The organism is Haloferax mediterranei ATCC 33500 (genome assembly GCF_000306765.2).
Classification (GTDB): Archaea; Halobacteriota; Halobacteria; order Halobacteriales; family Haloferacaceae; genus Haloferax; species Haloferax mediterranei.
Genome location: NC_017941.2, coordinates 1 through 57671 on the forward strand (window position 1 = coordinate 1; position 57671 = coordinate 57671).

Sequence of the window (57671 nt, forward strand, 5' to 3'; positions counted from 1 at the left end):
ATGGACGAGGACGACAATCCACGAGATGGCAATCGACGGGAAGATGGGGGTAACCCTCAACGCGACATCGACACCGGGTCCGGTGGCGTGGCTCCCGAGGATGACGTATCCGCCGAGGATATCGATATTCAAGCGAGTATCGGCCCAGATGCCGACACTCCCGACGAGGACCTCGACCAGCACAAAGACCCTGATGTCGGACTCGACAAGGTCGTCTTAAACGACGACGACGGTTCGAAAGGGTTGTTCGACGACCTTCTCGCTGGTGAACCCATCTTCGAGAACAAGGAGGTTCTTCGGCCGTCGTACACGCCGCACGAACTTCCCCACCGAACTGACCAGATTAACCAGATGGCGACGATTCTCGTCTCCGCGCTCCGCGGCGAGACGCCATCGAATATTCTCATCTACGGGAAGACCGGGACCGGGAAGACGGCAAGTGCGAAGTTTGTCAGTCAGGAACTGGAGTCTACCTCGCAGAAGTACGACGTTCCGTGCGAAGTCGAGTATATCAACTGCGAAGTGACGGACACACAGTATCGCGTGCTCGCGCAACTCGCGAACAAATTCATCGAGAAGAACATCGAACGAATCGAGGCAGAACAGGACCGCCTCGACGAGATGCGCACGCGGGCGACAGAAGACCCGAACGCGCTCGCCGATACGCCCTATGACTCCATCGCCGAGATAAACGAGCGCGAGGAGGAACTCGCCGTCGACGCCGACGAGATGGAGACCGTTCCGATGACGGGATGGCCGACAGACCGTGTCTATACGACGTTCTTCGACGCCGTCGATTACAAAGAGCGCGTGGTCGTCATCATGCTCGACGAAATCGACAAACTCGTCGAAAAATCGGGCGACGACACGCTCTATAATCTCTCGCGGATGAACTCGGAACTCGACAACTCGCGGATTTCTATCATGGGTATCTCGAACGACCTGAAGTTCACCGACTTTCTCGACCCGCGAGTCAAGTCGAGTCTCGGCGAGGAGGAAATCGTCTTCCCACCGTACGACGCCAACCAACTCCGCGATATCCTTCAGCACCGCGCCGACGTGGCGTTCAAAGGGGGCGCATTGACGGACGACGTAATCCCGCTTTGTGCCGCCTTCGCGGCGCAGGAGCACGGTGACGCGCGCCGCGCGCTCGACTTGCTCCGAACAGCCGGAGAACTCGCCGAGCGTGGGCAGGCCGATACCGTCGAAGAAGCGCACGTCCGGCAAGCACAGGATAAAATCGAACTCGACCGCGTCGTCGAGGTCGTTCGGACGCTCCCCACGCAGTCGAAAATCGTCCTCTTTGCTATCATCCTCCTCGAAAAGAACGGCGTCCGAAACATCAACACCGGTGAGGTGTTCAACATCTACAAGCGCCTTTGCGAGGAGATTGACGCCGACGTGCTCACACAGCGCCGCGTCACCGACCTCATCTCCGAACTCGACATGCTCGGCATCGTCAACGCCGTCGTCGTCTCCAAAGGTCGCTACGGCCGGACCAAGGAAATCAGCCTCTCTGTTCCTATCGACGAGACGGAGGCGGTCCTCCTAACGGACTCCCGTCTCGGCGACATTGAGAGCGCACAACCCTTCGTGCAGGCGCGGTTCGACAACTAAGGGTCGAGTATACCTCTTTACTGACATTCGAGTCACACTACTCTACGAGGCTTCGAGTCACATTCTAACGCTTCGAGCCCGAGATACGGATTACCGGACGTGGAGTGTCGGAGTGGACTGTCAGACGAGAACTGCTGAGAACGGAATTGCCTTCCCGAGCTATGCGGCCAGCGATGGCTGCGAAAACTGTCTGTGCACGTTAGCCGGTCGTTTTGGCTCGATGGCCGACGCGTTCGGCTCGAAAGCCGCTGATTTCGTGTCGATAGTCGAGACCTGCGCTGCTGGTTGACTAACCATCGAAGACCCCGATTCAACCGGAGCCGACACCGACTCGACTGGCACGGGGTCGACAGAATTCGGTGCCATGAGCGTGTTTGCGAGCGTCAGGCGAACCCATCCGAGGAACGGAATACGGACGCGAGCGATGCCCTGAACCCACTTGGGCCGGACTGGGTCGCTGATACCGCTCACCTGGTCGTAGCGCGGGTTATTGTCTCCTTTCGTGATGAACCCGGAGTAGCGAGCGGGGCAGTTGGCCAGTTCGTTGCAACTGTCCGCCGAGATGTAGTCGGGGTTTGCCTTGTCGTACCAATTTTCACCCTTTTCGACGTGGAACATTGCACGGTGGATGATGGGTGGGCCAGTTGCGTTCGGGTCGTGATACACGACGACGCTTCCGTTCCCACCGAAGGACCGATAGCCGACTTCTGAGCCCTTCTCCGCAGTGACGACGGCAGTCCCCTCGACAGCCGAGTCGGGGACGTAACGGTCCGGTCCCGAAATGAACACGAGGTCGCCTTTGTGCATGTGCGGCTCCATGCTCCCACTCTCGACGGCGACCATCGGTGGCCACACACCGCTAATCGCGAATAGGAGCAAGCCAACGGCTAGTACGGCGAGAGCGCTCGTCAACACCTCTCGAATGAACAGTAACGGTCCCTCGTCGGCCGTCCAGAGCTGTTTCAGAAATCCTTCATCGGTGTCTGGACCGAGCGGCGAGTCGTTGGAGGGCGGGCGGCCGTCGTCGGCACTCATCACTTCCAGTTTGCCCGCGCCGGATTTCAACGTTCTGGGTTTCGGCACCCTTTTTGCCACGCTCCGCTGACTCGGCGGTGTGCCATTGGAGACGCCGGCGCGCATCGTCCGGACACTCGTCGGTCGCGGCTACAACGCCGAACGCGAGGCCGTGACCCTCATCGCCGGTTCGGACGACCCGGGCACTACGCTCGCCCGTGTCGTCGAAGCCACCCCGGATGACGCGCTTCGAATCACTGCAGACCACGTCCGCGAGGTGCTCGCGTCTGCACCCGCTTCGGACCCACCGGGAACTGAATCCCCGAGCGCCGCCGACGTAGGCGACCCCCCCGTTTCCGCTGCAACATCGGATGACAACGCCACCCAAGTTGGAAATACGACTCCATCCGAAGTACAGGAGTCGTCCAGCGGACGGAACGTCGACCCGGCGCTTCGGTCGCTCGATATTGCGAACGACATGACCGGTCAGTCGACGGGAACTGGGGAGTACGACGACTTTGTGAAGGTGTTCCGCGACCGCTACGAGAAGCTCTCGAAGATGCTCCGTGGACGCGTCAACCACCGCCCGGCGAAGGCCATCTCGAAGATGTCCGGCGGGGAAGACGCGGAACTCATCGGTCTCGTAGACGACGTTCGGTCGACAAAGAGCGGCCACTGGATTATCGACCTCGAGGACACGACAGGGACGTTCCCGTGTCTCGTGATGAAAGACAAGGAAATCGCGTCCTACGTCGACGACCTCCTCTTAGACGAGTGTATCGCCGTCCAGGGAACGCTTTCCGGTGACGCCGGGATTCTGTTCGTCGATTCGATGCACTTCCCGGACGTGCCGCGGAGCTACCGCCCGAACACCGCGGACCGACACGTCCAGGCAGCGCTTATTTCGGACGTACACGTCGGCAGTCAGGAGTTCATGGCCGATGCGTGGAACCGATTTGCTGACTGGCTCCACACCGAAGAAGCGGCGAACATCGAGTATCTCCTCATCGCGGGCGACATGGTCGAAGGCGTCGGCGTCTACCCGAATCAGGACGAAGAACTCGACGTTATCGACATCTACGACCAGTACGAGGTGTTCTCGGAGCATCTCAAATCGGTTCCCGGCGACCTCGATATCGTGATGATTCCGGGTAACCACGACGCGGTTCGCCTCGCAGAACCCCAACCCGGCTTCGACGACGAACTCCGCGACATTATGTCCGCCCACGACGCCCGCATCACGAGCAACCCCTCGATGGTCACGCTCGAAGGCGTCAAGGTGCTCATGTACCACGGCGTCTCGCTCGACGAAGTCATCGCCGAACTCCCCTCGGAGAAGGCGAGTTACGACGAACCGCACAAGGCGATGTACCAACTCCTGAAAAAGCGGCACGTCGCACCGCAGTTCGGGGGTCACACGCGCCTCGCACCCGAAGAACTCGATTACCTTGTCATGGAGGACGTTCCGGACATCTTCCACACCGGCCACGTTCACAAACTCGGCTGGGGGAAATACCACAACGTTCTCGCGGTCAACTCCGGTTGCTGGCAAGCCCAGACCGACTTCCAGAAATCCGTCAATATCGACCCTGACGCTGGGTACGCTCCTATCGTCGACCTCAACACGCTGAATATGACGGTTCGGAAGTTCTCCTGACCCTCGTCTCTTCTGACCCACACCGTTTTTGACGCGGAAGCACACGGTTGTGCGCCCCGCCCAACCACACCGCCGTCTGCTTATAAGCCCGACAGTCGGATCGGTGGTAATGTCTGACGACATACTATTTGACGCGACGACGCTGAACGACCTGGAACTCGACAACCGCGCTGGCCTCGCACCCATGACTCGTGTCAGCGCGACCGCCGACGGGCGGGCGACCGAGCAGATGGCGCGCTACTACGCGAAATTCGCCGAGGGTGGCTTCTCGTTTCTCGTCACTGAGGGCGTCTACACCGACGACACCTACAGTCAGGGATATCTGAATCAACCCGGTCTCGTCACCGAGGACCACGTAGAGGCGTGGACACAGGTCACGGATGCCGTCCACGACTTCGACACGCCAATAGTTGCCCAGTTGATGCACGCCGGAGCACAGGTACAGGAGAACCCGAACGTCGAGAGCGACGAGACAATCGCCCCCTCGGCGGTCCAACCGGACGGTGAGAAGTCCGAAGCCTACGGCGGGAGCGGTGAATATGCCGTTCCACGGGAAGCGACTCTCGACGACCTCGATGCAGTCCGCGAGGGGTTCGTCGAGTCTGCGACGAACGCGGTCGAAGCCGGGTTCGACGGCGTCGAGATTCACAGCGCGAACGGCTACCTTCTCAACGAGTTCCTCGCGGCGGACGCGAACCAGCGCGATGACGAGTACGGCGGCGCGCCCGAGGCCCGCGTTCGATTCCCCGCGGAAGTCGTCTCGGCAGTTGTCGAGGCCGTCCCCGACGAGTTCGTCGTCGGCGTACGCGTTTCGCAGACCAAAGTGACCGACGACAGCTACGAGTGGGTCGAAGGAGTGGACGCTGCCGCGGTCTTCTTCGAGGAACTCTCGGCCGCCGGTGCAGACTACGTCCACACGGTCGACTCGGATGCTGCCGGTCCGACATTCGGTGAAGACGGGCCGTCACTCGCCGAAACCGCAGTCGAGTACGTTACCGACGAGACGGTCGTCGTTGCAAACGGTGGTCTCGGCGACCCCGACGCGGCGCGCGCGGCGGTTGACTCCGGTGCCGACCTCGTTACGCTGGGGACGAGCGCCCTCGCTAACCCCGACTGGCCGGCGCGTGTGGCGGCGGATGCCGACCTCGACCAGTTCGACCCCGCGGCGTTCCTCGCGCCGACAGCGAGCATTTCTGACCACGAAACTCCGACCGACATCCCGACTGCAGACGACTGAACCCCTTCGCTTCCACTCGAACTTTTCACTCCCCATCCCCTCACTCCTCGCCCCCTCACTCCCCATCCCCTCACTCTTCACCCAAGCGTCACGTCCAAATAGAGCATCACGATGACGCCAATCATCGTCCCGAACGTCGCCACGCGCTCGTTTCCGTTTGCGTGCGTTTCGGGGACGATTTCGTCGGAGATGACGAACAACATCGCACCCGCAGCGAATCCCATCGCGTAGGGGAGGAGCGCTGTGGCGTACTGGATGGCCCACGCGCCGAAGACGGCGAGCGGAATCTCGACGAGACCCGCACGAATACCCGTGAACGTCGCATAGGTCGTGTTTCGAAGGCCAGCGTTGACCGCGGCGATAGAAACTGCGAGCCCTTCCGGGATGTTCTGGATGCCGATAGCGAGCATCAGCGGGATGGCGGTTCCGAGGTCTCCGGAGCCGAAGCCGACCCCGACTGCGAGTCCTTCCGGCATGTTGTGGATGGTTATGGCGATGATAAAGAGAACGACAGACGCCATCTTCGTCTCTGCTTCTATCTTTGCCTCTGCCTCTGTCTCCGCCTCGGGAGCGTCAGCGCGGGCTTGCCCGGTTACGAGGATATGGACGTGCGGAAGCCACATGTCGGCCCGGTCGAGGACGGCGACGCCGATGATGAACCCGACGAGAACCGGAACCGGACTGCCGCCCGCGGCCTCGATACCGGGGAGGATGAGGCTCGTAAAACTCGCGGCGAGCATTACGCCAGCAGCGAATCCGAGAAGCGTATCGAGCGACCGCTTCGAGGGGTTGCGCCAAATCAAGATGAGAAGCGCACCGAGCATGTTCAGCCCGGCGATAACGAGGCCGCCGACGAGACCGTGGATAACGGGATTTGTCCCGGCGATGGAGACGAACAGTTCTTCGACTGTCGTCACCGCCGTCTCGCCTCCACCTGTCGCCCGTCACGCCCGGTTGCCATGTCTCTCTAAACGAGAGGTGTCTACGTATGCCCTCCGTCAACTCTCAGTCGCTGAGAGGCCGTCGGTAGTCGCTGAGAGGCCGTCGAAACCGACTAGTTCGTTTCGTCGAGATAGTACCTAACTGTCCGAGTCCCGTCGAAATCCGGCCCGTGACCGACTCGCTCGAACCCGACGTGTTCGACTGCAGTGTGAAGCGGTTCTTCCGATTCGAGGACGAGCACTTCGACCGGGAGTTGTTCAGTGTTGGCGAACCGAAGGGGTTCTTCGAGAAGTCGCTGAACTGCGTCTTCGGTTCCGCCGAGTCGAGTGACGTGGAGGACGCCATCTCGAACGTCGAATCCGACGAAACCGAGAACTGGGTCGTCGGCTGCCGGTGTGTCTGCATTCGGGTCTGCACCGGTTTCCGCGGTTGCAATGCGGACCGTCCGGTCTTGTATCAACCGACGCATTGCCCGTTCCGGCGCATCGGCGACGGCGGCGAGGGCCTCGGCGTCCGAGTCGACGGCGTCTCTGACTTTCATAGCTAAACGTTTCGCCCCTTCGTTCATAAACCTCCGCACAAAGAAGGGTTAGGGACCGTCTCGGCGGCGGATTCGCCGATGTCGGCAACGGTTGAAAAGGAGGACATAGTTATACGTCCCCCCGCGTTAGCCCCTCGCATGTTTGAGCACCGAGAGTCGCAGCGACACGACGCAGCGGAGGGACGATGCGCGTAGTCGCGAAGTTCGGCGGCACCTCTCTTGGGAGCGGTGACCGAATTAATCGCGCCGCGGACTCTATCGCCGCGGCCGTCGAAGAGGGACACGAGATAGCCGTCGTCGCCTCTGCAATGGGGTCGACGACCGACGACCTGCTCGACGAAATCAAATTCGAAGCCGACGACAGAGACCGCGCCGAAATCGTCTCGATGGGCGAGCGAACCAGCGTTCGGATGCTCAAGGCGGCGCTCGCCGCTCGCGGCGTGGATGCACTGTTCCTCGAACCCGGGGCTGATGACTGGCCGGTCATCGCGAACGACCTCGGCGAAGTCGATGTCGAAGAAACCCAGCGGCGCGCCGCGAAACTCGCCGAGGAGTTAGACGGCGTCGTCCCGGTCATCACGGGCTTCCTCGCACAGAACCTCGAGGGCGAGATTACGACCCTCGGCCGCGGCGGCTCCGACACGACCGCCGTGATGCTCGGCAGGTACATGGACGCCGACGAGGTCGTCATCGTGACCGACGTCGAGGGTGTCATGACTGGCGACCCGCGCGTCGTCGAAGGTGCGCGGAACGTCGGCCGAATCACCGTCGACGAACTCCGAAACCTCTCGTTCCGCGGTGCCGAGGTCGTCGCGCCGTCGGCGCTTTCCTACAAGGACGAAGAACTCGACGTTCGCGTCGTTCACTACCAACACGGTGACTTACTCACCGGCGGGACGCTCATCGAAGGTGAGTTCCACAACCTCATCGACATGCAGGAGGACCCGCTTGCGTGTCTTACCGTCGCGGGACGAGCGATTCGCAACCGACCGGGTATCCTCGCGGACCTCTCTGTCGCCCTGCGCGACGAGGACATAAACGTCGACTCGGTCGCCTCCGGGATGGACTCAATCACGTTCTACGTCCTCGAAGAGGAGTCGAATCAGGCGGAGGCAGTGCTTCACGACCGCGTCGTCGCCGACGAAGCCCTCTCGTCTGTCACCGTCGAAGACAACATCGCCGTCATTCGCGTCACCGGCGGTGAACTTCCGAACCGGCCGGGTGTCATCCTCGAAATCGTCCAGCCGCTTTCCGAGGCGGGCATCAATATCCACGATGTCATCACCTCCGCAACGTCTGTCGCCATCTTCGTGGCGTGGGACGACCGCGAGGAGACACTCGAAATCATCCAAAACGAGTTCTGAGCCGGTTCGACTGCTTCTGAGACACGCTATCGTCAACGTGTCTCTCCGAGGGAGTCCATCGTGGATCACCGTCTACCATGGACCATCGCCCACTACAGACCATCGTCCACCACGGACCACCGCTATCTCTTGAACCGGGCCGGATTGGACCGGTTCGGACTCGGACAGGCTAGCCAACTCACTGGCCTGTTCAGCCGAGACAATAGCCTACCCAGCCGAGACACCGGTCAGAATTGACGGTCCATGGTGGCAATCAACACAGACACCAACACCGATGTACAGAATAGCCCGAAAACGACGAGAAACAACCGTATCTCCCCTGTTTTCCGCCTGCATTATTCTTCACATTCACGGCCGTATAGGGTGGTATGCGCTCATACAAGGCAAAGATGGTCGAACCCATCGAACTTCCCTCTCGCGAGGAGCGGGAGGCCGCCATCGAACAGGCGGGGTACAACGTCTTCAATCTCGACGCTCGCGATGTCTACATCGATTTGCTGACCGACTCCGGCACGGGAACGATGTCCGCAGACCAGTGGGCAGCGATGATTCGCGGCGACGAGGCGTACGCCGGCAGCGAGTCGTTCGACAACCTCGCCGAATCCGTCCGCGATGTGATGGGATTCGAACACGTCGTTCCGACCCATCAGGGACGCGGTGCGGAGAACGTCCTCTACGGTGTGCTTCTCGAAGACGGCGATGTGGTCCCGAACAACTCGCACTTCGATACGACGCGGGCGCACATCGTCAACCAGGGTGCCGAACCCGTCGACTGCCCGTCGCCCGCCTCTCGCGACCCGAACTCGACCGACTTGTTCAAGGGGAACTTCGACCTCGACGCGGGTCACGCCCTCGTCGAGGAAGTCGGTGCAGATTCGATTCCGGTCGTCGTCCTCACTATCACGAACAACTCCGTCGCCGGCCAACCCGTCTCGATGGAGAACATTCGCGCCACTGCCGAGTTCGCAAGCGACATCGACGCGATGTTCGTCATGGACGCCTGCCGGTTCGCGGAGAACGCTCACTTCATCCAGACCAACGAGGCGGGTTACGAGGACATGTCTATCGCCGAAATCGCCCGCGAGCAGTTCGAACACGCCGACGCCATCACGATGTCGGGGAAGAAAGACGCCCTCGTCAACATCGGCGGGTTCGCCGCGATGAACGACGAGACGATATTCGAACACGCAAAGCAGCGGGCGATTCTCTACGAGGGCTTCCCCACCTACGGCGGCCTCTCTGGCCGGGATATCGAGGCGATGGCCGTCGGCCTCCGCGAGGCGGTCACGCCGCCGTACATCGGCGAGCGCGTCGAGCAAGTGGCCGAATTGGGTGACTTGCTCTCCGAAGAGGACGTCCCCGTCTACCTTCCGACCGGAGGTCACGCCGTCTACCTCGACGCCAGCGAAATCTTCTCCCACATTCCGAAAGAGCAGTTCCCCGGGCAGGCGCTCGTCTGCGCGCTCTACCGCGAAGGCGGCGTCCGCGGCGTCGAACTCGGCGGATTCGCATTCCCCGGCACCGACCGTCCGGACCTCGTCCGTCTCGCGCTCCCACGGCGGACGTACAGTTTCGAACACCTCGAACACATCGCTGAGACGGCCGTCAAGGCGATGGAGAACGCCGAGGAGTACGAGGGTCTCGAAATCATCGAGGAACCGCCGATGAAGGAGCTTCGGCACTTCTCGGCGCGACTCGAACCGACCTCGAACTGAAAGCGCTCGCATCCCGCCGTCTTCTGACTGCCTTCTATTCGCTTCTATTCGCCTTCTCGATTCACTTTCCTTCGTAGAGTCGACTCGCGAGCCGTTTTGGCAGTCCGACTTCGCGGACGCGCTCTGCGACTCGGTCGATGTCGTAGTTGACCCGGTGTTCTTCGACCGTCATCGTCTCGAGGTCGACGACGGCGTAGGCCGCCCGCGGGTCGCCGTCGCGGGGTTGCCCGACGCTTCCCGGATTGAGGACGATTCCCTCGTCGTAGATTTCGTGGCCTTGGATGTGGGTGTGCCCCAATACGAGAAGGTCTTCGCCCGAAAGCAGCGCGGGTGAGAAACCCTCCGGGTAGGTGTACCGGTCGGGGTCGTCCGGGTGGCCGTGGGCGAGTCGAACCCGGCCGTTGGCGACGGTTCGCGTCTCCGGAAGTGATTCGAGCCAGTCGAGTGATTCTGGAGACAGTTCTTCGCGGGCGAAGTCGACGCCAGCGGCGGCCATGCTGTTGAACCGAAAGCCGGTCGCGGCTGTGACTGCTCGGTCGTGGTTCCCGGAAACGGTCGGCACGTCCCGCTCCGACAGCGTGGTCACGCACTCCTCGGGCCACGGATTGTACCCCACCACGTCGCCGGCGCAGACGAGTTCGTCGACCGGCGGCAGCGATTCGAGGACGGTATCGAGTGCCGGGAGGTTTCCGTGCACGTCCGAGATAACGCCCAGAAGCATGGCTCACGATACGGGTCCTCGGGTGAAAAGTACGGGGCTGAAGTCGGTGACGGGACCGACTCGGTTCGACTACTCGCCGTTGTAGAAGGCGGTTTCGACCGACTCGCCGACGGTCGCCGCGGCGGCACAGACCGTGTGTTCGAACTCGTGGTTGTAGAGTTCGCGGGCCGCATCGGCGGCGCTCTCGGCCGACAGGTCGAACGTCCGCGGGTCGTCTTCCTCGTAGGTCGCAACCAGCGTCGGTTCCTCGACCGCTTCGACGACGAGTGCGTCCTTGCGGACGATGCCGATGTACGCGTCGTCGGCACCGACGACGCCCGCGATTCGCGGCGTGTCGTAGTCGTCTTTCTCGTAGTCGAGTGCGAGCAGAATCTCAGCGAGTGCGTCGCGCGGCGGGTAGCCGAGGTCGAGTTTTTCGGCGATTGGGTCGACCTGTGACCCGTTTCCGACGACGACGTACTGACCACCCTCGCGGACGCAGTTGTAGGCGATGTAAGGGTTGTCAGTCTCCGGGGCATCGGGCGTCGGCCCGACGGTCAGGGCTCCGTCCCGGTCGACGACCTGTCGATTCGGGAAGGACCGAGAGGAGACACGATAGGCACCGATTCCGGGACCGACGACGACGAATCGTCCGACGTACATACACGACAGTGGATAGAACAGGGGCAAATAGTTGGTGGTTTATGCACGTCTGTTCTGTTGTATGTCACTAGTTTGCACGCGAGGGCCGACACGCAACGTTTACAAATGCCCACGAATTACGAAGTGATGCGAAGTTCCATGGGGTAGTGGCCAATCCTGTTGCCTTCTGGGGGCAACGACCCAGGTTCGAATCCTGGTGGAACTATACTGGTTCGCGCGGTTCGAACGTCGGAAGGTAACTTCCGGAAGTTCGAATCCTGGTGGAACTATTCTTCGTTCTCTACACTCTTCGGGGCGACGCTGTCCCCTGTTCTCCAGTTGAAACGAAGGGGTTACTTTTGGAAACTGAAGGGGTTCGTTTCGAGTGGAAACCGATAGACTGCAGTCCGGTAAATCGTGAGAAACCCAGATACAGCAGCCGAGCCGTGGATTCGACTCAACGGTCGACCGCGAGAAGTGCGACGCGCTCGTTGACGAGTGCGGCGAGGTCGCCGTCCGCCGCGGCGCGTTCGTCGTCGCCAATGTCGAAGAAATCGCAGACGAGCGATTCGTCGTAGTCTCCGAGCGTGTCGGCGGGCGTGAGGTCGAGCCGGTCGAAAAGCGCCGCTTCTGCGGCGTCCTCGTCACCGCCGTCGACGAGAATCACGACGGGCACCGTCCCTTCGCTGACGCCGATTTCGAATGCGCGGTTAATCTGGCGGCGGCCGCTGGCGTAGAGGATGAATTCGACGGCGCGGTCGCGGGCGATTTCGTTGCCGCGGGAGATGGCTCGGTCAGCGAGTTCGACCGCCCGTTCGAGGTGGCTGCGGCCCGCGATGTACCGAGCATCGAACGCTTGAATCGTCGCTTCTGTTTCGTCGGAGACCGCTCCGACGGTAGCGATGAACGCGTCGAGGTCGGAGACGGTCGCTTCGGCTTCGAGTACTCTCATTCGAAATCACCTAAACTCGCCTGCTGGTCGGCACGCTCTTTCGCCGTCTCGAATCCCGAATCGTCGGGGACCGCATCTTCCGGCGCGTCGGACTCATCGATGTCGTCCATCGACGGGTCCTTTCGACCTGCCGCTTCGAGGATGTTTTCGGCGGTCTTCCGCCGACCACGGAGAGCGGCGAGGATACGCGACTTGTCCGCCTCGCGGAGGTCCGAACGGGTCTCGACACCGGCCTCGAACAGCCGCCGCGCGCGTTTTCGACCAACACCGCGGACGCCCGCGAGATTGAGGAGTTCTTCGCGGACGCCGTACTCGACGCGCTTTTTGGCCTCACGGACAGCGTAGACCGAATCAAGGTCCAGTTCGGAGGCGAGTCGTTCGGCCGCGCCTAAGAGCCACTCCGCCGTGTCGACCTTTCCACGGATGTCGCCCGGCCCGACCCCGTAGCGCTCCGTGATTCGGTCTTCGTCCACCTCGCCGACCCAATCTTCGAGGAGTTTGGCGGTCTTGAGCGCCGAGAGCCAGTCTTCGAAGGCGACGTCCTCGTACTCGGTGGGAACGCGACCGAGGAACTCGGGTTCGCGCTCGTAGCACAGTTCGGTGTAGGTCTCTCGGTCGCCGGATTTCAGGTACAACTGGTACATATCCGGCGTCCGGCAGACGAGGTGATAGAGACCGAGCGGGGTCGGGTAGGTCTGGTCGGTTTCGAACTCGTCGTCGGTACCGTTGTCGGCACCGTCGCCGCTTCCGCTGTCGTCGGCACCGTCGTCGCTTCCGCCACCGTCGCCTGTCGAGACCATCTCGCTCGCCCGCTGGAATCCGCCGGGGGCATCGTCAGCGTCTGCGTCCGTCCTCTGTTTGGGCTTCTCGGGCGTCTCTCCGGCCAGTGCGCGAAGTTTCTCGGAGCGATGCTTCGCACCCCATTCGAGACCGTCGATGATTTCGGCGGCGCTCATCGGGTCCAGATAGAGCCGCGAGACGGTGTGACCGACGGGTGTCGCCTGAATTCTTTCGCCCTCAAACTCGATGAAGCCGTTCACTTCGAGGTAGTCGAGCACGCGGTCTGTCACCCGTCCCAATCGCTCCGGGTCGTCGGTCTGCGTGGCGTAGAGCGTCTGGTCGAGGAATTCGAGCAATCCCTCGCGGGTGTGGGCGAACCCGGATGCGACGGTTGCGAGGAGGTGCGTCCGAAGCGCGGGTTCGGCCGCCAGTTTCGAGCGGACGTCCTCCGCTTCGGCCCAGATGTACCGCTCGAACAGTTCGTCGCGGGTGTCGGCGTCGTTGGCGAGTAGCACCGCCTCGCCGTAGGGGTCGAGACCGGGGCGACCGGCGCGACCCATCATCTGATGTACTTCGAGTACGTCGAGCGGTTTCATCCCGCCGTAGTCGCCGTCGTAGCGCTGCCAGTCGCGGATGATGACACGACGACTCGGCGTGTTGACACCGGCGGCGAGCGTCGGCGTCGCGCAGATGCACTTGATGAGTCGGTCGCGAAAGGCGTCTTCCACGAGGGTTCGGTGCTCCGAGGCGAGACCGGCGTGATGGAACGCCGCGCCCTTGGCGACGGCTTTGGCGAGGTCCTCGGAAGTTTCGGTGTCGGATACGTCGCGTATCTCGGCGGCCAACTGCGCGAGTTCGCCGCGTTCGTCGCCGGTGATGTACTGTTCTGTTACGTCGGCCATCCGCCGGGCCGCGGACTCCGCGTTGCGGCGTGAGTTGACGAAGACGAGCGACGAACCCTGGTCGTCGTCGTCGTCGCCGTCGAGCGCGTCGGCGACGAGCGCCGGTGCCTGCCGCTCGCCGCGCCCGACGGGAACCTCGCGTTGGCTCCCGTCGTCGAACGAGATTGCGTTGCCGTAGTGGACGCCCATCTTGAGGTCGATGGGTCGCCAGTCGGAGTGGACGAGCTCGGCGTCCAGCCAGTCCGCCACCTCGCCCGCGTTGCCGACGGTCGCCGAGAGGGCGACCACCTGTAAGTCCGGGTTAAGTCGGCGAAGCTTCGCCAGCGTGACTTCGAGTGTCGGACCTCGGTGGCGGTCGTCGACGAGGTGAACTTCGTCGGAGACGACGCAGGTGAGTTGCTCCAGCCACGCCGCGTTGTTTCGGACGAGCGAGTCCACCTTCTCGGAGGTCGCGACGATGATATCGCGCGAGGAGAGCCATTCGCCGCTGGACTCGTAGTTGCCGGTCGAGACGCCCACGTCGATGCCGTACTCCTCCCACCGCTCGAACTCGGCTTTCTTCTCCGAGGCGAGCGCTCTGAGCGGGACGATGTAGAGTGCTTTCCCACCGGTAGAACCGCTGGGAAGTTCTCCCGAGCCATCCGAGCGCGGCTCGGGGACGCCGCGTGCGACGCTCGATAGCATCGCGAGTTCGGCGACGAGCGTCTTTCCGCTTGCCGTCGGGACGGCGGCGACGAGACTCTCACCGTCGGTCAGGCCGGCCTCGACGGCCTCGGCCTGCGGCGGGTACAACTCCTCGATGCCCTCGTCGTGGAGGGCCTCGGGAATCCCCGTCGGCAGGCCCGTCAGGTCCGCTGTTCGCATTGCATCCCCCTTGGTCCGTCCTTCGGTTTAAGGCATCGGGTCGTCGCGCTCGTACCAACCCGGCTCTTTCGCCGCCGAGCGTCGGCAGGGCTATGTACGGCCCGGCGGAAAATGATGGTATGAGAGTCGAGTACGACCGCGACACCTGCATTGGTATCTTCCAGTGTGTCGACGAGTGGGACGCGTTCCAGAAGAATCTCGACGACGGCAAGGCTGACCTCGAAGGCGCAGCGGAGGCCGACGACGACGTGTTCGTCCGCGAGATTCCCGAGGACGCCGAGTTCGACGCGAAGTTCGCCGCCCGCGTCTGTCCCGTCGAAGCGATTCGCATTATCGACGACGACGGCGAACAACTCGTCCCCTGAGACGGTTCGATTCGGTTCGTTCCACCCGCTCCGCTCCGTTTTGTGACCTTTCGCAGGTTCTATTAGAAATATGAACAGTGTGACGACGGACCGTGGGTCCCGTCCCCGAACCCCTTCGTTTCGAGTGGAGATTCGCCCGACGTCAGACTGTACAACTTTAAGCGTCGGGGGTAGTAATCGTGCCACTATGAGCCAAGCGACGAAAATCGTGCTCGGTACCGTCGGCGTGTCGGCCGTGTTGGCCGTCGTGCTCGTCGGGATGAGCCTCGCCTGAGGAAATGTTTGAGACGCGCACACTGCCGTCGGACCTCGAATCGATACGCGACGAGTACGCCCCCAGCGCACTCGTCTTGAATGTAAGCGGGGATTTCGACACTATCCCCCCGGAAGCAGCGGAGAACCTCGGTCTCGTGGTCGATTCGCTCTCCCCGGCGGCGTATCCCGCTGAGTGGCTACCAGACGATGTCCCGAAGGCGCTACGCCGATACGCCTCCTCGGATTTCACCGTCGGGATGCCCGGCGACGGAACCGTGACGTGGACTTGGCAGACGACGCCCCCGGTCGTGTTGGTGAAGTACCGCGCGAAGGGGACTCCGGACGACTTTCTGGACTTCCTCATCGCCGAGGCGCTCGTTCAAGCGGGAACTGACGACATCCCGGAACACTTCCTGCCGTTCTTCGGCGAGCAGTATCGCGACCTCGAAGCGGCGATGCCCCTCGGCCCGAGCGAGACGTATCAGGTTGCCGCCGCTCTCTACGAGGGTTGGGTGGGACTTCAGACCCGCGAGGAGTTTGCCTCGTGGGACGGCAGATACGACCGCCTCCACGATGCGTGGGTCGATGCGGGCGAGCGACTGGACGACAGACTGGCGAATCTCCCGCGGTTGGTTGCACTCGGGCGACTGTCGTTCCCCGAGGCGACCGAGTTCGCGTGCTCGGCCATCAAACACGAGCGCGACTTGCCCGCGCCGTTTGCCGCTCTCGACACCGCGGCGTACCTCGACCATGGCCCAACCTACGCGGTCAAGTGGGCAGAAAAGACGTTCGAGCAACTCGCGGAGGGCCAGGACGCCCGCGACACAGACGAGTAGGTAACCGAGTGTCGGCACGCGACGCGCCGTGCTCCTGAACTGAGGGAGTTCGTCTTCGAGTTAGAAGTCCGTCGTGACGCTGCCGTCTTCGTCGAGGTCGACAACGCCGTCGAACAACTCGCGAAACCGGTCGAGCGTCTCTTGGTCGTGGACTTCTTTCGAGAGGTGGAACAGTCCGACCGCGTCGTACTCTTTGAGGAGTTCGAGGATTCGCTTTGTCGCCTCGAAGGCGCGGTCTTCGTCGGCGTAGTAGGCCATCTCCGTCACCGAATCGACGCTGAGTCGGAGTTTCCCGTCGTAACTCTCCAAGAACTGTCGGGTCTTTTCGACGATGGTGTCGAGGTCGTCGGGCGCGGCGACGTAGTAAATGTTGTCGGCGCTTCGTCGGGAGTAACCACGTTCGATAGAGAGCGTGTCGAGGATGATTGCGCGGGATTCATCGACTTCGTAGTGCTCAATCTTCTGTTCGACCTCGCGTGCGGTGGTGCGCGTCGAGATGACGAGGAACTGGTCGGTGTCGACCTTGAAGAAGTCCGTATCGATGCGGTCAGTCTCGCCGATACTCGGATGAAGGAGCAGGATTCCTGTGCCGCCCGGAATCGTCTCGGGCGCGTCTTCGATGGCGAGCTCGTAATCCATACCTCAAGCAGTTACTCTGCCGACTTAATCCTTCATGCCATTTCGACTACCTGATTGGGAAACTGTGGGTCGCCACAGCCCCATACAGCGAGTCAGCCGTCATCGCGATTAGCACAGCCGCCGTGAGCCGTCGTGATTAGACAGGAATTCGCCGTTGCGGCGATTAGAACAGCGAGTCAGCCGTCGCCGCACCGATGACACTGAACACCGCACCGACGCTCGTCGCCTTGAGCGTAATCGCCAGTACAGCGAGGTCGAGTTTGATTCCCATCGCGTCGAAGATGATGCGCCCCGACACGTCCGAGAGGAAGGTTCCCGGCGCGTCGAATGCGATAGCGAGGATGAACACGGAGAGATACGCGACGCTGATGAGTGAGATAAATCGAACCGGAACCCCGCCGACCTCACGTTCTCTGTCCGGGTCACGGTTGTCGGCCTTGTAGAGCGCGCCGTAGCCGACCGCGAGGACGATAACGACCGTGAGAATCGCCTGCAAGAGCGACATGCTCCGCGCGAGCACCCACACCTCCTCGGTCACGACGAACGGTCCGGCGAGGAGGAACCCGCCGACAATCTGCTGTGCGGTGTCGGCAAGCGCGAATCGGCGGCGGACCCCGACCATACTCCGGTCGTGGCGTCGGCGGTAATTAAAAGGCGCGGCGGCAGCACCGAGTGAGGGGGATATCGAATTATCCGTCGTCGCGCTCCGAACTGATTTAGTCCCCACACTGTAAGGTTCGAGTATGAGCGTTCGCGACGAGTTCGACGCCTGGGCGGCCGACGGCCGCGACAAAGGCATGGAGGACCGACACTGGCACACTGCGAAGCACGCCCTCGCACGGATGCCGGTCGAAGAAGGCGATACCGTTGTCGACCTCGGAACGGGAAGCGGCTACGCCCTCCGCGCCCTCCACGACACGAAAGGAACCGGTCGCGGTTTCGGTCTCGATGGCTCGCCCGAGATGGTCCAGAACGCCCGCGAGTACACCGATACCGACGACCTCACGTTCCTCGTCGGCGACTTCGACGACCTTCCGTTCGACGACAACAGCGTCGACCACATCTGGTCGATGGAGGCGTTTTACTACGCCGCCGACCCACACCACACTCTCGAAGAGGTCGCTCGCATCCTCAAGCCGGGCGGCACGTTCTTCTGCGCCGTCAACTACTACGAGGAGAATATCCACTCTCACGAGTGGCAGGAGATGATTTCCATCGACATGACCCGCTGGACACACGAGGAGTATCGCGAGGCCTTCCGCGACGCCGGTCTCTACGTCGCCGAACAGGACTCCATCGCCGACATGGACATCGAAATTCCGCCGGCTGAAGCGTTCCCCACCGACGATTGGGAGACCCGCGAGGATATGGTCGACCGCTATCGGACCTTCGGAACGCTTCTGACCGTCGGCGTCGCGCCCTAGGTTCCCGAATCGACCGATAAAATCCTGGTTTTCACTCGACGATATGCGACGCGTCGGGGTTGAACCCGACTTCGAGTTCCGACCCGAGTTCGAATCGACCGTCACCGCGCTCTGTGTCGTCGTCGATTGTCACCGACACTTCGGTCCCGCTCCAGTCGAGTCTGATACGTGTCGTCGCGCCCTGAAACTCGGCATCGACGATGGTCCCGCGAATCCGGTTTTGACCGGCACCGACGCGGAGCGCTTCGGGCCGGACGCAGAACGTAATCGACTCGCCGGGAGCGGCATCCGACGTACTTGGCGACAGTGATTCGCCGAACGTGCGGCCGCCCTCGGAGAGCGTGAATACCTGGTCTTCGGTACCGACTCGCAACCCCCCCGTTTCCGGTCGAGACTCCACGACCGCGTCGAGGACGTTGTTCTCACCGACGAACTCCGCGACGAATCTGGTCTGCGGCCGGTGATACACGTCGCGGGGGTTGCCGACCTGTTCCACGCGCCCGCGGTTGAGCACCGCCACGCGGTCAGAGACGGCCAGCGCCTCGGATTGGTCGTGGGTGACGTAGACGGTCGTCACCCCGAGTTCCGACTGGATGCGCTTGACTTGTCGGCGGAGTCGGTCCCGAAGACGGGCGTCCAGCGCCGACATCGGCTCGTCCAGAAGAAGGAGGTCCGGGCCGGGCGCGAGGGCGCGAGCGAGCGCAACCCGCTGTTGTTGCCCACCAGAAAGCGAATCGGGGTCGCGGTCCTCGAACCCGGAGAGGTCGACGAGTTCGAGGAGTTCGGCGACGCGCTCGTCGCGGGTGGCACCACCCGGTGGGTCCGTAAACCGAAGGCCGTAGGCGACGTTCTCGCCGACGGTCAGATGGGGAAACAGCGCGTAATTCTGAAACACGACGCCGACCCCTCTCGATTCAGGTGGAACTCCCGCCATCGACTCGCCGTCGAAGCGGACGGCACCCTCTGTCGGCGACTCGAATCCGGCAATACACCGGAGCGTCGTCGTCTTGCCGCACCCCGAGGGGCCGACGAGCGTGAAGAACTCTCCTTCCCCGACAGACAGCGAGACCGAATCGAGTGCGGTCGCTGTCCCGTAGCGCTTGGATACGTCGTCGAGTTCGAGTCTCATGGATTCACCTCCGGAATCACATCAGTCGGTCGTGTACGGACACTCATAACTCTCCGCTTGTCGCCGTTCATAACTCTCCGCTTGCTGCCGCTCATAACCCTCCACTTGTCGCCGTTCATAGCTCACCCCTTCCACCGAATCGGTCTATGACGACGAAGCTCATCGAGGTGACGACGAGGAGGACACACCCCATCGCCGTCGCGGGACCGAGTCGGCGGCCGAGGAACCGTTCGACCGCAACGGGCATCGTGTAGCTTCCCGACCCTTCCGCGAGGATAATCGTCGAGTCGAACTCGCCGATGCTGATAGCGACGGCGAAGGCGGCTCCGGCGACGACGCCGGTCCAGACAAGGGGCAACTCGATGTCGAGGAGTGCGCGAGTTCGGGTCGCACCGAGCGACCGGGCTGACTCCACGAGTCGGCCGTCGAGTCGGGAAAACAGGGGTGCCACATTTCGCGTGACGAAGGGGTACGCACCGACCGAGTGGGCGGCGATGATTGCGAGCGTCCCGGTGACGCGGATTCGGGTTCCGAACACGTCCACGCCGAAGACGAGACCGCGGAGCAGACCGAGACCGACGACGATACCCGAAACCGCAAAGGGGGCCATCGAGAGCACGTTGATAAGACCGCGGCCGCGGTACTGCCGAGTCGTGAGAATGGCCATCGTCACGCCCATCGGGACGGCGACGAGGAGCGTTCCCGCGGCGAAGACGAGCGAATTCCAGATGGCTGGAAGCGGCTTTACCTGAAAGCTCGCGCCGGTCGCCTGCCGCTCGACGAGGAATGCGTAATGCGAGAGGGTAAACCCGCCGTCGCCGCCGGTGACGCTCGCGAGAACCATGCTCGCAATCGGGACGATGAAGACGAGTCCGATGATGATTCCGTATCCGGCGATACCGACTGTTCTGAGGGCTGCTTTCGGCGTCCAGTCGGCCGGGAGCACGGACTGTCGCGGAAGCGGGCTTGCCGCTCCACCGGCGGCACGTTGATTCGCCTCGTACCAGAGGTACACCGCCGTTAGCGTGAGCGAGATGACTGTCTCGATGACTGCCAGACTGGCCGCTTCGGCGTAAGCGAGGTCGCGGACCTTCGAGTAGACGAACACCTCGATGGTCGCCAGTTGGAACCCGCCGAGCGCGAGGACGATGGGAAACGACGCGAACGTAAAGATGAACGTCAGGGTCGCGCCGATACCGACCGACGGAAGGAGTTGCGGAAGGACCACGTCGCGGAAGGCCCGACGAGGATTCGCACCGAGCGAGCGGGCCGTTTCGACGGTTCGGGCGTCGACACTCTCCCACGCGGCGGTGACGATGCGGGCGACGAGCGGCGCGTTGTAGAACGCGTGGGCGACGATGATGGCTTCGAGCGTAAACAGTAACTCGACCGGCGGGAGACCGACGACCGAGAGTGCGCGATTGAGCGTCCCGTTGCGGCCAAACGTCGCAACGAACCCGATAGCGACCATGATAGAGGGCATGACGAACGGGAGGATGGTGAGCGAACGAAGCGTCTCGCGGCCGGGGAACTCGAAGCGGGAGAACAACCACGCGGCGGGAAGCCCGAGCGCGAGACTGGCGATAGTCGAGTAGAACGCCTGCTTCGCCGTAAACCAGATAATATCGACCAGATAGAACTCGTTCGTCAGAATCGAAATGATGGGGTCGAGGGTAAACCCGCCCTCTTCGAGCACCGCGTCAGCGAAAACGGTGGCGACGGGGTAATAAAAGAGGACGAGGAGGATGACGGCGGTGGCCGCCGCGACGACCGAGAGCAGTCGCTGTTCGAGCAGGCGAGTGACCCGGCGTGCCGGGATTCCGCTCACCTCACTTGCTTGCGAACTCTTGTTCCCACGCGTCGGTCCAGTCACTCAGGTTACCCTTGAGGCGGTCGTAGGAGAACGTGACGGCTTCCGGCGGTTCGTGGGCGTATTTGGCGAAGTCGGCGGGGAGTTCAGCGGTGGTTGTCGCCGGGAACGCAACGTTCCGGACGGCGATTTCGGCCTGCACTTCGGGCCGAAGCATGAAGTCCATGAACTCGGTTGCGAGTTCTGGGTTGGCGGCGTCGGCGAAGGTGGCCATCCCTTCGGGGTTGGCGTAGCCCTGGTCGTTCAGGAATCGAATCTGGTGTTTGGCCATGTCCTCGCCGGACTCTGCGGCATAGACCTGGTCGGTCGAGTACGAGACGACCATCGGGGCCTCGCCCTTCGAGTAGGCGTTGTAGGCTGGTTCCCATCCGCCGAGAACGCGGACGCCGTTTTCCTTCAACTTGGCCCAGTAGTCGAGGTAGCCATCTTCACCTTTCGCGTCGATGGTGTGGAGTAAGAACGCCTTCCCCGTCCCCGACGACGTGGGATTCTGTGCGAGAAGCGTCCCCTCGAATTCGGGTTTGAGCAGCTCGTCGAACGTCTTCGGCGCGGTGAACGCCCCGTCGTCGCCTAGCGTCTCGTTGTAGACGATAGATACGTAGCCTGTGTCGTAGGGGACGGCGCGTCCCTTGGGGTCGAATTCGAGTTCTTCGTTCACGTCGCCACTGTGAGAGAGTCCTTCGGTCGGCGTGAACAGTTCGCCGTCGAGGTTCTCGTCGATGCGGACGAGCATCTGCGCGTCGAGGCCGACGTAAAGGTCGGCACCGGATTCGACGCCGCGGTGTGAGCGCTCGATGTAGTGATTGACGCCCGAATCGGGTGTCTGCCACTTCAGTGTTGCATCGAACTCAGATTCGAACTGGTCTTTCAGCCACGGACCGGGGCTCGAACTCACCGTGTCAACGAACGGCCCGTAGGTTCCGATGGTGAGTGTCGGAGACTCCCCGCCTGTGGTTGTCCCTTGCGTCGTTGTCGTCCCCGTAGCCCCACCAGACTGCTCGGTCGTCGTCGACTCGCCACCTGTTCCGGTACATCCGGCGAGGAGTGCCGAAGCACCACTCGCACCGGCGGCCTTCAAGAAGGTCCGTCGTCTCATTACCGGGTTGTTGTACTGTGTGGTATTTAACGCCCGTGATACGTCCGGTTTCGATACTCCCGGCTGAGAGGTTGTGAAACGGCTGTATTCGAGGGAACCGCTTTGACTAATGAGCGTGTATTAACAAGAGTACTGTCGTGGACTATCCTTCGATAATAGCCCCGTCGCGGGCTTCCCATTCCGTGAGGCTGCCCTCGTAGAACTCGACATTGTCATAGTCGAGATGTGAGAGGACGACGTAGGTATGGCTGATTCGGCGCGCAGTGTTGCAGTAGAGCACGACTCGCCGGTCGGGCGTGATTCCGACCCCTTCGAGAATCGCGTCGATTTCTTCGCGTGGTTTCAGCCCACGGGTCTCGTCGTCGACGAGTTCGCGCCAATCGAGGTTGACTGCGCCGGGGAGGTGCCCTTCCACAAACTCTTCTGGCTCGCGAGTGTCGACGATGACCGCTTCTGGCTCGTCGAGTGCCGCTTGGACCGTCTCGAAATCGACGAGCGGTGTCGTTTCGGGGTCGGAGGGTTCGTAGGTCGTCGCGGCCACCTCGGTCGCCTCGGTCGTCGTTTCGTGCTCGCGGTTCCACGCGCTGAAGTCGCCGTCGAGGAGATGCAACTTCTCGAAGTCGTGGCCGTACAACAGCGCCGTCACGAGAAACCGGGCCGCGAAGACGCCGTGGGTGTCGTCGTAGGCGACTACGTCGTCATCGGCCGCGATACCCGCATTCGACATGAGGTCGGACCATACGTCTCGACCGGGGAGCATACCCGTGTCACCATCGGCGCTTCGAAACTCGTCGAATGGAATCGAGACGGCACTCGGAAGATGTCCGATACCGTCGAATTCCCAACTGTCTCGCACGTCAACTACGCGAACATCGTCAAGTCGGTCCGCGAGCCACGTCGCAGAGACCACGTCTACCATGCGCCCACGTATCCATTCCGTGGATTTAGGTTCGCGGCTCCTCGCACCCCTCGCCCCGTGTCCGGAGTAGCAGAGTATGTTGCCGGTATATCGAAAAAACGACTTCAAAACCCGCCAAACACCGGTTATGGGGACCCACCCGACGGCCGAACCCCCAAATTCTGGGTGATACTTGCCGCATCACCCGGGGTCAGGATGTACATGCCGTCGATGTGAAAGTTATGGGGTTCGGTTTCGTATGGGAAGATGCGATGTCAAACTCCGATTACGCAAAGGACGTACTCGTCTCTGCGGACTGGGTGGAATCCCACCTCGACGACTTCCAGAGCGACGACCCGACGTACCGACTTGTCGAAGTCGACGTTGACACCGAGGCGTACGACGAAAGTCACGCACCCGGTGCCATCGGCTTCAACTGGGAATCCCAGCTTCAGGACCAGACGACTCGCGACATACTGACGAAGGAGGACTTCGAGGACCTTCTCGGCTCCCACGGCATCTCGGAGGATTCGACGGTCGTCCTCTACGGTGACAACTCGAACTGGTTCGCTGCCTACACTTACTGGCAGTTCAAGTACTACGGCCACGAGGACGTTCACCTCATGAACGGCGGCCGCGACTTCTGGATCGACAACGACTACCCGACCACCGACGAAACCCCGTCCTTCTCGGAGCAAGACTACACGGCGAAGGGTCCGTTCGAGGACATCCGCGCCTACCGCGACGACGTCGAAAAGGCAATCGACAAGGGTCTGCCGCTCGTCGACGTTCGCTCGCCTGAAGAGTTCTCCGGCGAGATTCTCGCCCCGCCGGGACTGCAGGAGACCGCCCAGCGCGGCGGCCACGTCCCGGGTGCCAGCAACATCTCGTGGGCCGCAACGGTCAACGCCGACGGCACGTTCAAGTCGGCCGACGAACTCCGCGAACTCTACGCGAAGGAAGACATCGAAGGCGACCAGTCCACCATCGCCTACTGCCGCATCGGCGAGCGTTCGTCCATCGCATGGTTCGCCCTGCACGAACTCCTCGGCTACGAGAACGTCACCAACTACGACGGCTCGTGGACGGAGTGGGGCAACCTCGTCGGCGCGCCCGTCGAGAAAGGAAACTGAGGCCGCCTCCGTTTCAGTTCGTCTCGGACTCAGTCGTCTCGAATCCGATTTTCGATTCTTTTTGCGGTCACATCGGGAGCACGCTGACGCCGACAGCGACGATAACGCCCACGCCGAAGAGTACCATCACGCAGTAGCCCATGATGTCGCGGACTGAGAGACCGCTGATGGCGAGAAGCGGAATGGCCCAGAACGGCTGAATCATGTTGGTCCACGCGTCTCCCCACGCTGCGGCGATGGCGACCCGAGGAATCGACTCGCCGGACGCTTTCGCGGCCGTGACGAGCGTCTCGCCGATGACAGCCCACTCGCCCCCGCCGGACGGGACGAAGAAGTTCACGAGACCGGCGGTGAAGAAGGCGAACACCGGGAGCGTCCCATCGGGTGCGACGGCGACCATCCCCTGTGCAATTTGCGTTGCGAGGCTGACTGACCCCTCCGGCGCGTAGGCCATGATGCCCATGATGCCAGCGTAGAAGGGGAACTGAAGGATGATTCCCCAGACGTTCTCGACCGCTTCGACGATAGCTTCGATATACGCCTTGGGTGTCCTGTGGAACAGGAGTCCGAGGAAGAGAAACGCGAAGTTGACGATATTCAGGTTCAGGTTGTTCCACGGCATCGTTCCCGCCTGAATTCCGTCCCAGAAGAACAGGCCAACGGCCAGTAAGCCGACGAGACCGATACCCATGCCGATGAGGGACGAATGCTCGATACGCGTCGCAAGGGATGCATCCTCGGGAAGCGAGACGTTCGCCGTGCCGCCGTCGGACCGTGCATCCGACGAGGCTCCCGAATTGTCCATTCGCTCGCCGCCGTCGGTCGCTGCTTCCAACTCCTCGGGGTCGATGGGCGTCTTCTTCGCGTCCGACTTCGGGTACATCAACGCGAACAGCACGGGGAGAAAGAGGAAGCCGACGACAGCCACGAGAGCGAGGTTCACCACGGTGAAGATGGTGCCACCGGTACCGAACGTCGTATCGAGAACACCGGCTTCGATGAGGAAGTTCCCGTCAGTGTTCAACAAGAGCGGAATCGACCCGGCGAGGCCGCCGTGCCAGACCACGAATCCGGCGTACGCGCCAGCGACGACGATTGGGAAGTCGATGCCGCGAATTTCGGTTGCAACCTTCCGGGCGAACAGCGCGCCGACCACCAACCCAAGCCCCCAGTGGACGAACGACGCCCCGGCGGCGACGACGGGAACCATCGCGGCGGCTCCCCGCTCGGTGTCCGGAACTCTCGCGAGTTTGGTGAGGAGCCTATCGACCGGTCGCGTCTGTGCGAGCGCGTAGCCCGTCATCAAAATGAGTGTCATCTGCATCCCGAACGAAAGCAGGTTCCAGAACCCGCCGTACCACCCGTCCATCAGGATGTTGCTCGCGTGACTGACGGTGCTTGTCCCCGTGCCCGGCGAGACGGAGACGAACGCCAGTATGTATGCGACCCCCGTCAGGATGATAGCGAACAGGAATGCGTCGGGCAGGTAGCGCTCGACGAGTTCCGAACTACTCTCCGCTGCTGCTCTGATGAAGTTTGACATGATTCAACATACCATAATCATAGTTAAACATAATTTTTTAGATTCTGACCTGACTACGACGGTCATAATCACTGAATCACGTGTCTGTGGCGCTGACCTTGCGTCACTCCACCGTCGTAGACTGCCCCCGGAATTCGCCGCCGCCGATGGGTACAAACCCAACTCGGACGTACATATCCGCATGACAGATTTCCTCGACTCGCTTCGCGATGCGCACGAGACACCTCTCTCTCGACTCGGCTCTTCGAAGGCGCTGTACGCCGTTACCGGCGGCGAGATGGATGGGGACGCAGTTCGCGCCGCGGCAGCCGCCGAGGCCGACGCCGCAATCGACCTGTTCGATTCGTGGGCCGCCGACGAGTCGAACGACGAGGTTGTCGACCTGTTTTCGGACCTCGCCGACACCGCCCGCGACCACGCCGAAACCGTCGATTTCGACCCCGATTCCGACGCACCGGCTATCTACGACTTGCTTTCGGACTTCGACGCAACCGACGAACGACTCGGCGGCGCGCTCGCACGCGCGCTCGTTTCGCTGAAGACCGTCGAGCAGATGGTCGGCTTCTTCGTCGGCGATGCGGACCCGATGACCGCGAGTACGTTCCGCACGCTCAAGACCGACCTCAACGACCAACTCGACACGCTCGCGAACGCCGTGGACGAATTCGCCGAGGACGAGGCTGTCGCCCGCGAGGCCGCGGACGAAGTCGTCGAAACCGCATACGAGGAGTACGTCGAGACGCTGGAGGGGATGGGAATCAAGCCGAAGAACGTCTGTTAACCTACTTTTTTACTCCTCGGGGTCGCCGAAGGCGACCCGCTCGGAGCAAAAACCTGGAGCAAAAACCTGGAGCAAAAACCTGGAGCAAAAAAGCCGCGATGAGGCCGAAGGCCGAGTCGCGGTACAATATTCTTGTAGTACCGGTCTGTCGACTCTTTGAAACTCCATACTACCGGAGATTGTGACCCATCCGGACGGCCGTTGGCTAGCATCCGGCGACCGAGTGGTCCGTTAGGACTCGGTAGGTCGCTGGTTCACTCGCCGAAGACGAGGCGTGAGCGCGACCAACGGGAGCGCGATACGTATTTGGTCCAGCTTTTGCCGAGGGCTGGCAGCGCCAGCCCGTAGCGCAAAAGATGGGCGTGCCAACTCCTCTCGTTCCAGTTGAAACGAAGGGGTGTGTCAGACGAGCGTCAGACGCCCGGAACGTCTTTTCGGTATTCGAGGACTTCCTGTCGCGCTTCGCGCACCGTCTCTTCGACGTCGCCGTCGACTTCTTCGGCGAGGTCGTTGAGCGTCGTCATGTGGCGCGCGAGGCGGCCGTGGTCCGGTCCTTGGTCGCGCGTCGCGAGTTTCGCTAACTGGTCGGACTGGTCGTAGAGTTGTTCCTGTACCTCTCCGTCCGTCGCTTCGGCGGCCTCCTTGAGCAACTGACTCGCTCGTTCGAGTTCTGGTCGTGACATACGGTATGGTACGGTAAGTCAACGGAAAACCGTTCCTCCGGCGACAAGCACCGCCTCGCTCAAGTACACCGCGACCCAACGACGGACAATGAGCGAGTCCGGTCCCCTGTCCGCCGATAGACCCGAGGTAGACCGCGAATTCCGCGTCGATGCGCCCTTCGACCCGGCGGGCGACCAACCCGAGGCAATCGAAGCGCTGGCCCGCGGTTACGGCGAGGGTGCCGACGTACAGACCCTCCTCGGTGTCACCGGTTCCGGCAAGACAAACACCGTCTCGTGGGTTATTGAGGAGATTCAGAAACCGACGCTCGTCCTCGCACACAACAAGACACTCGCCGCCCAGTTGTACGAGGAGTTCAAGAGCCTCTTTCCCGACAACGCGGTGGAGTATTTCGTCTCCTACTACGACTACTACCAACCCGAGGCGTACATCGAACAGACCGACACCTACATCGACAAGGACATGTCGATAAACGAGGAAATCGACCGCCTGCGCCACTCCGCGACCCGGTCGCTTCTCACCCGCGACGACGTTATCGTCGTCGCTTCGGTCTCCGCCATCTACGGTCTCGGCGACCCGAAGAACTACACCGACATGTCCCTCCGCCTCGAAGTCGGTGAGCAACTCGACCGCGACGAATTGCTCAAACGCCTCGTGGACCTCAACTACGAGCGAAACGACGTGGATTTCCGACAGGGTACGTTCCGCGTCCGCGGCGACACCGTCGAAGTGTTCCCGATGTACGGGCGTTACGCGGTCCGCGTCGAGTTCTGGGGCGACGAAATCGACCGGATGCTGAAGCTTGACCCGCTCGAAGGCGAGGTCAAGTCGTCGGAACCGGCGGTGCTCGTCCACCCGGCGGAACACTATTCGATTCCGGAAGACCAACTCGAAGGCGCTATCTCCGAAATCGAGGAACTGATGGAAGCGCGCGTGAAGCACTTCCAGCGACAGGGTGACCTCGTCGCCGCCCAACGAATCGAAGAGCGGACCACCTTCGACATCGAGATGCTGCGCGAGACGGGCCACTGCTCCGGCATCGAGAACTACTCGGTCCACCTCTCGGACCGCAAACCGGGCGATTCGCCGTACACCCTCCTCGATTACTTCCCCGACGATTTCCTCACCGTCGTCGACGAGTCGCACGTCACGCTCCCGCAGATAAAGGGCCAGTACGCGGGCGACAAATCCCGGAAGGATTCGCTCGTCGAAAACGGGTTCCGGCTCCCGACGGCCTACGACAACCGCCCGCTGACGTTCGAGGAGTTCGAGGAGAAAGTCGGCCAAGCGCTGTTCGTCTCCGCGACGCCCGGCGACTACGAGCGCGAGCACTCCGAGCAAATCGTCGAACAAATCGTTCGGCCGACGCACCTCGTTGACCCCAAAGTCGAGGTCACGGAGGCAACAGGCCAAGTAGACGACCTCATGGCCCGAATCGACGAGCGAATCGACCGCGAAGAGCGCGTCCTCGTGACCACGCTCACGAAGCGGATGGCCGAAGACCTCACCGAATACCTCGAAGAAGCCGGTGTCGACGTGGCCTATATGCACGACGAGACCGACACGCTCGAACGCCACGAACTCATTCGGTCGCTCCGCCTCGGCGATATCGACGTGCTCGTCGGTATCAACCTGCTCCGCGAAGGACTCGACATCCCGGAAGTCTCGCTCGTCGCCATCCTCGACGCCGACCAGCAGGGCTTCCTGCGCTCCGAGACCACACTCGTCCAGACGATGGGCCGCGCCGCCCGCAACGTCAACGGCGAGGTCGTCCTCTACGCCGACGAGATGACCGATGCGATGGAGGCGGCTATCTCCGAGACGCAGCGTCGTCGTCGCATCCAACAGGAGTTCAACGAGGAACACGGCCACACACCGAAGACCATCGAAAAGGAAGTCGGCGAGACGAACCTCCCCGGAAGCAAGACCGACACCCGAGGCGTCTCGGGCGACGCTCCCGGTGATGCCGACGAAGCAGCCAAACAGATCGCGTTCCTCGAAAACCGGATGCAGGAGGCCGCCGACAATCTCGAATTCGAACTGGCCGCGGACATCCGCGACCGGATTCAGAACCTCAGACGCGAGTTTGACATCGACGCGCTCGACGACGGCGTCGCGCCGGAATACTCCGATGAGGACGACGACGGTCTCGCCCCGCCGGACGAGTTCTGACGTTCCTGCGTAGCGAACCAGTCGGTAAGCCGACGCGCGCCAGTGGCTCACTCCCGCTGAGACCCGCGAACGACTCATCTACGAGACCGATCGGAGTCTCGTTCGGCGGGTACTTGCCCTCTCATGCGTGCCACAGTCTTCGGGTCGGAACACATGTCGCCGCTTTTTCGACGCCCGTCGGTGTGGGGAACGTACCCAAAACCTGTGTAGTCATCAAGACTTATCACCCCGACTTCGCTATGCCCGACCCACCGTGATCCGCAACTCGGCGGACGAAGCCGCAGGATACCCCGTTCACCACGCCTATCCGAACGGAGGCATTACCTGAATGACCTCCACGTCCGAGCGCTCGTCGCTCGACAGTCCGGGCGGTCGCTCGACACCGGCGCTCCCGGTGTGCGATGCGGTCCCATCTTCGGTAGTCGGTGAACACGCGCGGGTCGATTCCGCTGACGATTCGGTGTGCAGGCTATTTTCGTCGCGTCACTCCACGCGAGTAGGCGCGAACGTCACTGCGAACTGATAACAACGAGAACCATGAGCTCTCAGTCTCTCAGTCACGTCCAGAAGTCGTTCTTGAAGTACCAACACATTCTCGTGTTCATCGCACCCGTGCTGTTCCTCGCCGCTGTGTTCACCATAGCGCCGACGCCGGCCGACGCCAATATGGACTATTGGCTCCAATACTGGTGGTTGTTCCCGGTGTTCGTTACCGGAGCGACTATCGTGAACACGGTTGGAATCAGCGGGTCGGCCCTGTTCGTCCCGTTTCTCATCTTCATCTTCCCAATCTTCGCGCATCCTCTCGAACCCGCGACGTTGGTGAAGGTGGGTCTCATCAGCGAGGCGTTCGGTCTGTCGAGTTCGGCCGTCGCGTTCATCCAGTACGGACTCGTCGACCGGCGACTCGCGCTGAGTCTCGTCGCCGGGTCGATTCCGTTCGTCGTCGGAGGCGCGCTACTTTCGTTTATCATCCCGGAAGTCGTCTTCCACGCGCTGCTCGGAATCGCGCTTCTCGCGGCGTCGTACCTCCTGTTCAAGACGGACCTCAACCACGAGGAACCTGGTTCGTCCGGTTCGGACCACGCGACCGCCACTGACGGCGGAACCGTCACCGACCTGCCGAACGACCCCGGAAAGCTCGGTCCCGCGGGCGTCCACACGGCTGACGACGGAACCGTCACCCGCGTCGACCGCGAGGGCGACGACTACCGCTACACCCGCGGTGGCTACCTCCGTCGCTTCGCTAACTACAGTATCGGCGGCACGTTCCAGGGCCTCGCTGGCTTCGGTATCGGCGAACTCGGCATCATTTCGATGCTCGGAACGAAGGTCCCCGTCCGCGTTGCCATCGGCACGAACCACATCGTGGTCGCGCTGACCGCCATTCTGGCGTCGCTCGTCCACGTCTTCGGCGGCGGCCTCGTCGGCGGCCACTCGCTTTCGCTCGCCAGCACGCCGTGGAACATGGTCGTCTTCACCGTCCCCGCGACGGTTCTCGGCGGCCAAATCGCGCCCTACGTGTCGAACGCACTGGAGACTGACACCATCAAGAACTTCGTCGGCGTCCTCTTCGCGATTATCTCGCTGGCGCTGTTCCTGATGGCGTTCGGTGGTTTCTAATCGGGCGGACCGCCCGTCTCGGACACACTCCGTCTGTCTGACACGAACTACTTCCCAGTTCCTGAAACGAACCCCAAACCTACTCCACGCACGAAATCAACGTCCAATCTATTCCGATGTACGACCACATCCTCCTTCCGACCGACGGCAGCGATGCAACCGACGCGACAATCGAACACGCAGCAACCCTCGCGGAGACGTACGACGCGACCGTTCACGTCCTCTCAGTCGCCGACTCGCGCAACCGCTTCGAGACGCCGTCCGCCGGTATCGCCCCCGACGTGTGGGAAGAATCCGAGCGCAAACGCGCGGAGAACGCTGCTGACGCCGCTATCGATGCGCTTCCAGACACCGTCGCCACGGAGAAGCTTGTCGAAGAAGGCGTCCCGCACGCGGTCATCATCGACTACGCCGACGACGCCGACATCGACGTCGTCGTGATGGCGACACACGGCCGAACCGGCCTCGACCACTACCTCGTCGGGAGCGTCACCGAGCGCGTCGTCAGAAAATCGTCTGCGCCCGTCTTGACTATCCGGGCGAGCGGCGACGAGTAGGCGACTCACCCGTCGAATCGGCTGTTTCTTCACCGCTGTTTCCACACTCTTTTGACTACGCTTCCGCCCCGTGAGAACCTTCACCGTATCTCTACTCACGAACCAACTCCGGTGATATCTCCACCACTAAGAAACAAACACAGTTTCAATATCTCAATTTTAGTTGGTAACTCTTTTATCGCTTCGTCGGGACCATCGGACACAGTCGGTTCCCCGCGAATCGCTCGATTCGAGGCCACTTCGGCCGCTTCACCAGTGGCGACACTATCTCCGAAGACGAGTGATTGTGTCGGTGACCCGACGGTCGAAACACCATGAGCTCTACAGCAACGACCGAACTAGACGAGACGATACGCGCCATCCTCGACCGGGCGACGACGAGGACTGAGGCGGCTATCCCCGATGAGGTCCTCGACACGCTCTGCGCCGAATCACAGCGGAACCTGTACGGCGGTGCGACCCGGGAAGAAGTGTACGACGTTCTTACAGACGTCTTGACCGCCCGAATCGACCGCGACCCGAGTTACGACGACCTCGCGGCCAATGTCTTCTTACAGGGCTACTTCGAGGAAGTCGTCGGCTCGCGCCCGGACGACGAGAACCGCGACGAAGTCTATCGCGAGACGTTCGTCGAGAACATCCGCTTCGGCGTCGAGACCGACCTGCTCGACGAGCGGATGCTCATCTACGACCTCGACGACCTCGCCGCGGAACTCGCGCTCGACCGCGACGACCTGTTCGACTACACCGCGGTCGATACGCTCTATCAGCGCTACTTCCTCCGGACCGCCGACGAAGAACGACTCGAACTCCCGCAGGCCTTCTTGATGCGGGTTGCGATGGGTATCGCCCTCCGCGAAGACGTGGCCGACCGACAGGAACGCGCCAAGGAGTTCTACCACCTGCTTTCGACGCTTCGGTTCCTCTTTTCGACGCCGACGCTCTTCCACGCGGGAACGACGCACCCGCAACTCTCGTCGTGTTACCTCACGACCGTCGAAGACGACCTCGACGATATCTTCGACTCCTACAAGGCCCACGCGAAGCTCTCGAAGTGGTCCGGCGGTCTCGGCAACGACTGGACGAACATCCGCGCCGCTGGCTCGCTCATCTCTTCGACCGGCGTCGAATCGACCGGAACCGTGCCGTTCCTCAAGATTTCCAACGACGTGACGTCGGCTATCAACCGCTCGGGCAAGCGTCGCGGGGCGGCGGCCGCCTACCTCGCCTGCTGGCACATAGACTTCCCGGACTTCCTCGACCTCAAGCGCAACACCGGCGACGAGCGCCGCCGGACGCACGACATGAACACGGCGGCGTGGGTGCCGGACCTGTTCATGAAGCGCGTCGAAGCCGACGAATCGTGGACGCTCTTTTCGCCCGACGAGGTTCCGGACCTCCACGAGACCTACGGCTCCGAGTTCGAAGCGCGATACGAGGAGTACGAACAACTGGCCGAGGAGGGAGAAATCGACCAGTTCGAGCGCGTCGAAGCCGCCGACCTCTGGCGGACGATGCTCACGCGCCTGTTCGAGACGGGCCACCCGTGGATTACGTTCAAAGACCCCTGTAACGTCCGCTCACCGCAGGACCACGTCGGCACGGTCCACTCGTCGAATCTCTGTACCGAAATCACGCTCAACACCTCCTCTGAGGAGACGGCCGTCTGCAACCTCGGCTCTATCAACCTCTCGCAGCACGTCGCCGCCGACGGTGACGGCTTCGACCGCGAGAAACTCGCCGAGACCGCGGAGACGGCGATGCGCATGCTCGACAACGTGGTCGACCTCAACTTCTACCCGACCGACCGCGCCGAGCGCTCGAACATGCGCCACCGCCCCGTCGGTCTCGGCATGATGGGTTTCCACGACGCGCTCGTCGAGCTGGGCGTGCCCATGGCGTCGGCCGACGCCGTCGATGTCGCGTCCGACGCGGCCGAACTGCTCGCGTACCACGCGATTCTCGGCTCCTCGAAGCTCGCCGCCGAACGCGGCACCTACGAGACCTACGCGGGGTCGAAGTGGGACCGCGGTCTCCTCCCGCAGGACACCGTCGATATGCTCGAAGCCGAGCGCGGCCGCGAGATTCCTCTCGACCGGACCGAGACGCTCGATTGGGAGCGCGTCCGCGAACACGTGGCCGAACACGGGATGCGCAACTCCAATACGATGGCCGTCGCGCCGACTGCGACGATTTCGACCATCGCGGGCACGACTCCCTCTATCGAACCGCGCTACTCCAATCTCTACGTCAAATCGAACATGTCTGGCGACTTCACGGTCGTCAACGAACACCTCGTCTCGGACCTCGAAGCCGAGGGACTGTGGGACGCACAGATGCGCGACCTCTTGACGTACCACGACGGCTCTGTCGCCGATATCGAGGCGATTCCCGAAGAGATACGTGAACTCCACCGCGGTGCGTTCGAAATCGACCCCCGACACCTCCTGCACCTCACCGCACAGCGCGCCGTCTGGATAGACCAGAGCCAGTCGCACAACGTCTTCTTCCCGAGCACCGACGGCGAACTCCTGAACGAGGTCTACCGAACTGCATGGAAACTCGGTCTGAAGACGACCTACTACCTCCGCACGCTCGGAGCCTCACAAATCGAGAAGTCCACGCTCGACACGAGCGAGTACGACGACACGCAGTTCCGCAACTCCTCCGCCACCGACGACGAGGACGTACCCGACAAATCACCCGAAGAAGTCGCAGACGGCGGACGTTCCTGTGACCTCCCAAGCGTCGAGGACCCGACCTGTGACGCCTGTCAGTAACGATGTGACGACGACCAACGCGACGACTGAATCGCCAGCAGACCAGTCACAGACGATACGAAACCCGTCGCAGACACCCCCAAACCATCGATGCCGATAGTCAATAACGACACCCAACACGACCCGAACAAGATACTGCCCATCGACTATGACTGGGCCCGTGAGTACTACAAACAGGGCGTCGCCAACAACTGGGTTCCCGAGGAAGTTCCCATGGGCGACGACGTTCAGCAGTGGAAGACCGGCGAACTCACCGAGTCCGAGCGCCGTCTCGTCGAGTGGAACCTCGGCTTCTTCTCGACGGCCGAGTCGCTCACGGCGAACAACATCGTCCTCGCCATCTACGACCACGTGACTGCGCCGGAGTGCCGCCAGTACCTCCTGCGACAGGCCTACGAAGAGGCCATCCACACGGACACGTTCATCTACTGCTGTGACTCGCTCGGCTTCGACCCGGAGTACATGTACGGCATGTACGACCGCATTCCGACTATCGAGGCGAAAGACGAGTACGTCGTGAGCCTCACGCAGGCCATCGACAAGGACGACTTCACCATCGAGACCGACGACGACCTGCGCGCGTTCCTCCGTGACCTCGTTGGCTTCTACGTCATCATGGAGGGTATCTTCTTCTACGCCGGATTCGCCATGATGCTCGCGTTGAAGCGTCGCGGGAAGATGGTCGGCGTCGGCGAGCAGTTCGAGTACATCATGCGCGACGAGTCGCTTCACCTCAACTTCGGAATCGACCTCATCAACACGATTCGAGACGAGAACCCCGGCGTCTGGACCGACGAATTCGAGGCCGAAGTCCGCGAACTCATCGTCGAGGCCGTCGACCTCGAACGAACCTACGCCCACGAGGCGTGCCCGCCGAACGTACTCGGCATGAGCGCCGACCAGTTCGCCGAATACGTCGAATACGTCGCCGACCGTCGCCTCGGCCAACTCCGGATGGGCGCCGAGTTCGGGACCGACAACCCGTTCCCGTGGATGACAGAGCAGGTCGACCTGAACAAAGAAAAGAACTTCTTCGAGACGCAGGTCACTGAGTACCAGTCGGGTGGCCAACTCAACTGGTAACCTGCCGACCCGTTTCGACGGCCTGCGTTACGAGTCCGATTCCGCCAACGCGGCACGGTGTTCCTCGCGCTTCCGGAGCGCCGAATCCCGAAGTTCGCGTTCTTTGTCAGACTCACAGACCAGTTTCGGGACCGGCACCGGCGTTTCGCCTTCGTCCAGTGCGACGAACGTGAAAAACGACGTAATCGTCGCTCGCTTTTTCCCCTCGCTCGGTCGCTCGGCGGTCACATCGACCTTGATGTCCATGCTCGTTCGCCCAGTGTCGAAGACGTACGCTTCGACGGTCACCACGTCGCCCACGTCGATTGGGGCGAGAAAGTCAACGTGGTCCATCGACGCCGTAACGACCTGCCCCTCGGCGTACCGACGCCCGGCAATTGCGCCGCAGATGTCCATCCATTCGAGAATCCGCCCGCCGAGAGCACGGCCGAGGTTATTCGTGTCGTTCGGCATCAGAATCTCGCTCATCTCGGCGCGGGATGCCGACAACGACCGCGTTCCAACCGTCGATTGCTGCTGCATACAACCAGCTCTATCGCGGACGCTGTTAACTTATTCTACGTCCTAAACAATAGAAATAAACTTGGATTAATCGCCCGGGTTCCCCCATTCGGTGACTTCCCACTTCGCCTATTCGACGCGTTCGGACTCGGTTTCGACGCCACCGTCTTCGATTTCGATGTCGACGGCGTCCGCCGAGATGTCCGCCGTCTTGTCGAGGTCGAGTTCACCGAGTATCTCGCTGATGTCGTCTAACCCGAGGAGCTGTCGGGTTTCCTCGTCGAATTCGAGACTGTCGAGACCGGCCGAAGCTTGTACGTCGGAGCCAGTCAGCCCCTTTCCGTACCGGCCGAGAAGCGAGGTGAGTTCTTGCGGGAGGACATACGTCGTCGACGGTGACGTGCCGATGTTTGCCACCGTCTCCATGCCCTTGTCGATAATCGCTCGCTCGCCCATCGACTCGGCAGCGCGAGCACGCAGAACCGTCGAAACGGCATCACCCTGCGAGCGCAGGATTGCAGCCTGCTTTTTTCCCTGCGCTTCGATGATGTTCGCCTGTTTGGCCCCTTCCGCCGCCTCGACGGCGGAGCGACGCTCACCCTGCGCTTCGAGAATCATGGCGCGGCGGCGGCGCTCGGCGGATGTCTGCTGTTCCATTGCGTTTTCGACATCCTTCGAGGGCTTGACTTCGCGGACTTCGACGGACTCGACGCGGACGCCCCACTCGTCGGTCGGTTCGTCGAGTTCCCGGCGGATGCGTGAGTTGATGTGGTCGCGTCGCGCCAGCGTTTCGTCGAGTTCCATGTCGCCGAGGGCGGCGCGGAGTGTGGTCTGCGCGAGGAGGGAGACGGCCCGCTGGTAGTGGTCGACTTCGAGGAAGGCGCGCTCGGGGTCCATCACGCGAATATAGACGACTGCGTCGGCCGTGACGGGCGAGTTGTCTTCGGTGATTGCTTCCTGAGTCGGCACGTCGAACGTCTGTGTTCGCATGTCGAAGCGGTAGGTCTTCGAGACGAACGGCGGAATGATATTCAATCCCGGTTCGAGGATTCCTTTGTACTCGCCGAAGATGGTGAGCGTTCGCTTTTCGTACGCCTGGACGATTTCGACGGCGTCGTACACCGCCGCGATGGCGAGCGCGAGGAAGACGTAGCCCACGAGCGCCAGTGGCGTCACGGGAAAGACAATCACGGCGATACCGAATACCACCACCGCAACTGCGAGGGGACCGACCCAACGCGGAATACGGGAGGGGCCGCTATCGACGCGAGCGCCGCCACCGGACCCCGACGACCCCGGCGACGTCGTCGCGGAGAGTTTTCCGAGTTGGTAGAACACGCTATCCATACAGGAGAGTGACACCGAAGGGGAATAAAGCTACGCGGCCACCAAGTATTTGCCTTCGAACGCCCGAGCGGCGGGTATGAGAACGAATCGTGGCGGCGTTGACGTGGAGGACCTGCTGAAAATCGTGTTGGTTCTCGTGGTCGTCTGGCTGGTGCTCGAAATCATCGGCGAGGTGTTCGGCCTGTTTAGTGCGCTTATCGGGCTTGGTCTCCCGCTTTTCGGCCTCGTCGCCGCGGCGCTCATCGTCCTCTGGTTCCTCGACTGGATTTAAGCTCCTGACTGGTCCGGTCGCGGCGACGACGACACGTCTTTGTGTCTAACCCACGAGACACGGGCGTGTACAGTCTGAACGTCCCGGTTCCGGGGCGGGTCGCCCGCCTCGCGTCCGACCTGTTTCCGTATCTCGCCTCGTTCGACCGGGTTCGCGACCGGCAGACGCTCGTCTGCAAGCGCTTCGAGGAGTCCGAATTCGACCGCCTTCGCGAACGCCTCCGGCAGACGCTCGTCGGGCAACCCGCGTTCGAAGCCCGTGTCACCGGTATCGACTTCTTCGAACAGCCACCTCGCGGCTCCGCGCCGGTCGTCTACCTCGAAGTCGAGAGTTCGGGTCTCATCGAGTTGCATCGGCGACTCGTCGACGAATTCGGTCCCATCGACGGTCTCGAAGGTGACGATTACGTCCCGCACGTCACGCTCGCTCGCGGCGGAACGCTCGCGGATGCGCGGGTGGTCGCCGGGAAGGAGATAGAACCCGTTGAGTGGACCGTTTCACAGGTCGACCTCTACGACTCGTCGTTCCGCGAGAGCGTCGCCTCGATTTCACTGCCAGCCTAAACGAGGTTGCGAATCACCGGGTAGAATGCGGCTATTCGCGGGCGCGCAGTCGCATCCCTATCGGTTCTTGGGGGTGCATCGTCAACGAGCCGCGGAGCGAGAACAGTTCGTTCCGAACGTAGTCGAGTTCGTACGCTTGGGCGACGGTCCCGAGGATGAGTCGGCCTTCGAGCATCGAGAGGTGCTTGCCGATGCAGTGGCGAGGACCACCACCGAAGGGGAAGTAGGCGAAGCGCGGGCGACCCTGCGTCCGCTCGGGTGTCCACTGGCCGGGGTCGAATTCGAGCGGGTCGTCCCACCACCGTTCCGACCGGTGGACGACCCACTGTGGAAGCATGATTGCCGACCCTTTGGGGACGCGATAGCCGCCGAGGCGAACATCGACTTTCGGCTCACGGAACATGACGTACACCGGTGGGTACAGGCGCATCGCCTCGTTTAGCACGCGCTCTGTGTACTCCAACTTCTGAACGTCCTCGAACGTCGGTGTCCGCCCGCCGAGCACCTCGTCCAATTCACGGTGGAGCCTCGCTTCCGCTTCTGGATGTTGCGAGAGCAGGTACCACGCGTATGTCAGCGTCAGGGCGGTCGTGTCGTGGCCCGCGAGCAACATCGTCATCAACTCGTCGCGGAGGTTCTTTTCGGTCTGCTCGCCCGCGTCGTAGGCGCGGAGCAGAATCGAAAGCAGGTCCATCCGTTCCCCCTCGACCGAGTCGTCGGCCGCCACGGACGACGCGGGAGTCGACGCGTACTCGGTGCCGCGGCGGTCGTCGACGATATCCCAGATGAGGTCTTCGAGCACCGATAGCGCCTGCTTGTACTCTCGGTTCTCTCTCGTCGGTGCCCAGTCGGGCAGAAGGAAACGAAACGGGTCGGGTTCGAACCGCGCGCCGAGCGGTTCGAGGTTCTCCTGTACCCGTCGAATTCGCTCGTCGTCGAGGTCCGTCCCGAACATCGCGTCGACGATAATCTCGACGGTCAACCGCGCCATCTCCAGTTGCACATCGACCACGTCGCCGTCGTCCCACGACGACAGCATCGACTCCGTTCGGTCGGTCATCATCTCGGCCATCGTCGAGATGCGGCGCACGTCGAATGCCGGTTGGGCGAGGTGGCGTTGTTTCTTCCATGTCGCGCCCTCGCTCATGAGGAGTCCGTCGCCGAGCAAGTCGCCGATGGCGCGGTCCTGAAACTGGGGTTTTCGGAACTTCGACGCCTCGCTCACGAGCACCGTCTCGATATCGGCCGGGTTCGTGAGCATGTACGTATCGAGTGGCCCGAGGTCGAAGTGAATGACATCACCGTAGGCGTCCGCCACCGCCGTCAGGAAACTGAACGGGTCGCGGGCGTACTGCCTGCTCGCGCCGAAAAGCGGGATGCCCTTCGGTCCGGGAGGGGTCGAACTCATCGGGTATGTGTTGGTTCCAAGAGGTAAGAACTACACGGCGGAGGTGATTGGTGAGCGATTCGACGCGTCGGGTGCGCCGATAAAAACCTCCCGCAGGGGTGCGGCAGAGGCCCTATGCTCTAAATCGCCCTACAATAGCGTATGACGACACTTTCGACCGTGGCACCCGTCGCCTTCGGAGCGGGACTTTTCGCCTCCGCCGGAATCTTTCTCATCTTGGTGGTCACGCTCACGACGACCCGGCAGTGGTGGCCGCCGGGCGACAAGACGTGGGCGTACTACCTGCACTGGTCGCTCGTCGGCGTGTTCAATATCTCCATACTCGCCGCTGCCGTTCTCGACTGGAATCAGTGGATACTACCGAGACCGGCATCGCTCGTCGTCGGAGCGGTCATTTCGGCGCTCGGCACGGGAATCTTCGTCCGAAGCGCGAACGTGATGCAGTCGGACGAGGTTCGGGGCGTCACCGGCGACCTCTACACCGGTGGGCCGTATGCGTACAGTCGAAACCCGCAGTACGTCGGCATGATTGTCGGTGTCGTCGGATTCGCGTTGCTGACGAACTCGGTTTTCGTCGCCGTTCTCGCCACGGCACACGTCGGGTGGATTCTGTTGTTACCGCTCGCCGAAGAACCACATCTTCGCGCAGAATACAGAGACGAGTACGAGCAGTACACAGCGCACGTCCCCCGGTTTGTGGGCCGAACAACGATTCGAGAACTGACGAAGTGACCGGATTACGACCGGCTACACGGTCGCTCCCGTTTTCACGGCCGCGGCGGCTCGCCATCGTAGGCGTCGTGGTCGTTGTAGAAGTTCAGCATCGCGAACTTGAGTTTTCCCGGCGCGATGTCGACCATCTCGGCCCGCTCTTCGACGGGGAACGACCCGCGGACGCCGTATTTCCCCATCGACGAGCTCTCTCGCGTGTAGCGCTTGTCGGCGAGGATGCGCACACCGTAGTCGTTGGGCGCGCGAATCACGCGACCGAGGGCCTGTCTGGTCTTTCGAATCGTCGGAATCTCGACCGCATAGCGCCAGCCAGCATCCTTCTTGCCCCGGTAGACGCGGTCGTAGGCGTCTTGCACCGCTTCCAAGCGCTCGGAGAGATGCGGGTACGGAACGCCGACGACCACGACGGTTCGCGCGTCGTCGCCGTCGAAACTCACGCCTTCGGCGAGCGTTCCCCACAGCGACGTGAGAAGCACTGCGCTGTCTTTGCCGACGAACTCGCGTCGCATCTCTTCGGCTCGAACGCCCGGTTCGTCCAGATAGAGGTCGATATCGACAGCGGGGTTTCCGCGGAGACGCTCGTGGTAGCGCTCGGCCTCCGAATACGAGGGGAAGAACACGAGCGTGTTTCCCGGCGTGAACCGAGCGGCGTCGGCGAGCAACTGCTCGATAGTCTCCTGCGTGCCCGGGTCGTCGCGCTCCGACGAGAACAACGCGGGAAGTGAGACCGAGAAGGTCCGACGGTTGTCCTCCGGATATTCGAGTCCGTAGGCCATCGTCACCGGGTCGTCGAGGCCGAGCGTCGATTCGGTCACGTCGAACGGGCGGAGCGTCGCCGACATCAGAATGCTCGCGTGAACCTCTTCGAACAGTTCGCGGGTGACCTCTCGCGGGATGCAGGTGTAGAGTTCGGCACGACCGTAGATTTCGTCGGTTCCGCCGTCGCGGCGAACCGAGAGCATCGGGTGTCGACCGAGGTCGCCGCCCATCTCCATCCAATCGGCGATGAAGTTCGCCGCCTGCAAGGTTTGACACTCTTGACGCGTCGTCGCGTCGCCGTTTTTGTACTCGTCTTCGTACTGTTCGTCCAGTCGCTTGCCCAACTGCAAGGCGAGTTCGACTTCGATGTCGATGCCGCGGCCCTCGTACGACTGGAGGAAGTCCATCGTCAGGTCGTCGCGGCGGCCCTGACTGGCAATCGAGAGGTCGTACCAGTTTTCGCCGACCTGCTCGCGCTCGCCGAAGCCGAACGCCTCTTCGTAGCCATCGCGGAGCGATTCGAGGAACGTCCCGATGACGTTGCGGGCGCTCTCGGCACGGGAATCGTCCACGTCTTCCAACTCGTTCATGGCGCTTTCGAGGGTGTTTTCGGTGAGTGAGCGACTGGCGTGGTCGCGGGCGGCCCCCTCGATGTTGTGCGCCTCGTCGAAGACGGTGATGATGTCTTCGGGGTCGCGGTCTAACCACCGGAAGAACTGCTCGCGTATCATCGGGTCGAGCAGGTGGTGGTAGTTACAGACGACGAGGTCGATTCCCTCCATGCCCTCTTTCAGCAACTCGTAGCCGCAGAGGTTTTGGCGGCCGGCGTACTCGAAAATCTCGTCGGGAGTTCGCACGTCGTCGAACAACCACTGGAAGAACTCGTCTGTGTTCTGCGTGAGATTATTGTAGTAGTGGTCGCAGTAGTTGCCCTCCTTCAACTGCTCTAACTCGTCGTCGATGGTGTCGAGTTCGTCCGTGACGGCGCTTCTCGCGTCCGCCGCGCCGGATTCGCCCTCGCGCATCTGGTCGAGGAGCGTCTGGGCCTGTTCGGAGAGTTCGGACTTGTCGGATTCCTTTTCGACGATGCTTCGGGTGGTGTCGCGGAGCGTCTGGCACTCCTGAAAGCCCACGTCGATGTGGCACATCGAGGATTTGCCGCGGAAGACCACCGCCCGGATAGCTTCTTGTCTGGTGATGGCGCGGGCGTCCTCGACGAACTGCCGCATCTGCTGGTGGACGTTCGTCGTGATGACGACCGTCTTGTCGTGCTCGCGGGCGTACGACAGCGCGGGAACGAGCGCGGAGATGGTTTTCCCGGTCCCCGTCGCCCCTTCGAGGAGGACGTTTCGCTCCTCGTCGAGAGCGTCCGCGATACCGGACATCGCCGCCTCCTGGTTCGGATACGGCTCGTCGTACGGGAAGAAACGCCACGCTCTCTCCGTGTCGCTGTCGTCGGGTGAGCCGTTGGCGTGGGCCACGAACGATTCTCGGCCGCCATCTGATTAAAAGCCTCGGAGCAGTACCCCCACTCGATTCGGGAGCCGACATATAAGAGTGTCCCCGCGGTGCGGCGGTTCCGCCCGGCCGAGAGAGCATTATCTGCGGCGCTTCCGACCGCTGGCACATGGTGTCAGAAACAGCCACCGCACGAACCGAATCGACTGCAACCGTTTCCTGGCAAGCCGGCATCGTCGCCGGTGTACTCGCCGCGCTCGTCATGGGCGCGATGATGTTGATGCAGATGCGGCCGGTTCTCGAAGTCGCAATTCCCTCGATGTACACGCTGATGGGTGGGACCGCCGGATTCACCATCCACGTCGCCCACGGCGCGATTCTCGGCATCGCGTTCGCCGGACTTGCTGGCGTTGTCGGATTCGACTCGCTCGGAAAATCGCTCGGTAGTGGTGTCGTCTACGGTGTCGTTCTCTGGGCCGTCCTCGCTGTCCTCGTCATGCCGGTCTGGCTCGGAGCCGTCGGTTCGCCCGCGAACCCGCCGCTTCCGAACGTGAGCACGACGAGTCTGATGGGTCACGTCGTCTACGGCGCGGTTCTCGGAGCGGCGTTCCCGACGGTCGAGCGGTTCTTCTGAAAAATCAGTCCGTTCGTCCTTTCCTAGCTACGCGTCCAGCAACTCGACGATGAGTCCCTTCTGGGCGTGCAGGCGATTTTCCGCTTGCTCCCAGACGAGCGACTGCTCGCCTTCGAGCACGTCGCCCGTGATTTCCTCGCCGCGGTGGGCAGGCAGGCAGTGCATGACCTTCGCGTCGGTGCCCGAAAGCAGGCCCTCGTTCAACTGGAATCCCTCGAACGCCTGCAGTTTCTCGTGGCGCTGACCCTCTTGGCCCATCGAAATCCACACGTCGGTGTAGACGACGTCGACCCCGTCGATAGCCGCCTCGGGGTCCGTCGTGACGGTTGGCGCACTCCCGAGTTCGTCCGCCTTGTCGAGTACCTCGTCGTCTATCGCGTATCCCGGCGGCGTCGCCACCGTCAGGTCGACACCGGCCATCGCACAGCCGAGGACGAACGACTGGCCGACGTTGTTGCCGTCGCCAATCCACGCCGCCTGCACTTCCTCGAACGAGCCGACGTGTTCGCGGATGGTGAGCAGGTCGGCGAGCGTCTGACACGGGTGGGCGTCGTCGGTCAGGCCGTTGATGACGGGTGCGCTGGAGTGTTTGGCGATTTCGAGCAGGTCGTCGTGGTCGAACAGGCGGGCCATGATGGCGTCGCCGTAGCGACCCAGCACGCGGGCCGTATCGGAGAGCGGTTCGCCGTGGCCGAGTTGGATGTCTTCGGGGCCGAGAAAGAGCGCGTGACCGCCCAGTTGGGTCATCCCCGTTTCGAAGGAGACACGCGTGCGGGTGCTCGGCTTCTCGAAGAGCATCGCCAGCGTCGCTCGGGGCAGTCGCGTCTCGTCGTCGCCGGCCTTGATGGCGGCGGCGCGGGTGAGAACGCGGTCTAACTCCGATGCGCTGATATCGTCGATGTCGATGAAGTGTGTCGTTTCGAGCATTGTCTTGTGTGTCGTGTCTCCGTGTCGATACTGCGATTCAGTCGTCCCCGAGGCGCTCGCAGACATCCACCAGCACGTCGATGGCGCTGTCGAACTCGTCGAGTTTGAGGTGCTCATCGGGTGCGTGGTCGAGGTCGGAATCGCCGGGGCCGTAGGTCGCCATCGGGCAGTCCCACACACCGGCGAAGATGTTCATGTCGCTCGTTCCGGTCTTGCGAAGCAAGCGGGGTTTCGTCTCGCCGACGTTCCGGATAGCAACGCGGAAGGCCCGCGCGACTTCCGTGCGGGGGCTTTCCATCACCGGGGGAATCGGCTTGTTCCAGTGGACGCTCCCGCGGGTGAGTTCGCCTTCGGCGACTTCGCGCACGTCTTCGATGGTGTAGCGCGGCGGGACGCGGAACTGCACGTCGACCGTCGCTTCGACCGCGAGGCCGTCCTCGGTGGGACCGCCATCGAAGCTGACGGGTTTGGTCGTCACCGTGTCGAAGACGCCGTCGCGGTCTTCGTCGAAGAAGTCGGCCACGCGCGACCACCACGCGACGGCCGACTGGATGGCGTTGTCCTCGGGGCGCGAGGAGTGTCCCAACTCGCTCGTCGCGACGTAGGTCCCCGAGAGGAAGCCGCGGTAGCCGAGTGTCACGCCGTCCCAGCCGGAGGGTTCGCCGTTGATGACGGCGTCGGGTTCCTCGCGGTCTTCGATAAGGTGCCACGCGCCGCGCGAGGAGGTCTCCTCGCCGACGACGCCGACGAACGAGACCCCCGTCTCGACGGCCGCGGCGGCCATCGAGCAGAGCGGGCCGGTCGCATCGACGCTCCCGCGACCCCAGAGCGTCCCGTCTTCGACCTTCACGGGAATGTCGCCGGGAACGGTGTCGATGTGCGAGGTCAGTAAGACCGAGTCGTCGGCGGGTGCGCGGACGTTGCCGACTTCGTCTATCCAGACCTCGCGGTCGTGCGCCTCGAAGAACACCTTCAGGACTTCGGCGGCGGCCTCCTCGTCGCCCGAGACGGAGGGCGTCGACACCATATTGTAGAGCAGTTGGCGTGCCGCAGCCCAGTCGCTTCCCGCAGTCAGTTCTTCGGGTGCGTCCGTCTGGCTCTCCGTTTCGGGTGCGTCCGTCTGACTTTCCGTTGCTGACGCATCTGTCTGGTCCTCCGCTTCTGCCTCCGCGGCCGCGTCGTGGTCGATTCCGGCGTTCATGACAACACGTTCGTCATCGCATCCACCGCGCGGTCCGCGTGCTCTTCGTCGATTATCAGCGGCGGGAGGAACCGGACGACGGTCCGACCCGCGGGGAGCGCGAGCAGTTGCTCGGACAGCGCGAGGTGCTTCAGCGTGCGGTTCGCGCCGCGTTTGACCTCGACGCCGACCATCAGTCCCTCGCCGCGAACGTCGCGGACTGGCAGGTCGTGTTCCTCGACGGCCGCTTCGAGTTCGGTCGTGAAGTAGTCGCCAACCGCGGCGGCGTGGCCGGGCAGGTCCTCCTCGACAATCGTATCGAGCGTGGCGTTCGCCGCGGCGCAGACGACGGGACCGCCGGAGAACGTCGAGCCGTGAGAGGCCGCGCCGTCGGCAATCCAGTCGGCACAGAGCGTCGCGCCGAGAGGCAGGCCGTTGGCGATGCCCTTCGCGCTGGTGAGGATGTCGGGAACGACGCCGACGTTCTCGCAGGCCCACAGCGACCCCGTGCGACCGATGCCGGTCTGAATCTCGTCGAAGACGAGCGCGGCACCGGCATCTTCGGTCAGGTCGCGGGCGGCTTGCAGATACTCCGCAGCGGCGGGGTTGATGCCGCCTTCGCCCTGAATGGGTTCGAGGAAGACCGCGGCCGTCTCGTCGTCGATGGCGTCGGCCAGTTCTTCTTCGTCGCCGTAGGAGACGAACTCGACGCCCCCGGCGACCGGCTCGTAGGGCTTCTTGTACTTCTGTTTCCACGTGAGCGCGAGCGCGCCGAGGGTACGGCCGTGGAAGGCGCGCTTGGTGGCGATAATTTTCTGGCGTCCGGTGGCCGAGCGGGCGAACTTCATCGCCGCCTCGTTGGCCTCGGTGCCGGAGTTACAGAGCCAGACGTTCGAGAGGTCGCCGGGCGCGACGGTCGCGAGTTTCTCGTAGAGTTCGGTGCGAACGTCTACGGGATACGACGCCTGCACGTAGGTCAACTTCGCGGCCTGCTCTTGAATCGCGGAGACGACGGCGGGGTGCGAGTGGCCGAGCGCCGCGACAGCGTAGCTCGCGCCGAAATCGAGATATTCGGTGCCGTCGTCGGCGTAAAGGTACGCCCCCTCACCGGATTCGATAGTGATGGGTTTCTCGTTGAAGACGAAGCCGCTCATTTCGCTTCGCCCCCTGCTTTTTCCGCCACCAGCGCACCGGGCGTCACGTGCGTGCCGCCGCCGTTGAGCGCGGTCACGATGGGGTCGTTCAGGTTCGCACCGGAGACGATAACCTCGGCGGCCCCGCCGTCGAGCGCTTCCTTTGCGGCCATGACTTTCTTCGTCATGAAGCCCTCAGCAGCATCCTCCAGCGCCGCGAACTCGTCGGGCGTGTCGGCCGTCTCGATGAGCGTCGATTCGTCGTCGGGGTCCTCGTAGACGCCTTTCACGTCGGTGAGAACGACGAGTTTCGCGCCGAGTGCGCCCGCGACTGCCGCTGCGGCGCGGTCGGCGTCGGCGTTGACCGGCACGCCGTCGTCGGCCAGCATCGGCACGGTCACGATAGGCGTGTAGCCGCCGCCGAGGAGCGTTTCGAGGAGCGAGGCGTTCACCGAGGTAATCTTCCCGGAGTGGTCGCCGCGCTTGATTTTCTTCTTGCCGTCTTCGATAACGCGGACAGCCGACTTGCGCGGGCCGGTGAGGAGGCCACCGTCGACGCCGGAGAGACCGAGTGCGTCGACGCCCGCCTCGCGGAACAGCGCCGTGAGGTCGGTGTTGAGTTTGCCGGGCATCACCATCGAGAACACCTCCATGGTGCGCTCGTCGGTGAAGCGGCCGCTGACGCCGGAGGGCGATTCGACGTAGGTCGGCTCCTCGCCGAGTTCTTCGAGCGTCTCGTCGACGGCGGTCGAACCGCCGTGGACGACGACGACGTCGGTGCCGTTGGCGACGAGGTGTGCCACGTCTTTGACGGCTCCCTCGGGGTCGACGGCTTTCGCGCCGCCGATTTTGACGACGACCGGCGGCTCGGTGCCGCCATCCGTGACGAGATTTTTCTCGTTATCGACGAGCTGTTCGTGTGCCGCGAGCAGTTCCTCGCGTGTGTATCCTGTCATAGTCGAAATGGTGCGATAGATGGTCAGTCGGGGGACGGAGTGTGTTCAGAGACGGTGCTCAGGGTGAGCCAATCGGGTGGTAGCCGGTGAAGTCGAGGCCGGCTGTCTCCTCTAAGCCGAGTGCGATGTTGGCGGCGTGGACCGCCTGCCCGGCGGAGCCTTTCATCATATTGTCGATGGCCGAGAAGACGACGAGTCGGCGGTTCGTCGGGTCGATCTCGAAGCCGACCTCACCGAAGTTGGTGCCTGCAACGGACTTCGGCTCGGGGTAGCGATAGACGCCGCCACCGCCGGCGACGGTGCGCATGAAGGGTTCGTCGCCGTAGGAGCCGCGGAACGCTTTCCACATGTCGCCCTTCGAGACGGGTCCGTCGGGGAAGACGTGACAGGTCGCCGCCGCGCCGCGGACCATATCGACCGCGTGGACGGTAAAGGAGACCGAGAGACCGAGATATTCCTCGATTTCCGCCTCGTGACGGTGTCCGGTTGGTGCATAGGGCCGGACGATACCGGAGCGCTCGGCGTGCGACGATGCCTTACTTGCGCCCGCGCCGCCTTCCGAGGAGCCGACTTTCACGTCGACGACGACCTGCTCGTCGCCGGAGAGGATGTCGGCATCGAAGAGGGGCTTCAGGCCGAGAATCGTCGCCGTCGCGTTGCAGCCACCCGCCGCGATGAGGTCCGCTCCGGGGAGGTTTTCGCGGTTCAGTTCGGGCAGTGCGTACTCGGATTTCTCCAGATACTCGGGACAGATGTGGCCGTCGTACCACTCGTCGTACTGTGTCTCCTCGGAGAGACGGAAGTCAGCAGAGAGGTCGACGACGGTGTCCGCAGCGTCCTGAAACGCGTCGATGTGCTCCATCGAGACGCCGTGGGGCGTCGCCGTAAAGAGCACGTCCACGGATTCGAGGTCCGCAGGCGAGGTAAAGCGGAGGTCGAGGTGACGAAGGTTCGGATGGACGTGGCCGACGGTCTTGCGCTCGTAGGAGCGACTGGTCGCCTGTGCCACCTCGAAGTTCGGGTGGCCGTCGAGCAGGCGAAGCAGTTCGCCGCCGGTAAAGCCGGAACCACCGACGACACCCGCGGTCAGTTGTTCGCTCACGCTGAGACCCCCGCGAGCGTCTTTTCGCCTTCGACCGTGGCTTCCAGCCAATCGACGACTGCTGCGGGAACGTCCACGTCGACGGCGTCGTTGAGCGCCTTGAATTCGACGGTGTGGTTGACTTCGTGAACCGTATAGTCAGAGCCGGTCTCCATGAGGTCGACGCCGAGCAGGCCGCCGCCGACCGCGTCGGACGCCTGTTTCACAAGTTCCTTCGCGCGGGCGTCGAGTTCGAACGCCTCGGCGTCGGCACCTTTCGCGGCGTTCGTGAGCCAGTGGTCCGACGAGCGGGTCATCGCGGCGATGGGTTCACCGTCGACGGCGAGGACGCGGATGTCGCGGCCGGGCTTCTCGACGAACTCCTGAATGTAGAACACCTTGTGCTCGTAGTTGCCGAGCGTGGCTTTGTGTTCCAAAATCGCCTCGGCGGCTGCCTCGGAGTCGATTTTCGCCATCAGGCGCCCCCACGACCCGACGACGGGCTTGAGCACGCAGGGGTAGCCGAACTCCTCGACGATGTCCATCGCCGATTCGACCGTGAAGGCGACCTTCGTGTTCGGCGTGGGCACGCCCGCGTCGGCGAGCGCGAGACTGTTTTTCGCCTTGTCGGCGCAGATGTCCGCGGTCTCGTGGGAGTTGACGACGGGAATGCCGTACGACTGCAGGAAGCGCGTGATGTAGAGACTCCTGCTCGTCGCCAGACAGCGGTCGACCACCACGTCGAGTCCGTCGAACGATTCCGGCGGCTCGGTGAGGTCGAACTGCTCTTTCCGAACGTCTATCTTCGTCACTTCGTGGCCGCGCTCGCGAAGCTCGTTCAAGAGGAGCTTCTCGTCGCGGCGAATCCGGGAGTAGAGCAGTCCAATATTCACGCTTACTCTCCCCAATCCTCTTCGAGTTCAGGTGCTTCTTCGAGTGTCACGGGGTCGAGAGACACGACTTCGAGTTCCGCGCCCGTGGCGGGACTGTCGATAATTTCGCCGACTTCGACGTCGGACGGCAGGTCGATTTCTTCGCCGCTCAGCGGGTCTTCCGCAGTGATGGTGTCGCTCATTACATCCTTGGCTGGACGGTGGGTAGTATTAAATCCGTCGAAAATTACACAGCAAAAAATAGCGCAAAGAAGTGTCTAACGCGATTTAACGGCGAATTGGCCGATTTTGGTAACCGGCCGAACAACGCGTCGAGCTTGGGTGCCACGCTCACTCGACGCCGGGGACGGGACCGGTCGCGGAACCGGTCGAATCGTCCCCTGCGTCGGTCGCGGCGCCGGTCGCGGTCGTCGCGGAACCGAAACCGGTCGTCGCGGTCGTCGCGGAGCAGTCGCTCGCGGCGGTCGCGGCAGGCGGGAGACGGCAGCGGCGTGCTCGTGTTCAGACATAGTTCGAAACCTCCGCTTCGAGTTGCTCGGCGGCGGCCGCGAGCGAGTCGCGGGCGTCGGCAACGGCGGCCGCATCAGCTTCGAGTTCGTCGCGGGCCGTCGAAAGTGTCGCTTCAATGGCAGCGGGCGCAGGCCCGCCGACCGAATCGCGACTGGCGACGCTCTCCGTTGGGTCGAGCGCGGCTTCGACGGCCTCGGCTGTCACGTGTGTAAAGAGAGACTCACCTAATACGTCCGTAGCGACGGCGTCAAGTGTTGCCACATCGGGGGTTCCCGACGAGCGCGAGGCGGCCTCAGCGACGACTTCGTGGGCCGTGCGGAACGGTAATCCGGCCATCGCCAGGAGGTCTGCCACGCCGGTTGCCGTCGAGAAGCCGTCGCCCGCGGCGGCCGCGAGTTCGTCTTCGGGCCACGTCGCGGAGGCAACTGCCCCGGCGGCGACTGCGGTCGCTTCGGTCACGTCGTCGACGGCGCGGAAGGTGTGCTTGTGAGCGCGCTGTAAGTCGCGGTTGTACGCGCGCGGAAGCCCCTTGAGCGTCGTCAGGAGTCCGGTGAGTTCGCCGACCGCGTCGCCCGCGACGGCGCGGACGAGTTCCATCGTGTCGGGATTCTTCTTTTGCGGCATGATGGACGAGGTCGACGAGTAGTCGTCCGAGAGTTCGACGAGTCCCTTGTTCGAGAAGACGACGAGGTCTTCTGCGAGGCCGGAGAGCGTGACGGCGTGGGTCGTGAGCGCCGAGAGCGTCTCCGCGAGGAAGTCGCGGGTCGCCGAGGCGTCCATCGAGTTCTCCATCACGCGGTCGAAGCCGAGCAGGTCGGCCACGAGTTCGCGGTTCACGTCGAAGGGCGTGCCCGCGAAGGCCGCCGACCCGAGCGGTGACTGGTTGATGCGCTCGTACGCGCACACGAGGCGGGCGCAGTCGCGGGCGACCGCTCGCTCGTACGAGCACAGGAAGTGCGCCACCGTCGTCGGTTGGGCGGGTTGCAGGTGCGTGTAGCCGGGCATCACCGTCTCGGTGTGCTCGGCGGCCGTCTCGATGAGCGATTCGCGCAGGGCGAGTGCAGCGTCGAGCGCGTCGAGTACGTCGTCGCGCAGGCGGTAGCGGATACAGGTCGCCACCTCGTCGTTGCGCGAGCGGGCGGTGTGCATCTTGCCGCCGTCGGGACCGACGCGGTCGATGACTGCGGCCTCGATGGCTTCGTGTACGTCTTCGCCGCCGGAGAGTACGTCGTGACCGGCGGCTTCGACCTCGTCTAACGCACCGAGGATGTCCGCGGCAACGTCGGACTCGATGATGTCCTGCGCCGCGAGCATCACGACGTGCGCCCGGTCGACGGCGAGGTCGGCTTCGAAGATGCGTTCGTCGGCCGCGAGACTCGACATGAACCCGCGGGCGGGGCCGCCGCTGAAGCGGTCCCGGCGGATGACGCTCTCGGAGTCGCCGTCCTCGCCTGTCATGTTATTCTTCGCTGCCGCCGTCTGCGGCCAGTTCGGGCTTCTGCTTTTTCGTGCTCTGGTTGGCGAGACGCGCCTGGAAGCCGTGGTACTTGGCGACGCCCGTCGCGTCGGCCTGTTCGATGCCGTCGACCGTCTCCGTGTTGAAGGAGGCGGCGGACTCGGAGTAGGCAGCGTAGTCGGAGTCGCGGCCGACTGCGCGGGCCTGGCCACCTTCGAACTTGACGGTCACGGTGCCCGTGACGCGCTCTTGGGTTTTCTCGACGAACGCGGTCAGTGCGTCCATGAGCGGGGCGTCGATGAGACCTTCGTAGGCCTTCTGGGACCACTCGTCGTCCACGGTGGCCTTGAAGTCGCGTTCTTCTTTCGTGAGGACGAGTCCTTCGAGCGCCTTGTGCGCGTTGAGGAGCGTCGTCGCCGCGGGGTGTTCGTAGTTCTCGCGCACCTTCAGACCGAGCATGCGGTCTTCCATCATGTCCGTGCGGCCGACGCCGTGTGCGCCTGCCTTCTCGTTGAGGAACTCGATGAGTTCGAGTGCGTCCATCTCCTCACCGTCGATAGCGACGGGGTAGCCGTTTTCGAACGTAATTTCGACGAGTTCCGTCTCGCCGGTGGGCTGTTCGGTCCACTCGTAGATGCTTTCCGGCGGGACGTAGCTCGGGTCTTCGAGGTTGCCGCCCTCGATGGAACGGCTCCAGAGGTTGGTGTCGATGGACCAGACGCCTTCGTTGCCGCCCTGTACGGGGAGGTCCTTCTCGGCGGCGTACTCGATTTCCCACTCGCGGGTCATGCCCATCTCGCGGACGGGGGCGATGACTTCGAGGTCGGAGGCACGCCAGACCGCTTCGAAGCGGAGCTGGTCGTTCCCTTTGCCCGTACAGCCGTGGGCGATGCCGTCACAGCCCTCTTCTTCGGCGAGTTCGAGGATTGCTTCCGCGATGACCGGGCGTGCGAGCGCGGTGCCGAGCGGGTAGCCCTGATAGTCCGCGTTCGCACAGACGGAATCGAGACAGAGCTGTGCGAATTCATCCTTTGCATCGATGACGTAGTGGTCCAGTCCGAGAGCTTCGGCCGTCTCGTAGGCCTCCTCGAACTCCTCTTCTGGTTGGCCGACGTCGACGGTGACGCCGATAACTTCGTCGTATCCGTACTCCTCTTCGAGAATCGGGACGCAGACTGTTGTGTCGAGTCCGCCCGAGAACGCGAGTGCGACTTTCTTCATGTACCTGTTTGTGGCATAGACTCGTAGATAAATTCTTTGCATTGTATTTATGAAATTAAGTGGTAGAGATGCCTATGGGCAAGAAAACTAGAGATTAGCAATTTCGACGTGTCCCGAAGGATATGGTAATATTGGCCCTAAAGGGCCGGTCGTCGGGTTCGGACAGCAGCGGCTCGCAGCGGGGCAAAAGTGGCGAAAGTGCTGCGAGTCGCCATAGTTGTGAAACGGTACTACCTCATTCCTATTAAACGCTTTCGGCGACGCAACCTTCGCCGGAGTGCTCGCGCTCTCGCACGCGCTCGAAATATTGCCTGCATTACATTTTTTGGCCGTATCGAGCGATTCGCGTCCTATGAGTTGGCCTGTACCCACCCCTCTGATATTCCCGCCCCAACCGACGATTTCTCCCCCGCTCGTGGGCGCACTTCTCGCTGCCACCGTCGCGCTCGGCGTGATGGTCAAGGCGGCGCAGGTCGCTGTCGACCACCTCGTCGCTGTCGCACGCGCGTTCAAAATCTCTGACGCGATTCTCGCCTCCACGATTGTCGCTGTCGGAACGAGTCTTCCCGAAATCGGGTCGCACCTCGTCGCTTCCGCGGGTATCCTCTCTGGAACCCTCGACTATCGAATCGCGTCGGCCACCGTTATAGGTGGCAACATGGGTTCTTCGACGGTTCAGCAGACGCTCCTCGTCGGCGTGTTCGTGCTCGGGATTGGCCGAACGGCCTTCTCGTCCTCATTTCTTCGGTCGACGTACTATCCGATGATTCTCACGTTCGTCGCGACGCTCGTTCTCGCGCTCGACGGGACGATTTCTCGCCTCGATGGCGTCGCTCTGCTGGTCGGATTCGGTGCGTACGTCCTCGTGGGTCTCCGAATCGCGCCCGAAGACGGTCACTCGTACGACGGTGCGAGTACGAACCACGTCCGCGACGTTGTAGTCGCCGTCGGAGCGCTCGTACTCGTCTTTGGGAGCGCATACGTCGTCCTCGCCGTTGTTCAAGACGTTGTGGGGATACTCGGTCTCAACGGGTCCATGGTCGGCGTCGTCACCATCGGTCTCGCCTCCGCGCTTCCGGAACTTACCACCGTCGTCGAAGCGATTCGGCGGCGCTCGGTCGATATCGGTCTCGGGACGCTCATCGGGTCGAACGTCGTAAATCCGCTCGTCGGATTCGGACTCGGCGGGTTGCTTTCGACCTACGCCGTCCCGCCGTCCGTGATTCGCTGGGACCTCCCATTCAAGCTCTTCGTCGCGGTGGGCTTTCTCCTCGTAGTCCGTCGAAATGACGGAATTGCGACTCGCCGCGAGGGCACGTGGCTCGTCGGTGCCTACTTCGTGTTCGTGAGCATCCGGTTCCTCTTCTACGCGACCTGACTGGGTTCTCCCTTCACGATTCGGCAACGGTAGTCACTGCCCGCCCTTGACGACTCCATCTGACTCACCGCGAAAGACCAGTCGCTCCACGAGGTCCGACTGCTGCATCAACACCGTCCCGAGCGCGCTCATGACGAAGACGTAGCCGACGGCGAACGCCGGAATGACCTCGCGCATGACGGGTGTCGTCCCCGACGCGGCCAGCGCCGCGATGACGAGCGAGAACTCGCCGCGCGGAACCATCCCGAGGCCGACGCGGAGCGACCGGGATGCCGAGAGGTCGTAGGTGCGACCGCCGACGTATCCGGACACCACTTTTGCAGGCGTCGTTAGCACCACTGCAAGGGCCAACGGCACCGCCGCCGCGGTCAACAGCATCGGGTCCGTTCCGAGTCCAATCCAGAAGAAGAATATCGCCGCGAACACGTCCCGAACCGGGATGAGAGTGCGTTCGATACGCTCTCGGTGTCCGCTGGCCGAAAATCCCATCCCGACGAAAAACGCCGCAACGGCTTCGCTCACACCTAACGCCAGCGCCGCGCCCGCGACGGGAATGACGACGGCGAGCGCCCGGAGGACGAACGCTTCCTGATTTCCGATGTCGAGGACGCGGGTGAACAACCCTGTTCCGTACTGGACGGCGACGAACAGGAGTCCGAGGAAGCCGAATGCGATAGCCAGCGACCGGCCAATTGCGCCGAAGCCGCCTTCTCCCCCGAGGACCAGCGAGGTGACGACGGCGAGGTAGACCGCGATAGCGAGGTCTTCGAAGACGAGTGTGCCCAAGATTGGCTCGGATTCGGGGTCCGCAATCCACCCGAGGTCGATGAGCGTCTTCGTCACGATGGCGGACGACGAGATGTAGACGATGCCGCCGAGAAGCAGCGATTCGACGAACGACCACCCGAGAAGGAGACCGATTGCGATGCCGAGTGGGAGGTTCACGCCGAGGTCGACGACCCCGGCGCGCCCGATTTCCGACCCGGACGCGCGAAGTCGGTCGAGACTGAACTCCAGTCCGAGAAAGAACAATAGGAGGACGATACCGAGTTCTGCGAGAAGCGCGATGACCTCACCGTCGGCGACGTAGGGCAGTCCGAGGCGACCGGCGACGTAGGGTCCGGCGACGACACCACCGACGACGTACAGCGGGATGACCGACAACCCGAGTCGCAGCGCGGCCGCTCCGGTGAGCGCGAGGACGACGAACAGGTAGCCGAATTCGAGGAGCGCCGCCGCCATCAGGCCCCGGTGACGAGTTCGACGAAATTTCGGCAGGCCTCACGCGGTCCGATGACGACGAGTGTGTCCCCGGCTTCGACCATCGCGTCGCCGCCGGGCGAGGCGATAACCTCGTCGTCGCGCTCGATGGCGATGACCGACGCGCCGGTTGCTTGCCGGAGATTCGACTCGCCGAGCGTCTTTCCGACTACGTCTGCGTCGGCACCGACTTCGACCCACTCGATGAGCGTACTGTCGCCGAGCAGCGTCTCAATCCTCGTCGGTTCGACCGGCTGAAAGTACGCACCTTCGAGGAGCGTCCCGACCTGCCGCGCGAGTTTATCGTCGAGTTCGAACAGCTTTTCAGAGTCGCTGTCGACGCTCTCGCGGCGGAACACCTCTCGTTTCCCGGTGTTGTGCGTCACGATGATGAGGCGCGCTCCGTCACCGAGTTCCACTTCGTGTTTCTTCCCGACGCCCGGAAGGTCGCTCTCGTAGACGGTCACGACAGTCACATTCGTCGGCGAGAGAAATAAAATCGTGTTACGGTGTCACAAAATCTGGTCGTGCCGGTGCGGTCCTATTCGTTCGATTCGTCCCGGGATTCAGGCAATAAGCCAGAGTATCGACGCGATAGCGACGCAGGCGACCGGCGGAATCGAGACGTTGTCGTCGATAACGTAGCCCGCGACGACCGGTTTCGCCCCGTCTGCCAGCGTCGCCCCGGCGGCACCCGCGGCGGCCGCCACACCTCCGGCGATAAATCCGAAGGCCGGAATTACGAACGGCGCGGCGAGAGCGAGACAGACGATGAACATCACCGCGAGTGTCCGGACTGACTTCCACTCGCCGACCGGCGCGGAACCGAGAAGCCCGCTAATCGGGTCGCCGATGGTGAGCATGAGCATCCCGGGAACTGCAATGTGTGGGCTGAAAACCAGCGCGACGGCGGTCTGACTGTAGACGTATAGCGCGTAGCCCGCGATGTTGTCCTGTTCGTATTCGCGAGTGAGTTCGTCGTAGATACGCCAATCGAGACCACCGAACAGTCGAAGGACTTCGAGAACGCTGACGACGACCGACAGGAAGACGAACAGGTACCCGAGCGTCTGCCAATTGACAATATCGAGAATGTACAAAAGGGGCATCCCCGACCCACTCGCGTGGACCAGTCGCCGCTTCACTTCGGCGGTACTCGGGCGTCCCACGGCTCTGTTAGGCCTCGACGATTTCGTTCTCGTCGAGCACGTCGTCGAACGAGGTGGTTCCCGCGCGCAGGCCGACGAGGGTCTGGACGAGGTCGTCGACCGGCAGCCGAACCTGCTGACCGCTGTCGCGCTCGCGGATGGTCACGGTGTCTTCGCCGTCGCCTTCCATCCCATCGCGGTCGATGGTGATACAGAAGGGCGTCCCGACTTCGTCCTGTCGGCGGTAGCGCCGACCGATGCTGCCGGAGTCGTCGTAGACGACCGCAAATCCGGCCGCGCGAAGCTCTTCGGCCACGTCGTCGGCGAGGTCCACGAGTTCCTCGACGTTGCTGACGAGGGGGAAGACGCCGACGTTCGTCGGCGCAACCGAGGGCGAAAGCGACAGGAACGTCCGTGCTTCGCCGTCGACCTCGTCGGTCTCGTACGCGTGCGCGAGAAGCGTGTAGACCGTGCGGTCGACACCGAACGACGGTTCGACGACGTGCGGCGTGATGTGTTCGCCCGCTTCGGTCTGCGTCTCGACCGAGAAGTTCGCTACGTCGGTGTCGACGGTGACCTCCTCGCCGTCGATATCGAGTGTGACTTCGTCCGCGTCGAAAGCGTCCGGGTCGCGCTCGGCGAGTGCTTCGAGCGCGTCGGCCACGTCCGCGGCCTGCGCGCCGAACTCGGGACCGAGCGTCGCCATGTCGGGGTCGACGACGGCGCGTTCGACCGTCTTGGGTTCGTCGTACTGCTGGAAGACGGTGAAGTCGTCGTCGCCGTACTCGCCGTGCTTCGAGAGGTCGTAGTCGCTGCGATACGAGAAGCCGGCAATCTCGATCCAGTCGCCGTCGACTTCGCTTTCTGCGTCCCAGCAGTCCGCAGAGTAGTGGGCGCGTTCGCCCGCGAGGTGCTGGCGGAAGCGGAAGCGGTCCATGTCGACGCCGACATCCTCGTACCACTCTTGGGCGATGCCGAGGAAGTAGCCAATCCACGCGTTGGCGATGATGCCCTCGTCGACCGCCTCGCCGATGGTCGTCTCGATGTACTCGCCGTCTTC

General features: G+C 62.6%; 54 protein-coding genes and 1 tRNA gene (1 of these 55 running past the window's edge). 23 read left to right on the forward strand and 32 right to left on the reverse strand.

Going from position 1 to position 57671, the window contains the following annotated elements:
* Positions 1 to 1617 carry a Cdc6/Cdc18 family protein gene (locus HFX_RS00005; RefSeq protein WP_004058834.1) on the forward strand — a complete coding sequence of 539 codons (1617 nt, stop codon included), beginning with the start codon at positions 1 to 3 and terminating at the stop codon, positions 1615 to 1617.
* A 159-nt stretch (positions 1618 to 1776) separates the two neighbouring features.
* On the opposite strand, the gene HFX_RS00010 is transcribed toward HFX_RS00005, so the two are convergent.
* Positions 1777 to 2652, reverse strand: a complete 876-nt coding sequence (locus tag HFX_RS00010) for a S26 family signal peptidase (protein ID WP_004058833.1) — start codon at positions 2650 to 2652, stop codon at positions 1777 to 1779.
* 79 nt (positions 2653 to 2731) lie between these two features.
* Between HFX_RS00010 and HFX_RS00015 the strand changes: the two genes are divergently transcribed.
* Positions 2732 to 4288, forward strand: a complete 1557-nt coding sequence (locus tag HFX_RS00015) for a DNA-directed DNA polymerase II small subunit (protein ID WP_004058832.1) — start codon at positions 2732 to 2734, stop codon at positions 4286 to 4288.
* Between the two features lie 109 nt (positions 4289 to 4397).
* A complete protein-coding gene (locus tag HFX_RS00020) occupies positions 4398 to 5525 on the forward strand; it encodes an oxidoreductase (protein WP_004058830.1) in 1128 nt (375 codons plus the stop codon).
* Between the two features lie 77 nt (positions 5526 to 5602).
* On the opposite strand, the gene HFX_RS00025 is transcribed toward HFX_RS00020, so the two are convergent.
* Positions 5603 to 6442, reverse strand: coding sequence for a ZIP family metal transporter (locus HFX_RS00025; protein WP_004058828.1), 840 nt, complete (start codon positions 6440 to 6442; stop codon positions 5603 to 5605).
* 137 nt (positions 6443 to 6579) lie between these two features.
* Positions 6580 to 7008 (reverse strand): hypothetical protein, encoded by a 429-nt coding sequence (locus HFX_RS00030; protein ID WP_004058826.1) that lies wholly within the window; start codon positions 7006 to 7008, stop codon positions 6580 to 6582.
* Positions 7009 to 7193: 185 nt separating this feature from the next.
* Here HFX_RS00030 and HFX_RS00035 point away from each other — a divergent pair, with 185 nt between their 5' ends.
* Together HFX_RS00035 and HFX_RS00040 are read left to right on the forward strand one after the other, a co-directional pair.
* Positions 7194 to 8372, forward strand: a complete 1179-nt coding sequence (locus HFX_RS00035; RefSeq protein ID WP_004058824.1) for an aspartate kinase — start codon at positions 7194 to 7196, stop codon at positions 8370 to 8372.
* A 368-nt stretch (positions 8373 to 8740) separates the two neighbouring features.
* Positions 8741 to 10087: a tryptophanase gene (locus HFX_RS00040; protein WP_004058822.1), complete on the forward strand. Its 1347-nt coding sequence runs from the start codon at positions 8741 to 8743 to the stop codon at positions 10085 to 10087.
* Positions 10088 to 10148: 61 nt separating this feature from the next.
* Here the strand turns inward: HFX_RS00040 and HFX_RS00045 are convergent, their stop codons facing one another.
* Together HFX_RS00045 and HFX_RS00050 are read right to left on the reverse strand one after the other, a co-directional pair.
* The gene (locus HFX_RS00045; RefSeq protein ID WP_004058820.1) at positions 10149 to 10808 is read right to left on the reverse strand and encodes a metallophosphoesterase family protein; all 660 of its coding nucleotides are present in this window, start codon (positions 10806 to 10808) and stop codon (positions 10149 to 10151) included.
* A gap of 69 nt (positions 10809 to 10877) precedes the next feature.
* Positions 10878 to 11450 carry an IMP cyclohydrolase gene (locus HFX_RS00050; protein ID WP_004058819.1) on the reverse strand — a complete coding sequence of 191 codons (573 nt, stop codon included), beginning with the start codon at positions 11448 to 11450 and terminating at the stop codon, positions 10878 to 10880.
* Between the two features lie 132 nt (positions 11451 to 11582).
* On the opposite strand from HFX_RS00050, the gene HFX_RS00055 reads away from it, so the two are divergent.
* A tRNA-Gln gene (locus tag HFX_RS00055) sits at positions 11583 to 11655 on the forward strand.
* Between the two features lie 231 nt (positions 11656 to 11886).
* Here the strand turns inward: HFX_RS00055 and cgi121 are convergent.
* Together cgi121 and HFX_RS00065 are read right to left on the reverse strand one after the other, a co-directional pair.
* On the reverse strand, positions 11887 to 12381 hold the full coding sequence (gene cgi121, locus HFX_RS00060) for a KEOPS complex subunit Cgi121 (protein ID WP_004058817.1): 495 nt from the start codon (positions 12379 to 12381) through the stop codon (positions 11887 to 11889).
* Complete coding sequence (locus tag HFX_RS00065; RefSeq protein WP_004058815.1) at positions 12378 to 14927, reverse strand: ATP-dependent DNA helicase; 2550 nt, start codon at positions 14925 to 14927, stop codon at positions 12378 to 12380. Before HFX_RS00065 ends, cgi121 begins: the two co-directional genes overlap by 4 nt.
* 119 nt (positions 14928 to 15046) lie before the next feature.
* On the opposite strand from HFX_RS00065, the gene HFX_RS00070 reads away from it, so the two are divergent.
* The 3 genes from HFX_RS00070 (at position 15047) to HFX_RS00075 (ending at position 16383) form a co-directional block, all read left to right on the forward strand.
* The gene (locus HFX_RS00070; RefSeq protein ID WP_004058813.1) at positions 15047 to 15292 is read left to right on the forward strand and encodes a ferredoxin; all 246 of its coding nucleotides are present in this window, start codon (positions 15047 to 15049) and stop codon (positions 15290 to 15292) included.
* A gap of 187 nt (positions 15293 to 15479) precedes the next feature.
* Complete coding sequence (locus tag HFX_RS20675) at positions 15480 to 15566, forward strand: hypothetical protein (RefSeq protein WP_425497320.1); 87 nt, start codon at positions 15480 to 15482, stop codon at positions 15564 to 15566.
* 4 nt (positions 15567 to 15570) lie between these two features.
* Positions 15571 to 16383 (forward strand): DUF7089 family protein, encoded by an 813-nt coding sequence (locus HFX_RS00075; protein WP_004058811.1) that lies wholly within the window; start codon positions 15571 to 15573, stop codon positions 16381 to 16383.
* Positions 16384 to 16443: 60 nt separating this feature from the next.
* Here the strand turns inward: HFX_RS00075 and HFX_RS00080 are convergent, their stop codons facing one another.
* Together HFX_RS00080 and HFX_RS00085 are read right to left on the reverse strand one after the other, a co-directional pair.
* A complete protein-coding gene (locus HFX_RS00080) occupies positions 16444 to 17022 on the reverse strand; it encodes a DUF7090 family protein (protein WP_004058809.1) in 579 nt (192 codons plus the stop codon).
* A 163-nt stretch (positions 17023 to 17185) separates the two neighbouring features.
* Positions 17186 to 17644: a DUF2391 family protein gene (locus HFX_RS00085; RefSeq protein ID WP_004058807.1), complete on the reverse strand. Its 459-nt coding sequence runs from the start codon at positions 17642 to 17644 to the stop codon at positions 17186 to 17188.
* Positions 17645 to 17765: 121 nt separating this feature from the next.
* Between HFX_RS00085 and HFX_RS00090 the strand changes: the two genes are divergently transcribed.
* On the forward strand, positions 17766 to 18446 hold the full coding sequence (locus tag HFX_RS00090; RefSeq protein WP_004058806.1) for a class I SAM-dependent methyltransferase: 681 nt from the start codon (positions 17766 to 17768) through the stop codon (positions 18444 to 18446).
* Positions 18447 to 18477: 31 nt separating this feature from the next.
* Here HFX_RS00090 and HFX_RS00095 read toward each other — a convergent pair whose 3' ends face one another.
* The 4 genes from HFX_RS00095 to HFX_RS00110 all read right to left on the reverse strand — a co-directional run bounded on the left by HFX_RS00095 (position 18478) and on the right by HFX_RS00110 (position 23460).
* Complete coding sequence (locus HFX_RS00095) at positions 18478 to 19575, reverse strand: ABC transporter ATP-binding protein (RefSeq protein WP_004058804.1); 1098 nt, start codon at positions 19573 to 19575, stop codon at positions 18478 to 18480.
* Positions 19576 to 19690: 115 nt separating this feature from the next.
* On the reverse strand, positions 19691 to 21403 hold the full coding sequence (locus HFX_RS00100) for an ABC transporter permease (protein ID WP_004058802.1): 1713 nt from the start codon (positions 21401 to 21403) through the stop codon (positions 19691 to 19693).
* Between the two features lies 1 nt (position 21404).
* Positions 21405 to 22541, reverse strand: coding sequence for a thiamine ABC transporter substrate-binding protein (locus tag HFX_RS00105; RefSeq protein ID WP_004058801.1), 1137 nt, complete (start codon positions 22539 to 22541; stop codon positions 21405 to 21407).
* Between the two features lie 142 nt (positions 22542 to 22683).
* Complete coding sequence (locus HFX_RS00110) at positions 22684 to 23460, reverse strand: sulfurtransferase (protein WP_004058799.1); 777 nt, start codon at positions 23458 to 23460, stop codon at positions 22684 to 22686.
* Between the two features lie 251 nt (positions 23461 to 23711).
* Here HFX_RS00110 and HFX_RS00115 point away from each other — a divergent pair, with 251 nt between their 5' ends.
* Entirely contained in the window at positions 23712 to 24572 is an 861-nt protein-coding gene (locus tag HFX_RS00115) for a sulfurtransferase (RefSeq protein WP_049917468.1), read from the forward strand.
* Positions 24573 to 24639: 67 nt separating this feature from the next.
* Here the strand turns inward: HFX_RS00115 and HFX_RS00120 are convergent, their stop codons facing one another.
* The gene (locus HFX_RS00120) at positions 24640 to 26115 is read right to left on the reverse strand and encodes a short-chain fatty acid transporter (protein WP_004058792.1); all 1476 of its coding nucleotides are present in this window, start codon (positions 26113 to 26115) and stop codon (positions 24640 to 24642) included.
* A gap of 181 nt (positions 26116 to 26296) precedes the next feature.
* Here HFX_RS00120 and HFX_RS00125 point away from each other — a divergent pair, with 181 nt between their 5' ends.
* Complete coding sequence (locus tag HFX_RS00125; protein ID WP_004058791.1) at positions 26297 to 26896, forward strand: hypothetical protein; 600 nt, start codon at positions 26297 to 26299, stop codon at positions 26894 to 26896.
* A 413-nt stretch (positions 26897 to 27309) separates the two neighbouring features.
* Here HFX_RS00125 and HFX_RS00130 read toward each other — a convergent pair whose 3' ends face one another.
* Complete coding sequence (locus HFX_RS00130; protein ID WP_004058790.1) at positions 27310 to 27579, reverse strand: DUF7553 family protein; 270 nt, start codon at positions 27577 to 27579, stop codon at positions 27310 to 27312.
* A gap of 88 nt (positions 27580 to 27667) precedes the next feature.
* Here HFX_RS00130 and uvrB point away from each other — a divergent pair, with 88 nt between their 5' ends.
* The 6 genes from uvrB to HFX_RS00155 all read left to right on the forward strand — a co-directional run bounded on the left by uvrB (position 27668) and on the right by HFX_RS00155 (position 35795).
* On the forward strand, positions 27668 to 29752 hold the full coding sequence (gene uvrB, locus HFX_RS00135) for an excinuclease ABC subunit UvrB (protein ID WP_004058788.1): 2085 nt from the start codon (positions 27668 to 27670) through the stop codon (positions 29750 to 29752).
* A gap of 328 nt (positions 29753 to 30080) precedes the next feature.
* Entirely contained in the window at positions 30081 to 30275 is a 195-nt protein-coding gene (locus HFX_RS19005; protein ID WP_081603719.1) for a hypothetical protein, read from the forward strand.
* A 14-nt stretch (positions 30276 to 30289) separates the two neighbouring features.
* Positions 30290 to 31375 (forward strand): sulfite exporter TauE/SafE family protein, encoded by a 1086-nt coding sequence (locus tag HFX_RS00140; protein WP_004058787.1) that lies wholly within the window; start codon positions 30290 to 30292, stop codon positions 31373 to 31375.
* Between the two features lie 116 nt (positions 31376 to 31491).
* Positions 31492 to 31932, forward strand: a complete 441-nt coding sequence (locus tag HFX_RS00145; RefSeq protein WP_004058785.1) for a universal stress protein — start codon at positions 31492 to 31494, stop codon at positions 31930 to 31932.
* Positions 31933 to 32246: 314 nt separating this feature from the next.
* Entirely contained in the window at positions 32247 to 34712 is a 2466-nt protein-coding gene (locus tag HFX_RS00150; protein WP_004058783.1) for a ribonucleoside-diphosphate reductase subunit alpha, read from the forward strand.
* Positions 34713 to 34802: 90 nt separating this feature from the next.
* A complete protein-coding gene (locus HFX_RS00155; RefSeq protein WP_004058781.1) occupies positions 34803 to 35795 on the forward strand; it encodes a ribonucleotide-diphosphate reductase subunit beta in 993 nt (330 codons plus the stop codon).
* A gap of 27 nt (positions 35796 to 35822) precedes the next feature.
* Here HFX_RS00155 and HFX_RS00160 read toward each other — a convergent pair whose 3' ends face one another.
* On the reverse strand, positions 35823 to 36317 hold the full coding sequence (locus tag HFX_RS00160) for an acyl-CoA thioesterase (RefSeq protein ID WP_004058774.1): 495 nt from the start codon (positions 36315 to 36317) through the stop codon (positions 35823 to 35825).
* A 108-nt stretch (positions 36318 to 36425) separates the two neighbouring features.
* Entirely contained in the window at positions 36426 to 37643 is a 1218-nt protein-coding gene (locus HFX_RS00165; protein ID WP_004058772.1) for an SPFH domain-containing protein, read from the reverse strand.
* A 76-nt stretch (positions 37644 to 37719) separates the two neighbouring features.
* Between HFX_RS00165 and HFX_RS00170 the strand changes: the two genes are divergently transcribed.
* Both HFX_RS00170 and HFX_RS00175 read left to right on the forward strand, forming a co-directional pair.
* Positions 37720 to 37914, forward strand: coding sequence for a DUF7554 family protein (locus tag HFX_RS00170; RefSeq protein ID WP_004058770.1), 195 nt, complete (start codon positions 37720 to 37722; stop codon positions 37912 to 37914).
* 65 nt (positions 37915 to 37979) lie between these two features.
* On the forward strand, positions 37980 to 38477 hold the full coding sequence (locus HFX_RS00175; RefSeq protein WP_004058768.1) for a 2'-5' RNA ligase family protein: 498 nt from the start codon (positions 37980 to 37982) through the stop codon (positions 38475 to 38477).
* 31 nt (positions 38478 to 38508) lie between these two features.
* On the opposite strand, the gene HFX_RS00180 is transcribed toward HFX_RS00175, so the two are convergent.
* Entirely contained in the window at positions 38509 to 39885 is a 1377-nt protein-coding gene (locus HFX_RS00180; RefSeq protein WP_004058766.1) for a cytochrome P450, read from the reverse strand.
* 141 nt (positions 39886 to 40026) lie between these two features.
* On the opposite strand from HFX_RS00180, the gene HFX_RS00185 reads away from it, so the two are divergent.
* A complete protein-coding gene (locus tag HFX_RS00185; RefSeq protein WP_004058763.1) occupies positions 40027 to 40617 on the forward strand; it encodes a methyltransferase family protein in 591 nt (196 codons plus the stop codon).
* Positions 40618 to 40652: 35 nt separating this feature from the next.
* On the opposite strand, the gene HFX_RS00190 is transcribed toward HFX_RS00185, so the two are convergent.
* The gene (locus tag HFX_RS00190; protein ID WP_004058761.1) at positions 40653 to 42857 is read right to left on the reverse strand and encodes an ATP-dependent DNA helicase; all 2205 of its coding nucleotides are present in this window, start codon (positions 42855 to 42857) and stop codon (positions 40653 to 40655) included.
* A 146-nt stretch (positions 42858 to 43003) separates the two neighbouring features.
* Here HFX_RS00190 and HFX_RS00195 point away from each other — a divergent pair, with 146 nt between their 5' ends.
* On the forward strand, positions 43004 to 43468 hold the full coding sequence (locus tag HFX_RS00195; protein ID WP_004058759.1) for a DUF6789 family protein: 465 nt from the start codon (positions 43004 to 43006) through the stop codon (positions 43466 to 43468).
* A 27-nt stretch (positions 43469 to 43495) separates the two neighbouring features.
* On the opposite strand, the gene argF is transcribed toward HFX_RS00195, so the two are convergent.
* From argF to HFX_RS00240, 9 genes are all read right to left on the reverse strand, one after another.
* Entirely contained in the window at positions 43496 to 44395 is a 900-nt protein-coding gene (argF, locus tag HFX_RS00200) for an ornithine carbamoyltransferase (RefSeq protein WP_014732030.1), read from the reverse strand.
* Positions 44396 to 44432: 37 nt separating this feature from the next.
* Complete coding sequence (locus HFX_RS00205; protein ID WP_004058754.1) at positions 44433 to 45596, reverse strand: [LysW]-lysine hydrolase; 1164 nt, start codon at positions 45594 to 45596, stop codon at positions 44433 to 44435.
* Positions 45593 to 46729, reverse strand: a complete 1137-nt coding sequence (locus tag HFX_RS00210) for an aspartate aminotransferase family protein (RefSeq protein ID WP_004058752.1) — start codon at positions 46727 to 46729, stop codon at positions 45593 to 45595. Before HFX_RS00210 ends, HFX_RS00205 begins: the two co-directional genes overlap by 4 nt.
* Positions 46726 to 47664: an acetylglutamate/acetylaminoadipate kinase gene (locus HFX_RS00215; RefSeq protein ID WP_004058750.1), complete on the reverse strand. Its 939-nt coding sequence runs from the start codon at positions 47662 to 47664 to the stop codon at positions 46726 to 46728. Before HFX_RS00215 ends, HFX_RS00210 begins: the two co-directional genes overlap by 4 nt.
* Positions 47665 to 47722: 58 nt before the next feature.
* Positions 47723 to 48766, reverse strand: a complete 1044-nt coding sequence (gene argC, locus HFX_RS00220) for an N-acetyl-gamma-glutamyl-phosphate reductase (protein ID WP_004058744.1) — start codon at positions 48764 to 48766, stop codon at positions 47723 to 47725.
* On the reverse strand, positions 48763 to 49638 hold the full coding sequence (gene lysX / locus HFX_RS00225; protein WP_004058742.1) for a lysine biosynthesis protein LysX: 876 nt from the start codon (positions 49636 to 49638) through the stop codon (positions 48763 to 48765). The genes argC and lysX overlap by 4 nt, the downstream gene beginning before the upstream one ends.
* 2 nt (positions 49639 to 49640) lie before the next feature.
* Positions 49641 to 49820, reverse strand: coding sequence for a lysine biosynthesis protein LysW (gene lysW / locus HFX_RS00230; RefSeq protein WP_004058739.1), 180 nt, complete (start codon positions 49818 to 49820; stop codon positions 49641 to 49643).
* Positions 49821 to 50139: 319 nt separating this feature from the next.
* On the reverse strand, positions 50140 to 51606 hold the full coding sequence (argH, locus tag HFX_RS00235; protein ID WP_004058737.1) for an argininosuccinate lyase: 1467 nt from the start codon (positions 51604 to 51606) through the stop codon (positions 50140 to 50142).
* Between the two features lies 1 nt (position 51607).
* On the reverse strand, positions 51608 to 52825 hold the full coding sequence (locus HFX_RS00240; RefSeq protein ID WP_004058735.1) for an argininosuccinate synthase: 1218 nt from the start codon (positions 52823 to 52825) through the stop codon (positions 51608 to 51610).
* Between the two features lie 415 nt (positions 52826 to 53240).
* On the opposite strand from HFX_RS00240, the gene HFX_RS00245 reads away from it, so the two are divergent.
* On the forward strand, positions 53241 to 54203 hold the full coding sequence (locus tag HFX_RS00245) for a sodium:calcium antiporter (RefSeq protein WP_004058732.1): 963 nt from the start codon (positions 53241 to 53243) through the stop codon (positions 54201 to 54203).
* 33 nt (positions 54204 to 54236) lie between these two features.
* Here the strand turns inward: HFX_RS00245 and HFX_RS00250 are convergent, their stop codons facing one another.
* From HFX_RS00250 to glyS, 4 genes are all read right to left on the reverse strand, one after another.
* A complete protein-coding gene (locus HFX_RS00250) occupies positions 54237 to 55445 on the reverse strand; it encodes a cation:proton antiporter (protein ID WP_004058731.1) in 1209 nt (402 codons plus the stop codon).
* A complete protein-coding gene (locus HFX_RS00255) occupies positions 55445 to 55930 on the reverse strand; it encodes a cation:proton antiporter regulatory subunit (protein ID WP_049917467.1) in 486 nt (161 codons plus the stop codon). Before HFX_RS00255 ends, HFX_RS00250 begins: the two co-directional genes overlap by 1 nt.
* A gap of 99 nt (positions 55931 to 56029) precedes the next feature.
* Positions 56030 to 56632: a diacylglycerol/polyprenol kinase family protein gene (locus HFX_RS00260; RefSeq protein WP_014732031.1), complete on the reverse strand. Its 603-nt coding sequence runs from the start codon at positions 56630 to 56632 to the stop codon at positions 56030 to 56032.
* A 7-nt stretch (positions 56633 to 56639) separates the two neighbouring features.
* Positions 56640 to 57671, reverse strand: the 3' portion of a protein-coding gene (glyS, locus tag HFX_RS00265) for a glycine--tRNA ligase (RefSeq protein WP_004058725.1). It continues 753 nt past the right edge of the window; only the last 1032 of its 1785 coding nucleotides appear in the window; its start codon lies beyond the right edge, outside the window; the stop codon is at positions 56640 to 56642.

Coding starts and splice junctions, on each gene's coding strand:
- HFX_RS00010 (WP_004058833.1), bottom strand. CDS start 2,652: ATGAGTGCCGACGACGGCCGCCCGCCCTCCAACGACTCGCCGCTCGGT.
- HFX_RS00120 (WP_004058792.1), bottom strand. CDS start 26,115: ATGTCAAACTTCATCAGAGCAGCAGCGGAGAGTAGTTCGGAACTCGTC.
- HFX_RS00065 (WP_004058815.1), bottom strand. CDS start 14,927: ATGCGAACAGCGGACCTGACGGGCCTGCCGACGGGGATTCCCGAGGCC.
- HFX_RS20675 (WP_425497320.1), top strand. CDS start 15,480: ATGAGCCAAGCGACGAAAATCGTGCTCGGTACCGTCGGCGTGTCGGCC.
- HFX_RS00210 (WP_004058752.1), bottom strand. CDS start 46,729: ATGAGCGGCTTCGTCTTCAACGAGAAACCCATCACTATCGAATCCGGT.
- HFX_RS00030 (WP_004058826.1), bottom strand. CDS start 7,008: ATGAAAGTCAGAGACGCCGTCGACTCGGACGCCGAGGCCCTCGCCGCC.
- HFX_RS00050 (WP_004058819.1), bottom strand. CDS start 11,450: ATGTACGTCGGACGATTCGTCGTCGTCGGTCCCGGAATCGGTGCCTAT.
- HFX_RS00215 (WP_004058750.1), bottom strand. CDS start 47,664: ATGACAGGATACACACGCGAGGAACTGCTCGCGGCACACGAACAGCTC.
- HFX_RS00205 (WP_004058754.1), bottom strand. CDS start 45,596: ATGAACGCCGGAATCGACCACGACGCGGCCGCGGAGGCAGAAGCGGAG.
- HFX_RS00140 (WP_004058787.1), top strand. CDS start 30,290: ATGAGCTCTCAGTCTCTCAGTCACGTCCAGAAGTCGTTCTTGAAGTAC.
- HFX_RS00035 (WP_004058824.1), top strand. CDS start 7,194: ATGCGCGTAGTCGCGAAGTTCGGCGGCACCTCTCTTGGGAGCGGTGAC.
- HFX_RS00020 (WP_004058830.1), top strand. CDS start 4,398: ATGTCTGACGACATACTATTTGACGCGACGACGCTGAACGACCTGGAA.
- lysW (WP_004058739.1), bottom strand. CDS start 49,820: ATGAGCGACACCATCACTGCGGAAGACCCGCTGAGCGGCGAAGAAATC.
- HFX_RS00110 (WP_004058799.1), bottom strand. CDS start 23,460: ATGGTAGACGTGGTCTCTGCGACGTGGCTCGCGGACCGACTTGACGAT.
- HFX_RS00045 (WP_004058820.1), bottom strand. CDS start 10,808: ATGCTTCTGGGCGTTATCTCGGACGTGCACGGAAACCTCCCGGCACTC.
- HFX_RS00180 (WP_004058766.1), bottom strand. CDS start 39,885: ATGAGTTCGACCCCTCCCGGACCGAAGGGCATCCCGCTTTTCGGCGCG.
- HFX_RS00080 (WP_004058809.1), bottom strand. CDS start 17,022: ATGGATTACGAGCTCGCCATCGAAGACGCGCCCGAGACGATTCCGGGC.
- HFX_RS00040 (WP_004058822.1), top strand. CDS start 8,741: ATGCGCTCATACAAGGCAAAGATGGTCGAACCCATCGAACTTCCCTCT.
- HFX_RS00115 (WP_049917468.1), top strand. CDS start 23,712: ATGTCAAACTCCGATTACGCAAAGGACGTACTCGTCTCTGCGGACTGG.
- HFX_RS00070 (WP_004058813.1), top strand. CDS start 15,047: ATGAGAGTCGAGTACGACCGCGACACCTGCATTGGTATCTTCCAGTGT.
- HFX_RS00150 (WP_004058783.1), top strand. CDS start 32,247: ATGAGCTCTACAGCAACGACCGAACTAGACGAGACGATACGCGCCATC.
- HFX_RS00005 (WP_004058834.1), top strand. CDS start 1: ATGGACGAGGACGACAATCCACGAGATGGCAATCGACGGGAAGATGGG.
- HFX_RS00240 (WP_004058735.1), bottom strand. CDS start 52,825: ATGAAGAAAGTCGCACTCGCGTTCTCGGGCGGACTCGACACAACAGTC.
- argH (WP_004058737.1), bottom strand. CDS start 51,606: ATGACAGGCGAGGACGGCGACTCCGAGAGCGTCATCCGCCGGGACCGC.
- HFX_RS00170 (WP_004058770.1), top strand. CDS start 37,720: ATGAGAACGAATCGTGGCGGCGTTGACGTGGAGGACCTGCTGAAAATC.
- HFX_RS00160 (WP_004058774.1), bottom strand. CDS start 36,317: ATGCAGCAGCAATCGACGGTTGGAACGCGGTCGTTGTCGGCATCCCGC.
- HFX_RS00085 (WP_004058807.1), bottom strand. CDS start 17,644: ATGGTCGGGGTCCGCCGCCGATTCGCGCTTGCCGACACCGCACAGCAG.
- HFX_RS00165 (WP_004058772.1), bottom strand. CDS start 37,643: ATGGATAGCGTGTTCTACCAACTCGGAAAACTCTCCGCGACGACGTCG.
- HFX_RS00185 (WP_004058763.1), top strand. CDS start 40,027: ATGACGACACTTTCGACCGTGGCACCCGTCGCCTTCGGAGCGGGACTT.
- HFX_RS00155 (WP_004058781.1), top strand. CDS start 34,803: ATGCCGATAGTCAATAACGACACCCAACACGACCCGAACAAGATACTG.
- HFX_RS00125 (WP_004058791.1), top strand. CDS start 26,297: ATGACAGATTTCCTCGACTCGCTTCGCGATGCGCACGAGACACCTCTC.
- HFX_RS00095 (WP_004058804.1), bottom strand. CDS start 19,575: ATGAGACTCGAACTCGACGACGTATCCAAGCGCTACGGGACAGCGACC.
- argF (WP_014732030.1), bottom strand. CDS start 44,395: ATGCTCGAAACGACACACTTCATCGACATCGACGATATCAGCGCATCG.
- HFX_RS00130 (WP_004058790.1), bottom strand. CDS start 27,579: ATGTCACGACCAGAACTCGAACGAGCGAGTCAGTTGCTCAAGGAGGCC.
- HFX_RS00195 (WP_004058759.1), top strand. CDS start 43,004: ATGGTGTCAGAAACAGCCACCGCACGAACCGAATCGACTGCAACCGTT.
- HFX_RS19005 (WP_081603719.1), top strand. CDS start 30,081: ATGACCTCCACGTCCGAGCGCTCGTCGCTCGACAGTCCGGGCGGTCGC.
- cgi121 (WP_004058817.1), bottom strand. CDS start 12,381: ATGAGAGTACTCGAAGCCGAAGCGACCGTCTCCGACCTCGACGCGTTC.
- HFX_RS00090 (WP_004058806.1), top strand. CDS start 17,766: ATGAGCGTTCGCGACGAGTTCGACGCCTGGGCGGCCGACGGCCGCGAC.
- uvrB (WP_004058788.1), top strand. CDS start 27,668: ATGAGCGAGTCCGGTCCCCTGTCCGCCGATAGACCCGAGGTAGACCGC.
- HFX_RS00250 (WP_004058731.1), bottom strand. CDS start 55,445: ATGGCGGCGGCGCTCCTCGAATTCGGCTACCTGTTCGTCGTCCTCGCG.
- HFX_RS00145 (WP_004058785.1), top strand. CDS start 31,492: ATGTACGACCACATCCTCCTTCCGACCGACGGCAGCGATGCAACCGAC.
- HFX_RS00075 (WP_004058811.1), top strand. CDS start 15,571: ATGTTTGAGACGCGCACACTGCCGTCGGACCTCGAATCGATACGCGAC.
- HFX_RS00105 (WP_004058801.1), bottom strand. CDS start 22,541: ATGAGACGACGGACCTTCTTGAAGGCCGCCGGTGCGAGTGGTGCTTCG.